Genomic DNA, 51,349 nt, shown 5'->3' on the forward strand with positions numbered 1-51,349 from the left:
CTCGGCTATGGCGGGCGAGCAGGTCATCCCGCGGCCGCCGGGTCCGGTCACCAGCCAGACGCCGTCGGCCACCTGCTGGCGGTGGACGACGCGGGTGGTGTCGGTGCACTGCGCGTACACGCCGGCCCAGCGGTGCCTGATCTTCGGCAGCGGGCGGCCCAGGAAGGACTCGACGACCCCGGTGAGGTGCTCGTACGGGTCTTCGAGGGTGTCGAACGCGAAGGGGTGCTCGTACTCGTGGGTGTCGCCGATCGTCAGCCCGCCGTCCCGGCGCTGGACCATCAGCAGCTGCATCTTGTGCGCGGCGGCGACCGGCGCCTGCGCCTGCTCCGCGTCGAGCGCGTCGAGGGCGTCGCTCTTGTAGGCCGGGTAGTAGCGGAAGCTGTCGGCGTCCGCGACGGAGGTGGTGAGCGCCTCGCCGAGCGGGGCGGTCTGCATCATCTGGAGCCGGACGCGGCGCACGGGCAGGTCGGGGACCAGTTCCCGGACCAGTCCGGACAGCCAGGCGCCGGTGGCCAGGACGACGGCGTCGCCGCGGTGGACGTCGCCGTGGTCGTCGCGGACGGCGCCGGCGGCGACGACCTCGCGCACCTCCCGTCCCGGCAGGAAGGTGTACCGGCCGCTCGCCCGGAGGGCCTCGCGCAGGTGGAGCTGGGCGGTGCGCGGTTCGACGGCCGCGTCCCGCTCGCACCACAGGGCGGCCTCGAAGGATCCGCGCAGGGCCGGGTTGATCTTCCGCGCCTGCTCGGCGGTGACGAGTTCGTACCCCCGGGCGGCGGCGTCGGGGCGGGCGGCGGCCGCCTCGGCGACCGCGTGTTCGCGGGCGTTGCGGACGGGGGTGAGGGAGCCGATCGCGCGGAAGCCCAGGCCGGGCACCTCCGCGCCGATCCGCTCCCAGAGCTCGCGGGCCCGCAGGGCGGTCTCCAGTTCCTCTCCCCCGGCGCGTCCGCTGACCCAGATCTGGCCGAAATTACGCAGTGACGCGCCGCGCGCCTCCGCCTCCCGTTCGATCTGGACGACCTCGTGGCCGCGTTCGACTGCTTGCCAGGCGTGCATGGTGCCGACCACGCCGCCTCCTACGACTATGACTCTCACGCGCTCCACGGTGGTCGCGGCCCGTGGACCGGGGGGATTCCGGCGGCAACGGGACGGTGAACAACCCTCGACGCTTGGACTAGACCCGTTACCTTCTCGTGACCCGCATCGGCCCTCCATACGTCCCTTTCCGGCGCCTTGGCGGTGATCCGCTCGGGCTAGCCGGGCCGCAGACGGGTCGTGAAGCTGAACCGGTCGCCACGGTAGAGCGAACGCACCCGCTCCAGGGGACGGCCGTCCTGGTCCCGCGAGAAACGGTGGATGAGCAGCATGGGCAGGGCCGGCGGGGTGCCGATCAGCAGGGCCTCGCGGGGGGTCGCCAGGACGGTCTCCAGCTTCTCGTCGGCGTCCCCGAAGGAGATCCCGAGCCGGTCGAGGAGGTACCCGTAGAAGGAGGAGTCCGGCGGGAAGTCGCTGCCGAGGCGGGGCGCCCGCGCCACCCGGATGTACGTGCTCTCCAGGCCCACCCGCTCGTCGTCGGCGAGCAGGACGCGCTCCAGGTGCCAGACGGGCTCGCCGGGCTCGGCTCCGATGCCGGGGGCGAGCTCGGGCGGGCAGGGGAACTGCTCCAGCCCGATGAGGTTGCGGCCGGGCCGGCGGCCCTGGCGGCGTACGCCCTCGGTGTAGCTCGCGAGCGACAGCGGCTGTTCGAGCTTCGGACCGGCGACGACGGTACCGCGGCCGGAGCGGCGCAGCCGGCCCTCCAGCAGCAGCTCGCGCAGCGCCTGCCGCACGGTCTCGCGCGACACCTCGTACCGCTCGGCGAGATCCCGCTCGGTGGGCAGCAGGCCGCCCTCGCCGAGGTCGTCGAGAAGATCCGCGATCAGGGCCTTGACGGCGTAGTACTTCGGGATGCGGCCGTGCTCCGGGATGCCGGAGCGCACGGGCGAGCCGGGGCGGTGCGGCAGGTTCTGTTCTTCCACCCTGGGACTGTACGCGGACCGGGTGTACGGAGATCAGCGCGCCGGAGTACCGGGGGTGCGCGGGGCGCCGGCGGATCCGCGGGTCCCCGAAGCGGCCTGCGTACCGGAGGTGCGCAGTTGGCGGGACGCCAGCAGGAGCCCGGCGCCGGAGGCCACCGCGACGGCCGCGCCGGCGCCGAACGCCCAGTCGCGGGGGCCGGTGTGGGCGAGGGACCCGGCCGCACCCGTGTCAGCCTCCTCCGGGCCCTCTACCGAGAAGCGGTAGGCACCGGCCTCGCCGACCCAGTCGCCGTCGTCCCCCTTGCGCTGGACGAGTGCGGCATCGGCGACGACCTCCCCGGCGGGGGTGCCGGGGGCGAACGCCAGGCGGACCTTGACGGTCAGGGACCCGCCGGCCCGGACGGCGAAGCCCGCGAAGGCCTCGCCCCCGTCGAAGACGGCGATGATCTCGTCCCGGTCGCTCCGCTCCAGGGTGACGGGGAGCGTCCCGCCGGGGGCCTCGAACTCCATCCGGAAGTGGTCGGGGAGCAGCGCCCGGGCCTTGTCCGTGAACACCACGACGGGGTGGATGGCGGTGCACTCGGAGTTCGTCGTGTTCGTGAGGTCCAGGTACCAGGTCTGCGGCCCGCCGCCGGTCCGGTACACCGCCGGTCCGCCGCGGATCCGCGCGCCGATGGGAAAGGCGTTGCTCTTCCCGTCGCCGCAGGTGGCCTCGATCCGGGACGGCAGCGCAGGGGCGGGCCGGGCGCCGCCGCCGTTGCCGACGTCCGCGGCGGCCTGCGGCACGCAGACGGAGAGGGCGGTGGCGGCCAGGACGGCGGAGTGGGCAAGGGCTTTGCGCAGTCGCATGGAAGACCTTCGCTTCGCTGCTCGCCGGACGGGACGGGGAAGGGGACGGATGGCACGGGGACGAACGGGACGGGCCTGCGCGGGCCCGGGTGATTCCGGTTGATGATCGAACGAGACGACAATCACCCCGGCCTGCCCGCACCCTCCCACGCCTCCGGCACCCCCTCCGGCCGCCACGCCTGCCGACGCACCGCATACGCCTGATCGGCCCCACGGCGCGGGGTTCAGCCGAGGAAGAGCGGCAGCCGCGTCGCCCGCGGGCCGAGTTCGGCCAGCTCGGAGGCGGTCGGCGCCCGACGTCCGGTGCCGACCAGCAGTGCGTCCCGGTCGGTGAACGAGGAGGGGAAGGCGGCGCCGGCGATCTCCTCCAGCAGTGCACGGGACCGGGCCAGGCCCTTCGGGGGTGGGGGTGCGGCATGCGGGAGGTGTGCGGTCAGGTCGAGGTGGTGGAGCGTCCATTCCAGGACGTACGCCGTGAGGTAGTCGGCCACGGTGAGCGCCTTGTCCTGCGTGCGCACCCGCAGGCCCGGGTCGGCGAGTTCCGCGGCGCGGGCGGCGGCGGAGCCGAGGTCGTCGAGGTGGAACGTGAGCAGGTGGGGTTCCCCGTACGCGGCGGCGAGCCGGACGATCAGCGCGTCCAGCGGGTCCTCGCCGGTCGGCGGGTGGTCGAGGACGGTCCAGTAACGCGCGGCGTCGGCGGTCGGTTCGGTCCCGGCGGGGGTGACGAGGGTGATGAGGACGTCCTGGGCGTCGATGACGAGGTGACACACGAGGTCGCGCACCAGCCAGCCGGCGCACCCGGACGGCCGCTCGAAGTCCCGCTCCGCGAGCCCCCTGACAACCGCCCGCAAGGCCCCCCATGACTCCAGGAATTCCTCCACGGGCCCAACCTATTACCCCCGCCCGCCCGTCCGCCCGGATCCGGCTCCCACCCGGCCGTGTTCCGGCCCCACCGCCCGGATCCGGCTCCCACCCGCCCGTTGTCCGGGTCACCCGCCCGTTGTCCGGGTCACCCGCCCGGGTCGGCCCCCACCCGCCCGGGTCCGGTCCCCACCTGCCCGGGTCCGGCCCCGCGAGGTGCCGTGGCGGGGGCCGCGAGGTGCCGTGGGGGGGGCCGCGCCGACCGTTCAGCCCACGCGTCCGAAGAGCGGGGCCAGGGCCAGTTCCGCCGCGCCCTCCGCGACGCCGTCCTCGGACGCCGCGACGTCCGGAACCGGGCCGCCCAGCGTGCGGGCCTCCAGGACCCGGCGGACGCCCGTCGTGAAGACGTCCGGGGCGGAGTCCACCACCCGGCCCCCCAGCCACACCCGGTCCACGTCCAGGAGCGCGACGACGTTCGCGGCGCCTTCACCCAGGATCCGCGCCGCGTCCGGGAGGTCCCCGCGGGCCACCGCGTCGAGGCACAGCACCTCCGCGCACCCGCGGCCTCCGCACCGGCAGGCCGGGCCGTCCAGCATCAGGACCTGGTGCCCGAACTCGCCCGCCGCGGACCGTTCCCCGCGGAAGACCTCGCCGCGCAGCCGGAGTCCTGCTCCCAGGCCCGTGCTCAGGTGGAGGTACAGGGAGGTCCCGGTGGACCGGCGGCCGGGGACCGCGGCCCCCGCATTGGTGTCCTTGTCCAGCACCACCGGCGGGGCGTCGGGCCCGAGCCGGCCTGCCACCGCCTGCCGCAGCGGGAACCCCTCCCACTCGGGGTATCCCGTCACCCGGCCCAGCACTCCGGCCCGCCAGTCGAGCGGTCCCGGCGTGGCGATGCCCACGCCCAGCAGGGATCCCGCGCCCGCCTCCCCGCAGAGCCGGTCCACGGCCCGCACGATCTCGTCCGCGACGGCGTCCGGGCCCGCCGCGAAGTCCAGAGGGCCGCGGAACCGCTCGACGACGGTGCCCAGCATGTCCACCCGTACCGCCCGCATCTCGTCGCGGTCGGCGTGCACCCCGACGGCGTGCCGGGCGCCGGCGGCCAGCTGGAGCAACGTCCGCGGCTTGCCCCCGGTGGACGCGCCGCGCCCCGCTTCCGAGACGAGTCCCTCCGCACGCAGCCGAGCCGTGATCTTGCTGACGGCCTGCGGGGTGAGGCGCGTGAGGGCGGCCAGATCCGTCCGGCCGAGGCCCTCGATGCCCGCCTCGCGCAGCAGGGCGAGGACGAGCGCGTCGTTGTGCCCGCGCACCGCCGGCAGGTTCGCGCCGCTTCCGTTGCTCCTGCTTCCCCAGTCCACCTCTCCATTGTCCACCTTCCTTGCACTTAAGCAACAGTGTTGTCAAAGTGGGTCCATGAACGCCTCCACCTCCACCTCCGCCTCCGCCTCTACGTCCACCTCCCCCACGCGCTCCCACGGCCCCTTCCGTGTCGGCCTCATCGGCTACGGACTCGCCGGCTCCGTCTTCCACGCGCCGCTCGTCTCGGCCACCGACGGCCTCGTCCTCGACACGGTCGTCACCTCCGACCCGAGCCGGCAGGCCCAGGCGCGCGAGGCGTACCCGGACGCCCGGATCGTGAGCACCGCGGAGGAACTCTGGGACCTCGCTCCCGCCCTCGACCTCGTCGTCATCGCCTCCCCCAACAAGACCCACGTCCCCCTCGCCACGGCCGCACTGAACGCCGGCATCCCGGTCGTCGTCGACAAGCCGCTCGCCGCCACCGCCGCCGAGGCCCGCGAACTCGCCGCGCTCGCCGACAGGACCGGCACGTTCCTGTCCGTGTTCCAGAACCGCCGCTGGGACAACGACTTCCTCACCCTGCGCCGCCTCATCGCGGACGGCGAACTCGGCGAGATCCAGCGCTTCGAGTCCCGGTTCGAGCGGTGGCGTCCGCAGCTCAAGGGCGGCTGGCGCGAGTCCGGGGCCCCGGAGGAGATCGGCGGCCTGCTGTACGACCTCGGCAGCCATGTCGTCGACCAGGCGCTGGTGCTGTTCGGCCCGGCCGTGCGCGTGTACGCGGAGACCGACGTACGGCGCCCCGGCGCCGAGGCGGACGACGACACCTTCATCGCCGTCACGCACGCGAACGGCGTCCGCTCCCACTTCTACGTCAGCGCGACCACCGCGCAGCTGGGTCCGCGTTTCCGGGTCCTGGGCTCCCGGGCGGGCTACGTGAAGTACGGGCTCGACCCACAGGAGGCCGCCCTGCGCGACGGGCAGCGGCCGGGCGGCGAGGGCCCGTGGGGCGAGGAGCCCGAGCACCTGTGGGGCCGGGTGGGTTCGGGCGAATCCCCGCTGACCGGCGGCGGGGCCCCGGTCCCGACCGTCCCGGGCGACTACCCCGCGTACTACGCGGCGGTGGCGGCGGCCCTGCGCGAGGGCGGCCCGGCGCCGGTCACCGCACACGAGGCGGCGCGGTGCCTGGAGGTACTGGAGGCGGCGCGGACGTCGTCCCGGGACGGGGTGACCGTGAAGCTGAGCCCCACCTTGTCCTGAATATGGACAGTTTGAGGTTCGCGGGCGATCTATCCTGCACAGGTTGTAGATCATCACGCGTGTGAAGAATGGAATTCGTCTGTGAAGCTGCCCCGGATCGCATCGGTCGTCGCCACCGCCGCGATAGCCCCGGCCGTCCTGCTCTCCTCGCCCGCCTTCGCCGCCGACGCCCCGTCGGGGGGCACGCCTGCCGGGCCGAGCGTGCCGGACCGGCCCACGGGCGGGGCTGGGGGCGGGCAGGCGGGTGAGCACGGCGGCGAACAGGCGAGTGAGCCGGCCGACGAGCAGGCGAGCGGGGCGAAGTCCGGAGCGGAGGACGGGGAGGGGCACAAGCCGGCCGCGAACCCCGCGAACCCCACGAACCCGCAGACGGAGGGCCTGCAGACGGAAAGCCCGCAGACGGAGAGCCCGCAGGCGGCGAAGGACCGGGCCGCCGTCGAGGCGATCCTGGCGGACCCGGCGAGCGGGCCGGGCGTACGCGAGGCGGCCGAGAAGGCGCTCAAGGGCTCGGCGGCGGACCTGCGGACGTTCCTCGAGGTGGAGTGGGCCCGGCAGCAGCTGGAGGACGACCGGGTGCGGGTCGCCCAGATGATCGAGGCGGGCGGCCGAGCCGTACGGCAGGCCGGCAAGGAGGCCCTGAGGGCGAACACCCGGGCCGCACTGACCGAGTTCCTCCAGCACGGGCAGCACAAGGCCCGCTTGGAGGACGACAGGGTCGAGATGCTGCGGATGCTCGACGGGGCGGGCCGGGGGATCACCGAGGCGGTCAACCGGCTGCTCGACAGCGGAACGCCCGAGGAGGTCCGCGCGTTCGTCGCGACCGGTCAGCACAAGATCCGGGCGGTGGACGACCGGGTGGCGCTGTTCGCGATGCTGAACGGCGCCGGCCCCGGCCTGAAGGAGGGCATCGTCAACCTGCTGAAGGGCACCCCGAGCCCTGCGGAGCTGCGCACGTTCATGACGACCACGCAGCACGAGCTGCGCGACGAGGACAACATGGTCCTGATCTGGGCCATGCTGAACGGCGCCGGCCCGGAGCTGAAGAAGGCCGCGATCCACGCGATCAACGGCACGCCCGCGGACCGTGCCGAGTTCCTGAAGACGGGGCAGAACACGGCCCGCGACAAGGACAAGGCCGCCACCGGACAGACCGGCACCGGCACCGGCACCGGCACGGGAACGGGAACCGGCACGTCGACGACCGGCATGACCACCACGGTCACGACCGCCACCGGAACGTCCGCCACCGGCAACACGCACGTGGGGGTGGCGGGTGGTTCGGGCGCGCTCGCGAGCACGGGCGCCGGGACCGCAACCGCCCTGATCGCGGGCGGCAGCGCCGCCGCGCTGGGCGCCGGCGCGGGTCTGGCCTACGCCGGCCGGCGCCGCCGCGCAGCCTCGCGGGGCTGAGCGACGGGCGCAGGGGGACGGGCGCAGGGTGACGGGGCGCAGGGTGACGGGCGCAGGGTGACGGGGCGGGCCGCGCTCGGCGGGCCGCCGCCGCCCCGTACCTGGTGGCCCTGCGCCGGGAACTACGCGCTCTTGAACTCCTGGCGCTGGCGGCCGAGGCCCTCGATCTCCAGCTCCACGACGTCACCGGCGCGCAGGTACGGCTTCGGCTCCGGCTGGCCCATGGCCACGCCGGCCGGGGTGCCGGTGACGATGACGTCGCCCGGGTACAGGGTCATGAACCGGCTCAGGTACCGGACGACCTCGCCGACCGGGAAGATCTGGTCCGCGGTGTTGCCGTCCTGCCTGAGCTCGCCGTTGACCCACAGCTTCACGTCCAGGGCCTGCGGGTCCGCGACCTCGTCGGCGGTGACCAGCCACGGGCCCAGCGGGGTGAACGTCTCGCAGTTCTTGCCCTTGTCCCAGGTGCCGCCGCGCTCGATCTGGAACTCGCGCTCCGATACGTCGTTGACGAGCGTGTACCCGCCCACGTGGGCCAGGCCCTCCGCGGCGGAGGACAGGTACCGGGCGGTGCTGCCGATCACGACGCCGAGCTCGGCCTCCCAGTCGGTCTTCACGCTGCCGCGCGGGATCAGCACGGTGTCGTCCGGGCCGACCACGGTGTCCGCGGCCTTGAGGAACAAGATGGGCTCGGCAGGCGGCTCCGCGCCGATCTCGGCCGCGTGCCCGAAGTAGTTCAGCCCGATGCCCACGATCTTGCCGATCCGGCCGATCGGCGACCCGATCCGCAGGCCCTCGCCGTCCAGGACCGGGAGCTCGCCGGAGGCCGCCGCGTCCCGCACCCGGGACAGCACGGAGTCGTCGGCGAGCAGGGCGCCGTCCACATCCGTGATCAGGCCGGACAGGTCGCGCAGGGTCCCGTCCTGGTCGAGCAGCGCGGGGCGCTCGGCCCCGACCGGTCCGACACGCAGCAGCTTCATGGGCATTCTCCCGTGGTCGTGGGTGGTCGGCCGGGGACGAGCCCGGGCCTGCCGATGGGTTGCGGCCATCGGAGAATTGGTTGATCCTCCAAGATGGCCACCCAATCCGCAAGACCCTGTTCACAGACTGGAACGCTCGCGCCCATCGCCCGCCCCTGCGGCCGCCCCTTCGCCCGTTCCTTCGCCCGCCCCTTCGACCGCCCCTGCGGCCGCCTCCTTGCGGTGCTGGAGCCAGGCCCGTTCCGCCACGGACCAGGCGGTGGTGGTCACCAGGTACAGCCCGGCGGCCAGCGGCACCACGGCCGCCGTGATCAGCGTCCCGAACGACAGCAGCGGCAGTACGCCGCCGATCTTGCGCGCGGCCTCCTGCTGCTCGGCGGTCAGTCCGGCGGGGGCCCCGCCGGGCCTGCCCTTGGCGCGGGGCGCGGGTACGGGAGCCGTGGCGGCGACGGCTGCCGCGGCGGCCGCGCGCCGCCCCCGTACGGCACTGCACGCGGCGACCGCGGCGACGGCCGCGAACAGCCCCAGGAAGACGAGCCCCTGCTGCCCGAGGAGGCCGCCCGCTCCGAGGGCGTCACTCCAGCGGGCCCCGAGCGGCGTGGTGAGCAGCCGGTGGTCCAGCAGCTCGCCGGACGAGGAGAAGGCCCGGTACATGAGGAAGAACACCGGCAGCTGGAGCAGCACGGGCAGGATGCCGGCCAGCGGGGTCGCACCGCGGAACGCGGCCCGATTCAGCGGATGCAGGGCGAGCCGTACGAGCACGGTGAACAGCACGATCGCGGCAGCGGTCGCGGACTCGGCCAGCACGGGCTCCAGGAGCCGGCTCAGCTCGGCAACAAGACGGGTGAAAACGGACACGGGGGCCCTCCGGGGGGACTCGTCGAACGTCGAAAGAACTGCATTTCGGCGCGACGACCCACGAGGGGCGCAGCAACTCGCGACAAGAGCTCGCGGCGGCGAGCTCGCGACAACAGAAGGAAGGGGCGCCCCTACGCGGCCGTCGGTACGAGACGACCGGGCGCCCTGGGCCGCGACCGGCCCGAGGCATCGGGATCACGCTGCGGCAGGAACGCCGTGCGCTGCTCGCGATCACGGATCGCGGTGCGTATGCGGTGCGGCGGCACGGGCCGTACGAGCCGGGCGGCCAGGACGGCGGCGCCCACGGCGACGGTGGCGGCCAGGACGACCACGACGGCACCCAGCCCGCTCCCCGGCTCCCCGGAGGACATCCCGAGGAAGGTGAGGAGCCCGAGGATCCCGGCGAACAGCAGCAGGGGCATCAGCAGCCGCCCACGATCGTGCCGAGTCATGCGACGCCCCTCCTTCCCGAGATCGATTGCCTGCCGAAGACAAGAACGCAGGTTAGCGCTTGAGGGTTCCCCAGACCACGAGCCGATATCTGGAGGTGTACTCGGGCGTGCAGGTGGTGAGCGTGATGTACGCGCCGGGCTCGCCGTACCCGTACTCGGGCCGGACCGTGCTGCGCGGCACGGGCGCGATCACGCCGGTGTCCCGCTCGCTGGTCTCCGCCAGTACCTTCCCCACCTCGTACGTGTAGCGCTGCCCCCGTACCTCGACGGTCAGCTCGTCCCCGGCCCGCAGCCGGTTGATGTACCGGAACGGCTCGCCGTGGGTGTTGCGGTGCCCGGCGAGCGCGAAGTTCCCCTCCGCCCCGGGCTGCGCGGTCCCGGGGTAGTGCCCGACGTACCCCCTGTCGAGCACGGCCCGCTTGTCGACGCCCTGCGCGATGGGCACGACGACCCCGATCCGGGGGATCCGCAACACGCCGTACGCCGACCCCTGCGCCGGGGGCGTGGAGCGCTCGGCCGAGGAGGAGGGAGAAGCGGACGAGGAGGAGGAAACCGATCGCGAGGAGGAAGGAGAGGACGAGGGAGGGGAAGAGGAAGAAGGGATGAGGAGGTCAGGGGCGGGGGAGGACCCGGCCGACCCGGCCCAGTCCCTCTCCAGCTCGCGGACCTGCTCGTGCGCGGCGGCCAGGGCCTGCCGGTTGGTCCACCACACCTGGTGCACCACCAGCAGCAACACCACCACACCGACCGTGACGGTCAGCTCGGCGGCGCCCCACAGCACCCCGGCGAGACCGGGCCGGCGCCGCCGCCGGCCACCCCCCTGCACCACCACACGCATGTGATCCCGCACGGGCCGCACCTTAAGACCTCCCCCGTCAACAGACCAGCCGCAGTACGGTGTGAACCATGCGCCCTGACACGCCTGCCGAGCACATCGCCGAAGCCGAGCGCCTCATCCGCACGGCGACCCGTTACCCCGAGGACCAGGAGCCCTTGCTCCTCCAGGCCGCGGCCCACCTCGAACTGGGCGACGCCCGGGAACGCGCCAGCGCGCTGTACGACCAACTGCTCGCGGCCTCGCCCGCCGATCCGCACCTGATCAAGGCGCTCCAGGCGGCGAACCTGTGGGAGTACGGCCACGAGCCCGAGGCCCGCGCCCTCATCCAGGGCATCCGCGCGGCGGCGCCGGCGGACCCGGCACCCTGGGAGGTCATCGCGGAAGCCCTCGAAACGCACGACGAGTTGACCGCGTCGGAGGAGTGCTTCACCCAGGCGGCCACGCTCCTGATCACGGAGGACACCCCCCTCACCCCGGCCACCACGGCCCTGCTCACCGGCCGCCACCGGGTCCGCCGCCTCCTCGGACTCCCGCACGACGACTGGGACATGGTCGCCGACACCCGCCACATCGGCCCGATCCCGCTGGACGAGCTCCACGACCCCAAGCGCATCTGGGCCCTCGGCTCCGACGACCCGGCCGAGTTGCGCGCCGAGATCGCCCGCCTGCGCGCGGAGCTGGGCGACCGCCGCGCCGCCCTGTCCCGCCCGTTCCCGGTGGCCATCCTCCACTGGCCCGCCCGCGAACTGGCCGAACTCCTCACGTCGTACCCCACCCTGGCGGCGGAATACCCCACGCACGAGGCGCACCTCACGCACATCGAGGCGTCCCTGCGCGCCCTGGCGGCGTCGGGCACGACGAACCTCGGCATCGTGACGGCGAGCGTCCCGTCGTACGAGGCCTTCGCGGCGTCCGAGAAGACCTCCCCGGCCTCCCCGTCCCTCCTGCCGGAATACGCCACGACCCTGGCCGCCCGCGGCAAGGCCACCCCCTGGCCCCCCGCCCCCAACTCCCCCTGCTGGTGCACATCGGAAAAACCGTACGCGGAGTGCCACGGGGCCGAGACTTACGGCCGATGAGCAGAGGGCGACTGGTTCTGCAGGCGCCAGGCGAGGTCTGCGTCAATACCCTTGCCGGGCCGCACGTCCTGCTGAGCCCGGAGCAGGACACTGAAATGCTGGCCGTGCGGGACTGGCTACGCCCCCTTGACGTGGCCGGGCTCTATACGGGCGCTATAGCCAACGCGATCGACTACGTGCTCGACGGCCCGCGGACAGGCAGATACGACCTCATGGGCCCAGATGTCCACCCAGGCGAGAAAGCCTCGGTCGGAGCCAAACTGGAATACGAAGTATTGCGGTCCTTCGGCCTGCCGAAACAGCCGCCGCTCGACACCTTGATCGCCGGAGTGCCGGTCGACATCAAAGCAACCGTGGGATCGAACTGGTCGATCCCGGCCGAGGCCCACTGCCGGATCTGCGTCTGCACGCAGATACAGCTGGGAAAGAGCAGGCACCGCTCCTGGCTGGTTCGGGCGCACCGTTCCTGGCTATACCGGGGAGCCGGCAACCGCGACGGCAAGCGTGGCCTGGCTGTGCACGCCCGCGATCACTGGAGTGTCCCGCTCTACGACTGGACTCCCCTGCCGGTGAATCCCCTGACTCTCCTCACGCCGGAACAGGCCGGACAGGTTCTGGCCGGGCAACCGGGGCAGGAGCGGCGGTTCACGATGATGTTCCAGTTCCTGGCGGGGCACGTCATCCCACGCAGCGTGATCTCAACGGTGGGAGCCGGAAAACACGACCCCCTGAGGCGTGCCAGGAACATACGCGCCAGCCTGCAAAGTGGCGGTCTTACCCTGCTGTGTGGCAAGTTCCCTCAGCAGCGGGACCTGGCGGCGGCTCACAAGATCACGCTGGGGCCGGAGGACTGGATCGCCTTGCGGATGGACGGAGAACACAGCGGTGCCGGATGAGATGGACTGGCAGCCGCCCGAAGGATCCTGGGCATCCTCGGCAGCCCGTCGGCGCAACATGCAGGCCATCCGCAGTCGCGACACGAAGCCCGAGAAGGTGATCCGTCGGCTCGTCCATGCGAAGGGGCTGCGCTATCGGGTCGCCGCCCGCCCGCTCCCTGATCTCCGCCGTACGGCGGACCTGGTCTTCCGGCCGACTAAGGTAGCTGTCTTTATCGACGGCTGCTACTGGCATGGCTGCCCTGAGCACTACGTGTCGCCGCGGACCAACCCCGGCTATTGGTCGGAGAAGGTCGCCCGGAACATCGCCCGTGACCGCGATACGGACCAGAAGCTGACGGAGGCCGGCTGGCTCGTGCTCCGTTTCTGGGAACACGAAGAGTCGGGCCACTGCGCGGCGGAGATTACCGAAGCGGTCCGGGAGCGCCAGAGCCGCTCCCGGACCGTGGACGGCTAGGCGTCGGCCTGGCCGGAAAGGTGGGCGGAACGAAGGACCCGGGCGATGCTTTCGCCTACCGCGCGGGCCACCGGAGGGGGAAATGCGTTGCCGACCTGGCGGTACTGCGCTGTCTTGCCCGGCAGCGGCTTCTCCGTCTTCTCGTCTCCGGCAAAGTCCCACTCCTCGGGGAACCCCTGGATGATCGCAGCTTGTGTGACGGTAAGCATCGGGCCCTCCTCACGGAGGAGGTCCCGGTCCCAGCTCTTCTTGTCCTCGACCTCATCAGGCGAGTTGGCGACTCCCAGGGCATTGACTCCGAGCAGCTTCCACGCGGCCTTCGCCCGGCTCGGACCGAGGTCAGCACCGCCGTGCTTCTTGGATCCGCCGACGAGCGTCGGGGCGATCCCGTCTCGCTTTCCCTCCCAGCGCTCCAGGGCTTTCTCTGCCTGAGCTCCCAGCACCCCGCCCTTCTCCACGAAGGGCTTGAACCGCGCTCTCATCGACTCGCCCAGAGCAGCCTTTACCGTGACCGCCCCCGGCCTCGCCTCGGGCCACTCGAAATCTGTGTCCCCCAGCACGTCGGTCCGGATGGCTACGAGGATGGCCCGCGGGCGCAGCTGCGGCACTCCGAAGTCGCTGGCTTCAAGGACCTCCCAGCCACAGACCCGGTAGTCGCCCTTGTACTCGACTTTCTCACCAGTCTGCGGGTCCTTGGCCACGCCGCCTTCCAGCCGCGCCATCACCCAGTCGCGGTAGTCCTGGAACTTGTCGTCCTTAATTCCCCGGACGTTCTCGATCATGACTGCCTTGGGCTTGAGCTCGTCCACCAGCGCAAGCATGCGAGGGAACAGGTCGCGCTCATCGTCCTTGCCCAGCTGCTTCCCCGCATGCGAGAAAGGAGGGCACGGAACTCCCCCTGCGAGCAGGTCAAGATCGCGCGCCTTGAGTGAGCCGCCGAGGTACCCGACCGGCTTTTCCAGCTCACTGAGCGGCTTAAAGTCATTGACATCCTTGTGAATGATGTCGCAGTATTCGCGCTCGAATTCCCAGCCGTCTCGATGGGCGATGTTGCGCCGCAGTGTCGCCGCGGCGTACTGGTCGATCTCGACGAGCGCTAGGTGGCTGAAGCCAGCCTGGTGGAGGCCGATGGCCTGTCCCCCGGCTCCGGCGCAAATCTCAATCGAGGTCAGCGTGCGATCGCTGGCACCCATCGAGTCCTCCTGGTGTGGCAGATGCAGACAGGCAAGTGTCGCATCTGCCACTGACAGAGCGCCCCCTCATGCACCAGGAGACGCGACACCCGCCGCCCGCCACATGCAGCCCCCGCTGATCTCACCTGAACGACGCTGCCCCCATGTGCTCCAACAGCGCGCGCACATCGGCTTCGTCCATCCCGACAGTCACCGGGCCTTCCTCCTGGAGATCGCCCAGCTGCCGGACTGATGGATCATCGAGGATCGCACCCATGAACTCGAGCTTCTCCGCAAGCCTGAGCGCAACCACTTCGTCGATCGTGCCGGAGGAGGCGAGCACGGTCACCCGTGTCTGCGTATCCGGAGCCAGTCCCAGGCGGTGGATGCGGTCCAGGCTCTGGAGGAACCGGCCCGCCATGAAATCCCGGTCGATGTAGACCGCGTCATGGCACTCACGGTGAAGGCTGATCCCTTCGCCCAGGGTGGCCGGGTTGGAGATGAGAACGAAGCAGTCCGGATCTTCGCGGAACCTGCGGATCTCCTCAGCCCTGTCCGCCGTACCTCCGTGGACCACGGCGGGCCGGAAGTCCCCGAGAACCCGCTCCAGGCTGGTGATATTGCGAACAAAAGTCGACCACACCAGTGTCTTCCGCCCGGCGTCCGCATTTTTCGACACGATGTCGCGTACTTCGAGGTATTTCGGCGGCACCTCATGCTGGTGCAGGTTCTGGAGCAGCTTGAAGAGGGACTCTCCCTCAGGAATCTCCAGGGGCGGCACCTGGAAATTGAGGGGTTCATACTTGCTGGTCCCCTCGACCAGCAGGGCGGGACTCGTGGCAGCCATGAGCAGCCTGAGCATCGCCTTCCCCAGGCCGTCGAAATCCTCGCGGGACAGTTCTGCCCGGGCAGTGAAGCGCCCCACGAGGGCGTCGTAGATCTCTCTGTGCAGACCGTCCAAGGGCACGGAACGGATGACCGGCTGGAAGGGCGGCAGCCCCAGTTCCTTCTTCGTGGTCCGCGTGAAGAGGGGCCGCAGCACGGAGCTGGCATGCGCCAGGTCCCCGCCCGCGACAGCCTGGGTCACCACCCGGCGGCCGTGGCCGGGCCAGACGAACGACAACAAGTTCTCCAGGTCCCGCGCGCCGTTCGGGGCCGGCGTGCCCGTGAGGATGAGACGCCGACGGCTCAGGGGGCCCAGAGCCATACACGCACTTCCGTAAGTGCCGTCCGCTCCGAGCTTCATCCGGTGCGCTTCGTCCAGGATCACCATGGAGGGCGCTGCCCGCAGCCAGCCTGCCAGCCCGGTGAGGGAGCGATCGAGCCGCTCGTAATTGACCACCATGATCTCAGCGTGCGGATCAGGGACCTTTCCCATCACCTTCGTCACCGGTGCCTCGTCGAAGCATTCGCCGCTTTCGGTGATCCACGACTCGTAGGCGGACTTCGGACTGACGACCAGCAGTCTCCGGGCGTCGCCCTTCTCTCTGGCCGCCGCATACACGGCGAGTCCGACCCGGGTCTTACCCGCCCCCGGGACACTGAAGTTTGCCCCATGGCGCATGGAGAGCAGCCGGGCGATGTCCCGGCGCTGGAAGCTGGTCAGATCCGCCCGCCATCCAGCACCGAGACGGCCGGGGAGAGAGCCGGCCTCCACCCCGTCGACGGGCTGGGGGCTATGGTCCAGGCAGTCGGCTGCCTGATCCGCGTCGTCGAGCACATCGTTGACGAGGGTGAGGAGTTCTTCCTCCCACTCCACCGATTCAGGGTGCGGCCAGTCCGACAGCACGTGGAGGCCTGAAAGGAAGTCGTCGAGGGGCACTTCCATCGTCAGAGGACCGCGCTGACCCCCTGCTGGGAACCCCGCGGCCAGATGCGTCAGATCAGCGCCGAACGGCTCGCCGGCGCGGAGGACCGCCCTGGTCCGCGTGACGTCAAACCCGATCCTCAGAGACGGGTCATTCAGATCCCTCTTCTCGGTCACTCCTGCTCCTGCCGCACCGCGGCGAGCAGCCACGCGACACCCTCGCCGTGTTCCTCGATCCGCGCGGCCTCACGGGCAAGCTTGAGCAGACTGCCCTTGAGGGAGAGGAGGGCTTCATCCAGCGTCTCCTCGTCCAGGTTGCGGGATGCACGGGCGAGCGTCATGTCCGTCACGCACTGATCGATGCTCTGAACGGCGTCGTGGAGCCGGTCGGGAGCAGCCTGCTTCCGCTTCCGGACCCTGGCGTCCTTGCCCGCCGGCACCAGCGCCTCCTCTACGGCTTCGCGCGCCTGCTTCCACAAAGCGGCAGCCTGGTCGGACGTCTCCTGAGTCACCGCCTCCGGCGCACGTTCGACCGCCTTGGCTCGCAGCAGCAGGTTCGTGAACTCCTTGGCCTCTGCCACCTGGGGGCTGTCGCCCCGCACAGCACGGTTCAGCCCCGGGATAACCCGGGCCTCCTGTGTCTGGGCAGGAACCTTCTGGAGGTCATCGGAAAGGTGGCGCTGGAGATACCGGGACCTGAAGTCGATGTCCGCAAGACGGACATCCGTCTTGGAGAAATCGAGCACGATCAGAGCCAGCTTGTTTTCCTTCAGCAGGTCAGCCTGCGCCGGGTTCTGCCGCGAGGCCTTGGCGAAGGCGCGGTGGAGCTCTCTCAGCTTTTCCTGCTGGTCCTCGAAATCCATCAGCTTGAGCTCGGCCGGACCGTTCTTGGAACGGTTCACGAGGTCCTTGAGCGTGGCCAGAACCCACCGGTCCTGCTCCGCTGTCTCCGTCCGGATCCGGAACTCCTTAGCGATCTCCGCAATCGGCCGGCCCGCGGTGACTTGCTCCTCGATAGTGAGCAGCCGGTTGATGTACGAGTACGGCCGGCGCGTGTCATGACGGAGCTGAAGAGACAACTCAACTGCGTTGATATCGGCCCAAGTGCAGGATTCCGGGAGGACCCCGACCCGAACGCTCGATACGCCAAGCTCGCGCAGCGCCGCCACACGAGTATTGCCGTTGACAAGAATGCCGTCGCGTGTGATGAGCCCAGGCTCGTTCTGGCGGTACTCCTTGAGGCTGCTCATGAGCTCGTCGAAGTCGACATCACGCTTGGCGGGGTTCGACGGGAGGGCCTTGAGCAGGTAGTCCAGGTAATCCTGGCCTGCAGCGCCCCAGGGGTTGGCAGTCAGCAGCCGGTCGCGGTCGGGATCGAACGTGCGCTGTGCCCGGATCCGGTGTGTGGAAGGATTGAAGTAGACCTGGTCGATGGGCATATCAATGACCTGCACCACCAGGGGCTTCGTCCGCCACTCGACGGTCAGCGTCTCCTGCAGCCTGCCCTCGGCGCTGACTTCCTTGAGCCGCTTCTCCACCAGTTCCTGGTTCTCTGCGGCTCGGGGCGGCCGGCCAAAGTCCATGCTCACGGGGTGTTCTCCTTCTGACTGCAGGTCCATGGGATGGGTGGGACGAAAGCGGGGGCCGGGTCCAGACCCGGCCCCAGTGTCGTTCGTATGGTCAGACTGCCGGCAGCAGGAGGGCCTCACGCACCGCATTCCGGGCATCGGCCGGCAGCGTCCGGATCTCCGCCCACAGCCGCTCCACCTCGGCGAACTCCCGGGCGTCTGCCAGCATCCAGTCCGCCAGAGTCTTGCGGTCCATGCCGCCGAGCCGGCCCAGGCGGGCCAGAACGTCGGGAAGGTCAGCCGTCAGGCCCCTGCCGCCGACACGGCAACGGTTACATTCAGCCACGTGCTCCACGACGGTAGTTCCGTCCGGCTGGAGCACGGGGCGCCGTGCGATGTCGAGCTGGGCCGACACGTATGTACCGGGGAACGTCTCTCCCGACGTGATGCCGCACGAGCGGCAGTGGTGCCCGTCACGCGCCAGAACCTCACGGCGCTGGGTGTCCGTGATAGATGAGGCCGGCCGCGTCCCCTTCCCGGGTTCCCAGACCGGCTCACCCTGCGCGACGAAGCGCTGCTCATGCTGCCCGAGCGTCAGGTCTTCGCGGTTGGTGTCGATCCGCCACCCGAAGTCCCGCAGATCGCGCACCCTGCGGTCCGCCTGACTCACCCCGGGGAAAGCCTTCTTCACGTCTTCCTTCGTGAAGACATTCCCTTCCCCCACCACAGCGACGAGCCACAGCCCGGCACGCTTCATGGTGCCAAGCTTCTGGTCAGTCCAAGACGGAAGTCCCATTGACTCTCTCCTTGCTCCGGTCAGTCGCGAAGTGCCCACTGAGCGCCCGAGGATCCCCCCCCTGGCACTCTCGGCGGGCTCCGCAACTCTTACGCAGCAGACGACACCAAAGCCACCCCTCAGCCGGTTTCGAGGTCAGATGAAAACATCGGGCTGTTCACCTGACGGCCTTTTACGGCAAGACTTCGCAGAACCAGTGATGAGCGGGAGATGGGAGCTGTGGTGCCACGGAAGACAAGGAATTGGAAACCACTGCCCTCGCAGCTATCGGAAGAGCACCGCGCGTTCGTGATCATGCTGCGCAGGGTCCGTGACTGCAGCGCGCGGACGCAGGCCAGCATCGCCAAGGATGGACACATCGTGGCAACGACCCTCTCCAACCACCTCAACGGAGGCCGAATCCCGGAAGAGCCGCAGATCAGGGCCTTCTTTGGAACGGTCCAGCAGGAGGTGGCACTGGTGGGCAACGAAGCCGTGAAGCTGCCTTGTTCGCTCGATGAACTGCTGGATCTGCGGCGGCTAGCCCGCAAGCAGCACTGCGACTGCGTCCCGCACACAGGCGGCGACAAGCCCGCACCCCCCGACGTGGCTGACGAGTCGCCGGCTTTGCCTGTTCCAAGTCCCGGATCCGAAGAGGACCACCTTTTACCTGCCGCTGGTCGACGCCGGGCTGGTCCGCGGCCTCTTCCCCCTTCTTCACCATCACGACGCCTGCACCCCCGCTCCAGAGCTCTCTCGCGCGCCTCCGTGTTGGCGGCGTTGGCACGGAGGAAGGTGCCGGTCCCCCCCGAGGAGGGGGACCGGCAGCACAGGGACTTGCCTCCAGCCCAGTGGAGCGAGCTGGAGACCCTGACCGGATTCATCTTGAGCGGCAGAAAACGAGATGCCGGTCTGCTCTTGTGGCGTGCCGGGATGACGCTTTCGGCGCCCGAACTCATCGGCGCCGTCAGCTCCTGCCGGAGCGCGGGGCTGCACGAGGCCGCGGAATCCGTGCTCTCCGGTGTCACCGAACGCACGGACCGGCAGGCCGTACTGAATATCACCGCCGCGTTCCTGCATGCCGGCAGGCTCGAGGATGCCGGCTTCCTGCTGGCAGCCGCCGCCCACTAGGCGAACGGCAGCGGAAGGGACAGCTGTTGGTGGCCGCGGGCGCGGGCTGTGGGTGGGGTGGGGCGGGTTGTCGTGAGGGTGAGGAGGGTGCGCAGGGCCGCGATGACCTCCGTGGGGGTGTCGCGGATCATCGACGGGGTCGCGCTGACCACCAGGATCCCGTGGGACTCCAGGCGCAGGCGGCGCCGGAGGGTGGCGTGCCAGGCGTCGCGGGTGTAGTGGTACTCCGCCGAGTCGATCTCCAGGGCCACGCCCTCGTCCGGCCAGTACGCGTCCGGGCTGGCCAGGAAGGTGCCGTCCGCAGTGTGCAGGCGGGCGTTCCACAGCGGGGTCGGCAGGTCCGTCGCCGTGAGGGTGTCCCGGGCCAGGGCCTCGGCGATCGAGCGGACCCCGGCAATGAGCTCCGACGCGGCGGCGCGGACCTCCGGGCGGGTGAGGAGGCGGGCCGTCCGGAGCTCGGCGTGCAGGTCCTGCGGGTGGCACCAGCCCGCTTGGACCACGTGCGCCAGCGTCGAGCGGATCCGTACCGGATCTGCGGCCCGGGAGGCGAAGTCGGCCGCCGCGCGCACCGGGCGGGTGCTCGGGATCCCGGAGACCGTGATGGTGCGCGGCCAGCGGGCCGTGGCCAGCGGGCGGACCTCCGGGGTGCCGGTCAGCCGGCGCGGGGCGCGGACCAGGACGTCGGCCGGGGTGTGCGGGACGTCGCGGATGCCGAGGAGGGCCAAGGCGGCGCCGCCGGTGAGGACGGCGGTTTCGCCGGACAGTGGGTCCGCTGCGGGCTCGGCGGCGTACAGGACGGCGGCGAGGGCGCGTTGACGGTGGTCGGGGGGTCCGGTCTGCAGGAGGTAGACCCGGGGCAGTAACCGCTGCCAGGGCCCGCCCGGGCGGGTGCGGGAGGTGATGGTGCCGTCCGGGATGCCGGACGCGGTGAGCTGGTGGCGGGTGGCCAGGTTGAGTTGCCTGCGCAGCAGCGGCTTCGGTGTGATCATGCCGCGGGTATGCCCGGCAGGATCGGCGGGGACTCCTCAGGGTCGTCCCGTGATCCCCGGTGATCAGCGCGCGGCGTCGGATGCGGGGCACCGCACGGCGGAGGGGCGTCCGCGTCCTGGGCGTTTCCGGGCGTAGCCGCACGCATCCGGGCGTTCCGGCAACGCGGCGAGGTGCCGTAGCCGGTGTCGCGCGCCCGCCGGGTTTACGGGACGGCCCTCAGCGGCCGGGGTGGTCCGGGGACAGGAAGACGATCACCCCCGTCTGCGTGCCCGGCAGGGCGGCGACCTCGTGCCAGCCCAGACGCCGGTACGTGGCCACGGTGTCGGTGGCCAGCCGGGAGGTCAGCAGCCAGGCCCGCCGGTCCGGGGCGTCGGCGGTGATCTCGGTGAGCAGGGCCCGGCCGGTGCCGTGGCCGCGCGCGTAGGGGCGCACGGCGAGTTCGTCTATCTCCAGCGCGCCCGCGAGGAGTTCCCGCACCCGCTCCGGACCGAGCTGCGCCGCGACCTGGGCGTATCCGCGGCGCGTGGGGAACGCCGCCGGGGTGATCCAGCCGGTGGCGAAGCCGTCGACACCGGCCGCGGACTGGGCGAGAGCCGTACGGAAGCCTTGGCGTCGGCTGTCGGCCTGGAGGCGGACCGCGAATTGGCGAATGGTTTCTTCGTCCTCGTTCCACGGTGGCGCGGAGAAGACGTCGGCGTAGGCGTCGACCAGTTCGTCCGCGAGGTCGAGGACGGCCCGTCCGTAGCAGATCACGATGTCCGAGCTCCTCTTTTTCCCGTTTGGGCTGGGAGAGTCAATTTATGCCCGTCCGGTTGCCTGGGCACGTATCGCACGGATCCGGCGAGTGTGCGACAAATCCCCTCCGGCCTTCCGTGTCGGGCGACGGCGGAGCGCGTTGAGCAGCGCGTGGACAGACTGCTTCGAGCGGCCGGCCGGTGCGTGCTCGCCTTCCTCTTGGTCCTGGGCGTGGTGGCGCTGCTGCCGCGGGCCGTGCAGGACGCCGTGCCGGACGGTGTCATCGGTGGGGCGGTGCTCGTCCTGGGGGCGCTGGGTGCACGCCGGGTGGTCAAGGGCCCGCGTTAGCCTCGTGGTGACACACGGGAGGCCGATCAGTCGGGTCACTCCGACCGGTCCGATCGGTCCGATCAGTCCGATCAGTCCGATCAGATGACTTGAGGGCGCCCTCGGGCGAGTTGAGGAGATGGGCAGCATGGTGCGCGTACCGAGTTCCGCAGTGGCGGCCGCCGGACTGGTCGGCGGTTACGCCGTCGCCCGGTGGACGAAGAAGCGCCCGCTGGGCGGTGTCGTGCTCGGCGCCGCGGGGCTGGCCGCCGGGCGGGAGTGGCACCGCAGCGGCGGCGCCCCCGCCGCGGCCGGGCTCGGCGCGCTATACCTCGCAGGCTTCGCGGGCGCGCACCCGCTGGCCAAGAAGGTCGGAGCGTGGCCGGCCGTCCTCGGTGCCGCCACGGTGGTCGCGGCCGCCTCCTGGGCCGTCGCGGACCGCGGCTAGGCCGCTGCCAGACCGTCTCCCTCTGCCTCTGCCCGGTCCGTGAGCCGGGCGGCCCTCGCCGGATCGGCCGGGGGCGGCGGCCCGGGACGGGGCGGCCGCCCGGGCGGGGACGGCCGCGCTCGCCGAGGCGCCCGCGGTCCGGGCGGGCGGGCCGGCGGGCCGGACTTCCGGCCGGGGCGGGATCATCACCGTCGAGGCCGACCGGCCGCGCCGCATCCCCGAGGTCGTGGCCCTCGCCTACGGGCTCCGCAAAGCCTCCGCGGCCGGGGCCGTGCTCCGACCGGGGCGGGATCCTGCCGAGCCCGGTCCGCGGGACGGGCCAGGCCCCGTGTTCCGGATCGGGCCGGGCCAGCCCGCGGCGTCCGGTGCGGTGCGTCGCAAGGCCGAGGAGGGAGCCACTGCGGCGGGGGCACCTCCCGGCGGTAGCCAGGGGGAGCGCCGCGGGCCCGGCTGAGCGGGGGCACCTCCCGGCGGTAGCCAAGGGGAGCGCCGCGGCCGGGGCTGAGCGGGAAGACGGGCGCTAGGGAGTGTCGTCAAAGTAGCGTCGGCCGCCCGAAGGGCGGGGCCGGCGGGGCCTGGTGCGTGCGATCGCAAGGCGGAGGAGGGAATCGACGCGGTGGGGGCACCTCCCAGCGGTAGCTGGGGGACGTCGGTGACCGACGACAACGCGGCGAGCGTGCGTACCAGGCCCCGCCGGCCAGACGGGACTTTGACGACACGACCTAGGCGCCGAAGGCCTGGGACACGGTGTAGATCAGCAGGCCCGCCAACGCGCCGACCACCGTGCCGTTGATGCGGATGAACTGGAGGTCCCGGCCGATGTGGGCCTCGACCTTCCGCGACGTGTGCTCGGCGTCCCACCCCGCCACCGTGTCCGTGATCAGCGAGGTGATCTCCGCCCGGTAGGTGGTCACCACGTACACCACCGCGCCCTCGATCCAGCCCTCCACCTTGTCCTGGAGCCGCCCGTCCGTCGCCAGCCGCGCCCCGAGCGACAGCAGCGACGACCGGACCCGCAGCCGCAGCTCGCTCTGCTCGTCCTCCGCCGCCGAGATGATCATCGACCGGATCGCGGTCCAGGCGGAGGTGATCGCCTCCTGCACCTCCCCGCGCTGGAGTATCTCGGACTTCAGCCGCTCCACCCGGGCCCGGGTGTCCGTGTCCGACTGCAGGTCGGCCGCGAAGTCCGTCAGGAACCGGTCCACCGCCCCGCGCGCCGGATGCTCCGGCATGTCCCGCATCTCCGTCAGGAAGCGGAGCAGTTCCTTGTACACGCGCTCGCCGACCTTGCGGTCCACGAACCGCGGGGTCCAGCCCGGGGCGCCGCCCTGGACCGCGCCCATCACCGAGTCCGCGTGCAGCACCAGCCAGTCGTGGGCCTTGAGGCAGACGAGGTCGACGACGCGGCGGTGCCCGCCGTCCGCGACGACCCGTTCCAGGGTCTTGCCGATCCCGGGCGCGATCTCGGCGGTCTCGGCCCGCCGGGTGATGGCCTCCCCCACGACGGCCTGCACATCGGAATCGCGCAGTACGGTCAGCGCTCCGCGCAGCGCCGTCGCCAGCTCGGCGGTGACCCGGTCGGCGTGTGCGGGCTCGGCCAGCCAGGCGCCGAGGCGGGCGCCGATGCCGAGGGCGTGGAGGCGGGTGCGGACCACGTCCGGGGAGAGGAAGTTCTCCCCGACGAACTCCCCGAGGGAGACGCCGAGCTGGTCCTTCTTGTTCGGGATGATCGCGGTGTGCGGGATGGGCAGGCCGAGGGGGTGCCGGAACAGTGCGGTGACGGCGAACCAGTCGGCGAGCGCACCGACCATGCCGGCCTCGGCGGCGGCCCGGACGTAGCCGGCCCAGGCGCCGGCCCCGGTGTGCTCGGCCCAGGTGGTCAGTACGTAGACCAGTGCGACCAGGACCAGCAAACCGGTGGCGGTGGTCTTCATGCGGCGGACGCCGCGACGGCGCTCCTCGTCGGCCTCGCTGAACACGAAGCCGCCAGGGCCGGCCCTGCCGGCCCCCGTGATGCGGTTGTCCACGTGCTCCTCCCTTCCCCGGGCGCCTGTTTTGTCTGCATAGCATCCGACTCCCCGGAGCGCCGAGGAGTTCCCGGCGCGCCGATTATCCGTACGGGCACACGTGGCGGCCCGCGCGCCGGCGGGCCGCCACGCCACCGGCCTGACGGCCCGCTCGGCCCGCACGGCCGCCCGCGGGCCCACCCGGACGCAGCCAGGTCAGTCCCCCTGGCTGACGCCCGGGCCCGGCAGCAAGGGGCACGGCTCCCCACTGCCCGGGGGCCACGGCTCGGCCCCCGCCGGGGGCACGGCTCCCCACCGCCCCCGGCCAGGGCTCAGCCCCGCCAGGGGTACGGCTCCGGCCCGCCCGGCGGCGTGGCTCCGGGCTGCGTCGGGGGGCGGGCGCGGGGGAGCCGCTGCCTACAGCTCCTTGCGGAGGTTGGCGCGGGAGCCCTTGAGGGGTTTCGGGGATTTGGGGGGCTTGGGGGGTTTCACCTTGACCTCCACGCCGCCCCAGAAGGCCAGGCCCGTCACGACCACCCTCGGGGCGCCCGGGTCGGCCGGGCCCGGGGTGTCGCGCTGGTCGAAGGCGCCCATGAAGCCGAAGCCCCGGACGTCGACCTCCACGCCCGGCGGGACGGTGATCTCGATGCCGCCCATGATCGCGACGCAGTTGATGACCACCTCCCGCTCAGCGAAGTTCGCCTCGCGCAGGTCCAGCTCGCCGCTGCCCCAGAACGCCACCGCGTCCAGGCGGGCGGGCACCGTCCAGTTGCCCTTGCGCTGGAACGTGGACATCACCGCCACCGCCGCCGAACCGGCCGCCTGCACCCCGGAGCCGCCGATCCGCGACGGCCACGAACCGTCCGCCGGCGCCGGGGCGGCCGCCGCGACGGGCATCGGCGCCCCGCCGGGCGCCGGCAGGTCCCGGGTCAGTGGCTCCAGCTCCGCGTACGTCTTGGACGTGTACGCGACCTCCAGCCGCTCCTCGAACTCGTCCATGTCGATCCGGCCCTCGGCGACGGCGTCCCGCAGACGCTCCACCACCCGTTCGCGGTCGGCGTCCGACGCCCTCAGCTCCGGCAACGGCTTCTCCGGCCGCTCGTCAGTCATGAGAAGCAGCCTATGCAGCCACGCAAGGGAGTTGTATGGCCCGACCCCTGCCCGAACCCCGGCCCCACCCCTGATTTATCCCTGGCCCGGGCCTCGGCCCGAGCCCCGACCGCGTGCCCCACCCCCGACCCCGAGCCCCGACCCGAGCCCTGACCATCCAGACCCCCACCCCGGACCCCGACCCTGACCCTCACCCCACCCCGGACCCCGCCCCACCGGTCGCCCCCGGTCGCCCCCCCCCGGTCGCCCCCCGGTCGCCCTCGCACGCCCCCTCAGTCCCGCCCCGCGTACATCCTCGCGATCACGTCCTCGATGTCCGGCTCCCGCACCGAGAGGTCCAGGAGCGGGTACCGCGCCGCCACCTCCGCCACCAGGGGCGCCGCCGAGGTTCCCGCCGGGAAGGCGAGCCACTGGCGCGGGCCGTCCACCTTCACCACCCGCGCCCCGGGCACGCTGATCTCCGGAAGCTCCCGTTCCAGGTCCACCACCAGCGTCCGCTCGCTCTTCCCCATCGAGTGCAGGCCGGCCAGCGCCCCGTCGTACACCAGCCGTCCGTGGTCGATCACCATCACCCGCTCGCACAACTGCTCGATGTCCTGGAGGTCGTGGGTGGTCAGGAGCACCGTCGTGCCGAGTTCCTCGTTCAACTGCCGCAGGAACCCCCGTACCTTCGCCTTGCTCACCAGATCGAGCCCGATCGTCGGCTCGTCCAGGTACAGCACGTCCGGATCGTGCAGCAGCGCCGCCGCGATGTCCCCGCGCATCCGCTGGCCCAGCGACAGCTGCCGTACCGGCACGTCCAGCAGCTCGGCCAGGTCCAGGCGGTCCACGCAGCGCTCCAGGTTCTCCTTGAACCTGGCCTCCGGGATCCGGTACATCCGCCGCATCAGCCCGTACGAGTCCTTCAGCGGCAGGTCCCACCACAGCGTGGTCCGCTGCCCGAACACCACCCCGATCCGGTGCGCGAGCCGCATCCGCTCCTTCGCCGGATCGATGCCCGCGACCTGCAGCCGGCCGCCGCTGGGGGTGAGGATGCCGGTCAGCATCTTGATGGTGGTCGACTTCCCGGCGCCGTTGGGCCCGATGTAGCCGACCACCTCCCCCCGCGCCACCTCGAAACTGATCCCGTCCACGGCCCTGACCTGCCGTTTCTCCCGGCGCATCAGGCCGACCCGGCGCCGTACGCCGAAGACCTTCTCGACTCCGTCCACCTCGATCAGCACGTCGTTGCCCGCCACCGCTCAGCTCAGCTCCCTGTACTCCGGTACGAACGAAGACCCGCGCGCCACGCCAGTGACGCGGGTACGAACACCACCACCGCCACCAGCGGGCTCAGGAACGCCACCCACTCCGGCAGCCCCAGCGGATACGGCCGCCCCAGCAGGTACAGGGCCGGCAGCCAGTTCACGAAGGCCAGCGGAACGACGAACGTGACCCCGCGCAGCAGGTCCGCCGCGAACACCGTCGGCGGGTACTGGAGCATCGTGTTCCCGCCGTACGTGAACGAGTTCTGCACCTCCGCCGCATCCCCTGCGACGAACTGGAACGCCGCGCCGGCCACCATCACCGCCCCGAAGATCGCCGCCCCGGCCACGATCATCACGGGCACCAGCAGCACCTTCCCGGCCGTCCAGTCCACGTCCAGCGCCGCGAGCGACCACACCAGTACCGCCAGACCCTGCCCGGTCCGCCCCACCCGGCGCAGTGCGAAGCGGTCCGCGGCGACCTGTGCGAGCACGGGGACCGGGCGCACCAGCATGGTGTCCAGCGATCCGTCGCGGATGCGGACGCCGACCCGGTGCGTATTGCCGAGGACCAGGTCGGCGATCCCCAGGGAGACCGAGGAGGACCCGTACAGCAGGGCGATCTCGGGCAGCGTGAAGCCGCCCAGCGCGTCCACGTGCGAGAACATGATCCAAATCGCGACGAAGTCGAGGAGCTGGATCGCCGCGTTCCCGAAGGCGGACAGGAAGAACGACGTCCGGTACGCCATCGTCGACCGGACCCACATCGCGACGATCAGGCCGTAGCCGCGCAGCCCTTCCACCATACGACTGCGCTTCGGCACGTCGAGCGGGGCATCGAGCGGGGCATCGAGCGGGGCGAGCGGCAGACGACCCCCGCGCCCGGTCGTCGCCGCCTCCGGCACCACCTCGGCCGCATCAGCCACCTTGGACCACCACCTTCCGCGTGGCAGCCGACTGCAACAGCCGCCCCGTGCCCATCAGTACGAGCACCCACACCGCCTGGAAGCCCAGCGCACCCACCGCGGTCCCGGCACCGGCGTGTTCGCCCATCAGCACGTCCAGCGGCACCTGGACCATCGCCGACCACGGCAGCAGACGGACGAACTCCCCGAAACCGCCCGGGAACACCGTCAGCGGCAGCAGCATCCCGGAGAAGAAGATCGTGACCACGGTGGCCATCAGGTTGATGCCCGTCCCGTCCATCAGCCAGAACGCGGCCAGCCCCAGCAGGTACCGCACCGCGAAGCTGACGAGCAGCCCGAGGGTCACCGACACCAGGAACAGCAGCCAGCGCAGCGCGTCGGCGGGCAGCGCCAGTTGGAACGCCAGCGCCCCCGCCAGCAGCGGCACCACTCCGCGCCCGAGCAGCTGGAAGCCCGCCCTCCCCAGATCGGCCGCGAGCCACCACAGCTGGAGGTCCGCCGGCCGGTACAGGTCGACGGCGATGTCACCGGTGCGAATGCGCTCCTGCATCTCCTCCTGGAAGCCGCCGCCGATCAGCGCGCCCGCGGCGAGCAGCGACTGGCTCACCCAGACGAAGGTCAGGGCCTGCGCCTGGTCGTAGCCGCCCAGTCCGGGCCGCTCGTCCCACAACGCGACGTACGTGTAGGCGAGGATGAAGCCGAAGACGGTGTTGGTGAACACCCCTGCCGCCGTCGCCGTCCCGTAGGTGGCGTAGCGCCGGAACCCGCCGGCCGCGACGGCCGGATAGAGCCACGCTCTGCGAGCCGTTCCCTGGCGCACCGTATCCCTCCGTTTTCCCGGTCGTTCCTACGTCGGCCAAAGCGCGCGAGCTTAGTGCGGAGGGGCGATCCACGCGACCGATTTACGCCCGTCCGACGCGGAATGAGCGGCCATCGGGTAGACAGCATGAGGTACAGACGTGGATATTTCGTACGGCGTCGAGGAGTTCTGGCGATGAGCGACCAGTCACCACCACCGGGCTGGAACCCTCGCGACCCGGACACTCCCGAAGGGCCCCGCGGGCAGCCGCAGCCGCAGTCCCCGGCGGCGTCCCCGGGCCGGAGCCAGGGCCGGAACCAGGGCCCCAAGAGCGACCGGCAGGCCCGCAGGGACGCCAAGAGGGCCGAACGGAAACGGAAGCGGACCGGCTGGCGCCGTCTGATCCCGACCTGGCGGATGGCCCTCGGCGCCGTGCTGCTGCTCGCCCTGCTGGTCGTCGGCGGCCTCGTCGCCGGCTACCTGCTGGTCCACATCCCGCCCGCCAACGCCGCCGCGACCGCGCAGTCCAACCTCTACCTCTACGCCGACGGCTCCCAGCTCGCCCGCGACGGCGAGGTCAACCGCGTCAACGTCCCGCTCTCGCAGATCCCCCGCACGGTGCAGGAGGCCGTACTGGCCGCCGAGGACCGGGACTTCTACTCCGAACGGGCGGTCGACCCCAAGGCGATGCTCCGCGCCGCCTGGAACACGGCGACGGGCAAGGGCACCCAGTCCGGCTCGACCATCACCCAGCAGTACGTGAAGAACTACTACCTCGGCCAGGAACAGACGATCAAACGGAAGATCAAGGAGTTCTTCATCGCGATCAAGCTCGGTCGCGAGAAGTCGAAGGACTACATCCTGGAGGGCTACCTCAACACCAGCTACTTCGGGCGCAATGCGTACGGCATCCAGGCCGCCGCCCAGGCCTACTACGGCAAGGACGTCGGCAAACTCACCACCGCGGAGGGCGCGTACCTCGCCACCCTGCTCAACTCCCCCAGCGCCTTCGACGTCGTGTCCCACCCGCAGAGCCGTGAACGCGCACTCGCCCGCTGGAACTACGTCCTCGACGGCATGGTCAAGAAGCAGTGGCTGCCCGCCGCCGAGCGGAGCGCCACCCGCTTCCCCGAACCCGGCAAGGTCCGCCCGGCCGCCGGACTCTCCGGCCAGCGCGGCTATCTCGTCGAGGCCGTCAAGGACTACATCGTCGACCACAAGATCCTCGACGAGAAGACGCTCGCCGAGGGCGGCTACCGCATCACCACCACCATCGACAAGCGCAGACAGAACGCCTTCGTCGACGCCGTCGACGAGAAGATGGCCGACGACCTCGACCCGCAGGCGCGCAAGGCCGACCGCGTCGTGCGGGCCGGCGGGGTCTCCATCGACCCGGCCACCGGCAAGGTCGTCGCCCTGTACGGGGGCGTCGACTACACCAAGCAGTACGTCAACAACGCGACCCGGCACGACTACCAGGTCGCCTCCACCTTCAAGCCGTTCGTGTTCGCCTCCGCCGTCGAGAACGACTCCCGCACCCAGGACGGCCGCCGCATCACCCCCAACACCGTCTACAACGGCGACAACCGGCGGCCCGTCGTCGGCGGCCGGATCCGCTTCGCCCCCGAGAACGAGGGCCAGGTGTCGTACGGCCCGATCACCGTCAACACCGCCACCGACCTCTCCGTCAACGCCGTCTACGCCCAGATGGCCGTGGACGTGGGCACCAGCAAGGTCAAGGAAACCGCCATCGCGCTGGGCATCCCCGAGAACACCCCGAACTTCCTGCCCGTCCCGGCCATCGCGCTCGGCACGCTCCAGGCCAGCGTCCTGGACATGACCCAGGCCTACGCGACCCTCGCCGACCACGGCCGCTACACCCCGTACACCTTCATCGAGAAGATCACCAAGGGCAGCGACAGCGTCCCGCTGCCCGACCGCACCCCGAAGCAGGCCATCAGCCGCGAGGCCGCCGACACCACCACGTCCATGCTGGTCAGCGTCGTCGACAACGGCACCGGTACGGCCGCCCTCGCCGCCGGGCACCCCGCCGCCGGCAAGACCGGCACCGGAGAACTGGACCGCTCCGCCTGGTTCGCGGCGTACACCCCGGACCTGGTCACGGTCGTCTCGATGATGGGCCAGGACCCGGACACGGGCACACTGGAATCCCTGTACGGGGCGCTCGGCGAGGCCCGCATCGGGGGCGGCGGCTACCCGGCCCGGATCTGGGCGCAGTACACGAAGACGGCCCTGGAGGGCGGCGACCCCCTGGACTTCGACCTCGAACTCGAACCGGGCGCGGCCCCGTCGCCCCCGCCGGCCGTCCCCAGCAGCCCGGAGCCCACTCCGGACGAGGAGAGCACGCCGCAGTCCCCGGCCCCGCCGAGCCGCCCGAACCGCCCGAGCCGCCCGACGCCGCCCACCGGCGGCCGGAACGAGGGTCAGGACCAGGGCCAGGACCAAGGACAGGACCAGGGACAGGACACCGGCGGCCAGAGCACGGAGGGCGACACCACGGGGGGCCGGTCCGACGCGGGCACCTCCACCGGGACCGGCACGGGAACGACGTCGGGCACCACGACGGGCGCCACGGCCGGGGCACTGGGCGGCGTCACCGGCGGCCTGCGCGGCCGCCCGCCCTCGGAGTACCTGGAATAGGCGCCCGGCTCAGTGACCGGAGGTCGCCTTCAGCCCCACCACGGCCACCAGCAGCAGGCAGATGAAGAAGATCCGGGCGGCGGTGACGGGCTCACCCAGCACCGCCATGCCGAGCACGGCCGCCCCGGCCGCACCGATGCCCACCCATACGCCGTACGCGGTACCGATGGGCAGCGTCTTCGCCGCATACGAGAGCAGCACCATGCTGGCGACGATCCCCGCGCCGGTGAACACGCTCGGCCACAACCGGGTGAAGCCCTCCGTGAACTTCATACCGATCGACCAGCCGACCTCGAGCAGACCTGCGACGAGAAGCAGAACCCAGGCCATGACAGACACCTCCGGGACGAGAGCGAACGGGGTGCGTCGTCTTGTCCTGCGGCCCAGGCCACCCGGTACGGCGCGTCTCGTCGGGGTTCCCCCACCGTAGCAAAAGCCATACAAAAGGGCCGGTGACACCGGTCACCGGCCCTAACCGCACGGGAAACGATCCAGAACTGATCCAAAAGTGATCTAGAGGTACAGCCCGGTGGAGTCCTTGGACCCCTCCAGCCGCTCCGCGGCCACGGCGTGCAGGTCCCGCTCGCGCATCAGCACGTACGTCGCACCCCGCACCTCGACCTCGGCCCGGTCCTCGGGGTCGTACAGCACCCGGTCGCCCGGCTCCACGCTGCGCACGTTCTGCCCGACCGCGACCACCTCGGCCCAGGCCAGCCGCTTGCCCACGGCAGCGGTCGCCGGAATCAGGATGCCGCCGCCCGAGCGCCGCTCGCCCTCGGGCGAATCGGACTTCACGAGCACACGGTCGTGCAGCATGCGGATCGGCAGCTTGTCGTGGCTGGTGGTGTTGGTGTCGTCGCTCACGCCACGAACCTACCCGTCCGTGGCCCGCCCGTACGCCGCAGGGTCATCAGCGCCTGCGCCGAGCCGAGGTCACGAGCACGCCGACCACACCCACCGCGAGCAGCGCGACGGGCACGATCCGCTCGAAGCGCGGGGTGCCGTCCTCGTGCCGCATGCTGTCGCGCACGTCCGTCAGGAGACGGTTCACGGCGACGACGGCGCGCCCGGCGGTGTGGTCGACCGTCGAGGCGACCCTGGCCTTCGCGTCCCCGATGATCGTCTGCGGGTGCATGCGCACTCCGATCTCGTCGAGCGTCTCGGCGAGCTGTTCGCGGCGGCGGACGATGTCCGCCTCGATCTGTGCGGGGGTCCTGGCTTCCGGCACCGCGCTGCCTCCGTCGTCGTCGGGTCGAGTAGGGGGCGTAGCCCACCATGAACAGTCTGTCAGCTTAGTCTCGGACCCGTACCGATCCCCTCCCGAGGAGACTGTTGACATGAGCGAGCGACTCCAGCCGGGCGACACCGCCCCCGCCTTCACCCTGCCCGACGCGGACGGCAACGAGGTCTCGCTCGCCGACCACAAGGGCCGCAAGGTGATCGTGTACTTCTACCCCGCGGCACTGACGCCCGGCTGCACGAAGCAGGCCTGCGACTTCACGGACAACCTGGCGGTACTGGCGCAGGCCGGCTACGACGTCATCGGCGTGTCCCCGGACAAGCCGGAGAAGCTGGCGAAGTTCCGCGAGCAGGAGCACCTGAAGGTCACGCTGGTGGGCGACCCGGAGAAGCAGGTCCTGGAGGCCTACGGGGCGTTCGGGGAGAAGAAGCTGTACGGCAAGACGGTGACCGGGGTCATCCGGTCGACGGTGATCGTGGACGAGGAGGGCAAGGTCGAACGCGCCCTGTACAACGTCAAGGCGACGGGCCACGTAGCCAAGATCATCAAGGACCTCGGCATCTGACCGATTCCCACCGGGATCCCGCCCCGTTTCTCCGTCCCGCCGCCGTAGACTGACCGCAGCCACTCCGGGCCGATGTCCATTTCGACCCGATTCGTGGGCGGTTGTGGTGGAATTGGCAGTCACGCTGGGTTTAGGTCCCAGTGGGTTAACACCCGTGGGGGTTCGAGTCCCCCCAACCGCATTCAGCGAAAGGCCCCGTACGTGAGCAGCACGTATGGGGCCTTCCGTGTTGCGGGCGGAGGCGGTCAGGCCACCAGGGCGCGGATGAAGGGGACCAGGGCGCGGAAGGCCTGGCCCCGGTGGGAGATGGCGTTCTTTTCCGCGGGGGTGAGTTCCGCACAGGTGCGGGTGTCGCCGTTCGGCTGGAGGATCGGGTCGTAGCCGAAGCCGCCCGTGCCCGCCGGGGTGTGGCGGAGGGTGCCGAGGAGGCGGCCCTCCACGACGCGCTCGGTGCCGTCCGGGAGGGCCAGGGCGGCCGCGCACGCGAAGTGGGCCCCGCGGTGTTCGTCGCCGATGTCCCCGAGCTGGGCCAGCAGCAGGTCCAGGTTGGCCTTGTCGTCGCCGTGCCGGCCCGCCCACCGTGCCGAGAAGATGCCGGGGGCGCCGTTCAGGACGTCCACGCAGAGGCCGGAGTCGTCGGCGATGGCCGGCAGGCCCGTGGCCCGGGCCAGGGCGTGGGCCTTGAGGAGGGCGTTCTCGGCGAAGCTGACGCCGGTCTCCTTGACGTCCGGGATCTCGGGGTACGCGTCCGCGCCGACCAGCTCGTACGGCAGGCCGGCGTCGGACAGGATGGCGTGGAGCTCGGCGACTTTGCCCGCGTTGCGGGTGGCGAGGATCAGGCGGCTGGTCATGGCGGCCATTATTCCGGCCGGCTCCTCGCGGAAGCGGGCGCGGGCCCCGGTCAGCCCGGCGTGCAGACCTTCGACAGTTCCTTCGCCGCGTCGGCGACCGGCTGGATGTCCGGGTTGGGGTTGCCGTTCTCGATGGCGGTGCGGACGTTCTTGACCGCGGTGGTCATGGAGGAGACGGCCTTGCTCAGGTCGGCGTTGTCCGTCTGGTCGCCGACCTTCTTGAGGCTGGTCTCGATCTGGTTCAGCGCGTTCTGGGCGTCCTGCGGGCTGTTGCCGGCCTGGGAGACCGCCTGCTGGAGGTCGTTGGCCCCGTCGGTGATGGCCACGGCCGTGTTCGCACAGTCCATCGCGGTCGAGATCGCGTCGCAGGACGTCAGCGCCGGGACGGCCAGGGCCGCGGCCAGGACGACCGCCGCTATGCGGTGCTTCGGGTTCATGTTCGGGTCTCCCAGGGTGCCGAGAAGGACATGGACGTGGATACGGGGACGGGCGCACGGCTTTGACACCGTGCGCCCGTGTACAGGGAGACGCGCGAGCGCCCTCTGCGGTTCTGGCGGCCGCCGTGGGGGCGGGGGCCGGTCAGAGCTGCAGGGCGCCCAGCTGGATGGCTTCGAGGTCGGCGCAGCCGCCGGCGGCCAGGTCCAGGAGCGCGTTGAGCTCCTTGCGGTCGAAGGGCTCGCCCTCGGCGGTGCCCTGGACCTCGACGAAGCGGCCGTCGCCGGTGCAGACCACGTTCATGTCGGTCTCGGCCCGCACGTCCTCCTCGTAGCAGAGGTCGAGCAGCGGGACGCCGTCGACGATGCCGACGCTGACGGCGGCGACGGTGCCGGTGAGCGGCTTGCGTCCGGCCTTGATCAGCTTCTTCTGCTGGCCCCAGGCGACGGCGTCGGCGAGGGCGACGTAGGCGCCGGTGATGGCGGCGGTGCGGGTGCCGCCGTCGGCCTGGAGGACGTCGCAGTCCAGGACGATGGTGTTCTCGCCGAGCGCCTTGTAGTCGATGACGGCGCGCAGGGAGCGGCCGATGAGGCGGGAGATCTCGTGGGTGCGGCCGCCGATCTTGCCGCGTACGGATTCGCGGTCGCCGCGGGTGTTGGTGGAGCGGGGCAGCATCGAGTACTCGGAGGTGACCCAGCCTTCGCCGCTGCCCTTGCGCCAGCGCGGGACGCCTTCGGTGAAGGAGGCGGTGCAGAAGACCTTGGTGTCGCCGAAGGAGATGAGGACGGAGCCCTCGGCGTGCTTGCTCCATCCCCGTTCGATGGTGACCGGGCGGAGCTGTTCGGGCGTGCGGCCGTCGATGCGAGACATGGGTCCGAGCCTAGTCGGTGCCGGGCCGGGCCCATGTCCGTGTGCGGGGGCCCGGCCGCGGGCGTACGAAGACCCCGTCCGGACAGGTGCGGGACGGGGTCTCGTGGGGTGTGCGAGCGGGTGGTCAGCTCACATCATGTCTTCGATGTCGGCGGCGATCGGGTCGGCGTCCGTGCCGATGACGACCTGGATCGCGGTGCCCATCTTGACGACGCCGTGGGCGCCCGCGGCCTTCAGGGCGGCTTCGTCGACGAGGCTGGGGTCGGCGACCTCGGTGCGCAGGCGGGTGATGCAGCCTTCGACCTCTTCGATGTTGTCGATGCCGCCGAGCCCGGCGACGATCTTCTCAGCCTTGGTGGCCATGTTTTCTCCCTGAGTTCTACGAAGAACGAGTCTCGGCGGTCCAGGTCCAGCCAGCGGGGCCCGCTTTGTCACGGTAGCCCACTGTTGGCCCAGCTACGCGAGCGCGGGTCCAGCTTCTGCCGAATGATGACGATCAGCAGCGACCTGCCCTCCGGGCGGGTGAGTGCGACCTCATCACAAGTGGTCTACACCAGTGTGCCGCACGGGGCGCACCTGCCCAAACGGGCTCGCCAGGGAGGACGCCGATGAGCGCGAGCAGCACCACAGCAGCACCGGAGCCGAAGTGGTGGAGCGGCTTGTACCCGGCGCTGCAGAAGATGGGGCGGAGTCTGCAGCTGCCGATCGCGGTCCTGCCCGCGGCGGGCCTGCTCAACGGGCTCGGGCAGCCGGGCGTGTTCGGCGAGGACGGCCTGAACTGGACGATCGTGGCCAAGGTGATGGTGGCCGCGGGTGGCGCCCTGCTGAACGCGGACCTCGGGCTGCCGCTGCTCTTCTGCATCGGCGTGGCGATCGGCATGGCGAAGAAGGCGGACGGTTCGACGGCGCTCGCGGCGGTCGCGGGCTTCTTGGTGTACCGGGGGGTGCTGCACGCGTTCCCCAACACCTGTCCGGCCGGTACGCGCGACATCGGGGGCGGCTGCCTGGGGCCGAACAACACGTTCGTGGAGTTCACGTACCAGAACCCGGGGGTGTTCGGCGGCATCATCATGGGCCTGCTGGCCGCCTGGTTCTGGCAGCGCTTCCACCGTGTGAAGCTGGTCGACTGGCTGGGCTTCTTCAACGGCCGCCGTCTGGTCCCGATCATCATGTCGTTCGTCGCGATCGGGTTCGCCGCGCTCTGCCTGTGGGTCTGGCCGCCGGTCGGCAGTGCGCTGGAGTCCTTCTCGGACTGGCTGGTGGGGCTGGGCTCCTGGGGCGCCGGCATCTTCGGCGTCGCCAACCGTGCGCTGCTGGTGATCGGCCTGCACCAGTTCCTGAACGTGCCGGTGTGGTTCCAGTTCGGCAGTTACACCAAGCCGGACGGGACGACGGTGCACGGCGACATCAACATGTTCCTGGCGGGCGACCCGGACGCGGGGCAGTTCCTGAGCGGCTTCTTCCCGATCATGATGTTCGCCCTGCCGGCGGCGGCGCTGGCGATCACGCACTGCGCGAAGCCGCAGCGGCGCAAGGAGGTCGGCGGCCTGATGCTGTCGGTGGCGCTGACCTCGTTCGTCACGGGCATCACCGAGCCGCTGGAGTACTCGTTCCTCTTCGTCGCGCCGGTGCTGTACGCGATCCACGCACTGCTGACGGGTGCGTCGATGGCCGTGACGTGGGGGCTGGGGGTGCACGACGGGTTCAGCTTCTCGGCGGGGCTGATCGACTACCTCATCAACTTCAGCCTGGCGACGAAGCCGTTGCTGATCATTCCGATCGGTCTGGGGTTCGCCGTCGTCTATTACGTCGTGTTCCGCTTCGCGATCACGAAGTTCGACATCCCGACGCCGGGGCGGGAGTCGGACGAGGAGATCGCGGCGATGGAGGCGGAGAACACCAAGGCGTAGAGCACGAAGACATCACGGCACCGCGTCGCGTGAGGCCCTCGGATCCATGGATCCGGGGGCCTTCCGCTTGCCCCGGGCCGCAGGTCACCCCCGCGGGCGGAGTGTGGCGTAGACCACAGGAAATCGAAGGTTCCTTATCTATCCCCGACCATGCTACAACTGGTCTACACCACCCATTGGTGTAGACCACGCAAGCCCGGGTCCGGAGCTCGCGTACCCCCATTTTGAGACGCCGCCGGCCCCCGTTCGTCCCCCGGGCGGCGCCTTGCCTTCTGGAGGAACCTCATGTCCACAGCCACCGCTGCGGAAAAGAAGAAGGGCGCGGGCGTGATGGCCGTCATGCAGCGCATCGGCCGGAGCCTCATGCTCCCCGTTGCGGTGCTGCCGGCGGCCGCGCTGCTCGTCCGTCTCGGCGACAAGGACATGCTCGGCGACCCCTCGCTGCCGACGTTCCTGACCAAGATAGCCGGATACATGTCCGCCGGCGGCGGCGCGATCCTCGCCAACATGGCGCTGCTGTTCGCCGTCGGCATCGCGATCGGCTTCGCCAAGAAGTCCGACGGTTCGACCGCGCTCGCGGCCGTGACCGGCTACCTGGTCTTCTCGAAGGTCCTCGCGACCTTCACGGACCCGAGCCTGCCGCAGGTCGAGGCGGTCGTCGACCACAAGGTCGCGCTCGTGGACGCCCCCGTCGACGCCAAGGTGCTCGGCGGTGTCGTCATGGGCATCGTGGTCGCCCTGATCTACCAGAAGTTCTACCGGACCAAGCTCCCCGAGTGGGCGGGCTTCTTCGGCGGCCGCCGTCTGGTCCCGATCCTCTCGGCCTTCGCCGGCCTCGTCATCGGCATCGTCTTCGGCCTGATCTGGCCGGTCCTCGGTACGGGTCTGCACAGCTTCGGTGAGTGGCTGGTCGGCTCCGGCGCCGTCGGCGCGGGCATCTTCGGTATCGCCAACCGCGCGCTGATCCCGGTCGGCATGCACCACCTGCTGAACTCCTTCCCGTGGTTCCAGGCGGGCGAGTACCAAGGCAAGAGCGGCGACATCTCCCGCTTCCTCGCCGGTGACCCGAGCGCCGGACAGTTCATGACCGGCTTCTTCCCGATCATGATGTTCGCCCTCCCGGCGGCCTGCCTCGCGATCGTCCACTGCGCCCGCCCCGAGCGCCGCAAGGTCGTCGGCGGCATGATGTTCTCCCTCGCGCTGACCTCCTTCGTCACCGGTGTGACCGAGCCGATCGAGTTCACGTTCATGTTCATCGCCCCGGTCCTGTACGCGATCCACGCGGTGCTGACCGGTGTCTCGATGGCCCTGACGTGGGGGCTCGGCATGAAGGACGGCTTCGGCTTCTCCGCCGGCGCCATCGACTACCTGCTGAACCTGGGCAAGGCCACCAACCCGCTGGGCCTGGCGGTCGTGGGCCTGTGCTTCGCAGTGGTCTACTACGTGGTCTTCCGCTTCGCCATCACGAAGTTCAACCTCCCGACGCCGGGCCGCGAGTCCGACGAGGAGCTCGCCGAGCTGCTCAAGGCCGAGGCCAAGTAACCACGGCGCCGCGCACCGCGAAGCCCCCGCCCTCCTTCCGGAGGGCGGGGGCTTCGGCGTACGGGCGACGGTGCGTCAGACCTCGTAGACGGCGCCCGCGTACGCCAGGTCGACCGGGCCGTCGTAGACCTCGCGGGCGTCGGCGATGTTCCGGCGGGCGTCGGTCCACGGCGGGATGTGCGTCAGGACGAGCCGGCCGACCCGGCCGCCGCGGGCGAACTCCCCGGCCTCGCGCCCGTTGAGGTGGAGGCCCGGGACGTCCTCCTTGCCGTGCGTGAAGGACGCCTCGCACAGGAACAGGTCGGTGCCCTCGGCGAGCACCCCCAGCTCGGGGCAGACGCCCGTGTCACCGGAGTACGTGAGGGAGCGGCCGCCGTGCTCGACGCGGATGCCGTAGGCCTCCACGGGGTGGCTGACCCGCTCGGTGCGGACCGTGAACGGACCGATCTCGAAGCTGCCGGACTTCAGGGTCCGGAAGTCGAAGACCTCGCTCATCGAGCGCTCGTCGGGGACGTCCTCGTACGCCGTCGTCAGACGCTTCTCGGTGCCTTCGGGACCGTAGACGGGGATGCTGCCGCAGCGGCCGCCCTCGTGGCGGTAGAAGCGGGCCACGAAGTAGGCGCACATGTCGATGCAGTGGTCGGCGTGCAGGTGGCTCAGGAAGATTGCGTCGAGGTCGTAGAGACCGATGTGGCGCTGCAGCTCGCCGAGGGCGCCGTTGCCCATGTCGAGGAGCAGCCGGAAGCCGTCGGCCTCGACGAGGTAGCTCGAACAGGCCGATTCCGCGGACGGGAACGACCCCGAGCAGCCGACGACGGTGAGCTTCATGGAGCGTAAACCTCCGGGGACGGTCCGTGGACGGAATGCGGGCCGTGCGTGGGTCGAGCGTAAGGCGCGAAACGTCAGGTCGCTCCTCCGCGGCAGGCCGTTGTGGGGGGAATCACCTGTGCTGTCACCCGGGGGAGCGACGCTGGGCACGGGCGTGCCGGTGTACTGCCGTGCCGGGGGGTGCGGGCGCGGCTACCTTCGGAATATGGACACGTCCTGGTGGCCGGCGGCAGCTGCGGTGGTGGCCGTGGTGCTGGTGGTGCTGGTCGCGGGGCGTCGGCCGGCGGCCGCCCGGCGGGCCGCGCCGCAGCACGGGCCGGGTGCGGCGCCGCAGCCGCAGGCCGGTGAGCTGTGGTCCCTCGCCGACGGGCGGCTGTGCCTGGTGCTGGCGGTGGCCTCCGTACGGACCCACCGGGCGCGGGTCGCGTGGATCACCGGGAAGTACGACGACCGGCGGGCCGGGGTGATCCCGCTGCCGCCGGGGACGGTCGGGGCGCAGGGGGGGCGGGTGAGCTACCTGGAGGCGGACCGGCCGGCCGAGGTGTCGGTGTGGGAGTTGGGGAGGCGGCTGGGCGTGCTGGATCCGGCGGTGTGGGACGAGGTCAGGGGACTCGGAGGCGGCGGCTGATGGGGGTGCGGGTGCGACGGGTCTACGACCCCCCGGAGCCGGGGGCGGACGGCGTACGGGTCCTCGTGGACCGGCTGTGGCCGCGGGGCCTGGCGAAGGCGGTGGCGGCGGTCGACGAATGGCCGAAGGCGGTGACCCCGTCGGGGGAGCTGCGGAAGTGGTTCCACGGCGGCGGGGGCCCGGCGCAGGAGTTCCGGGCGCGGTACGAGGCGGAGCTGGCGGAGCCGGAGGCGGCGGCGGAGCTGGAGCGGCTGCGCGCGCTGGCCGAGGCGGGTCCGGTGACCCTCCTGACTGCGGTCAGGGACCCGGCCTCCAGCCACGCGGCCGTCCTGGCGGACCTGCTGTCCGGCTGACCGGCCGGCGTCCGAGCGCCCGGGCCCGGGGGCGATCCGGGCCGGCCGGTCCGGCTGTGCGCCGTGCGGCGCCCGGCCTCCGGCCACGCGGCCGTCCTGGCGGAGCTGCTGTCGGCCGGCGGGTCGGCGGGCCCCGGATCGGCTGGTCCGGCTGTGCGCCGTGCGGCCAGGACCGTACTCGGGCGGGGTGTCTGCCGCCGGCGGCGTCCCGCCCGTGGGGCAGTCTCCCCGCCCCGCCCCCACCGTTCCCCGGGGCAGGCCCCGGACCCCCGGCTTCGGCGCCGAAGGGCTGGACGAACCCGGTCGGCGCCGGCGCGGGCGGGGCCGGATCAGCCCCGCGGCCGGGCCGGGGCCGGGGCGGTGTCCCGGCGGGTCAGGCCCAGAGCTGGCCCTGCAGGGTTTCGATCGCCGCTTCCGTCGTCGCGGCCGTGTACACGCCCGTCGACAGGTACTTCCAGCCTCCGTCGGCCACCACGAACACGATGTCCGCCGCTTCGCCCGCGGCCACCGCCTTGCGGCCCACGCCGATCGCCGCGTGCAGGGCGGCGCCCGTGGAGACGCCCGCGAAGATGCCCTCCTGCTGGAGGAGTTCACGGGTGCGGGTCACCGCGTCGGCCGAGCCCACGGAGAAGCGGGTCGTCAGGACCGAGGCGTCGTACAGCTCCGGGACGAAGCCCTCGTCCAGGTTGCGCAGCCCGTAGACCAGGTCGTCGTACCGCGGCTCCGCCGCGACGATCTTGACGCCGTCGACGTGCTCGCGCAGGTAGCGGCCGACGCCCATCAGGGTGCCCGTCGTGCCCAGCCCCGCCACGAAGTGGGTGATCGACGGGAGGTCCCGCAGGATCTCGGGGCCCGTCGTCGCGTAGTGGGCGCCCGCGTTGTCCGGGTTGCCGTACTGGTAGAGCATCACCCAGTCGGGGTGTTCCGCCGCCAGTTCCTTCGCCACCCGGACCGCGGTGTTCGACCCGCCCGCCGCCGGCGACGAGATGATCTCGGCTCCCCACATGGCCAGCAGGTCACGCCGCTCCTGGCTCGTGTTCTCCGGCATGACGCACACGATCCGGTAGCCCTTGAGCTTGGCCGCCATCGCGAGCGAGATCCCGGTGTTTCCCGAGGTGGGCTCCAGGATCGTGCAGCCGGGGTACAGCCTGCCGTCCTTCTCGGCCTGCTCGACCATGTGGAGCGCGGGCCGGTCCTTGATGGACCCGGTCGGGTTCCGGTCCTCCAGCTTGGCCCAGATCCGGACGTCGTCCGAGGGCGACAGCCGGGGCAGCCGGACGAGCGGCGTGTTGCCGACCGCGGCCAGCGGGGAGTCGTAGCGCATCAGACGGAGCCGCCGGCGACCGCCGGGAGGATGGTGACGCTGTCGCCGTCCTTGAGGGCGGTGGAGATGCCGTCGAGGAAGCGGACGTCCTCGTCGTTGAGGTAGACGTTCACGAAGCGGCGCAGCTTGCCGCCGTCAGCGCCCTCGACGATTCGCTCTCGAATGCCCTTGTGGCGCGTCTCCAGGTCCGCGAACAGCTCGGACAGCGTGGCGCCCTCACCGCTGACGGCCTTCTCGCCGTCGGTGTAGGTGCGGAGGATGGTGGGGATGCGGACCTCGATGGCCATGGCTGGCTCCAGTGGTGAAGTAAGGCGGGAGGGGCGTAAGGGCGCGCGGCGCGATGGCCCCCGCGCGAGGGGCTGTGGTGCTCAGGCGGCAGGACAGATGCTGCTGGCGAGGCGGCACAGGTCGACGTGCAGCCGCGCCACGAGCAGCAGCCTGCCGGGCGTCTCGATGCTCACGTCGTGGGGAACCATGCGGTCATGTTAACGATTCCCGGTCCCCCGTTTGGAGTGTGATCCCGAATCGTGGACGCAAACCGACCACATCGTGGTCAGTAGGCCTCTACGACCTGCACTTCCTCCTCGGTGATGACGCCTTCGACGATCCGGTACGAGCGGAACTGGAACTCTCCGAGGCCGTCGGTGTCCGCCGTGGAGACCAGGACGTAGTGCGCGGCGGGCTCGTTGGCGTACGTGACGTCCGTACGGGAGGGGTAGGCCTCGGTCGCGGTGTGCGAGTGGTAGACGATCACGGGTTCCTCGTCCCGGTCGTCGAGCTCGCGGTACAGCTTGAGCAGATCCTTCGAGTCGAACTCGTAGAACGTGGGCGAGCGGGCCGCGTTGAGCATCGGGATGAACCGCTCGGGGCGGTCGGTGCCGGCCGGTCCGGCCACGACGCCGCAGGCCTCGTCGGGGTGGTCCTTGCGGGCGTGCTCCACGATCCGGTCGTACAGCGCCTGGGTGAGGGTCAGCATGGTCGACAGGATAAGCAGACGGGCCCTCCCGTACCGAGGTGTGGTACGGGAGGGCCCGGATGCTGGACACGAGGCCCGTCGGGGCCCGGTGGGAGGAGCGGTCAGGCGACCGGCTCGGAGGCCCGCTCGGAGGCCTTGTTGAAGGCGGCTCCGCCCGGGTTGCGCTTCTTGAGCACCAGGTACGAGACGCCCAGGATCAGGCCCCACAGCGGGGCGCAGTACAGCGAGACGCGGGAGTCCTTGTCGACGCCCATCATCACGATGACCATGCCGATGAAGGCCAGGGAGAACCAGCTCGTGTACGGGGCGCCGGGAGTGCGGAAAGTGGACTGGGGCAGCTCGCCGCGGTCGGCCTTGGCGCGGTAGCGGATCTGGCAGACCAGGATGACGATCCAGGCCCACATGCCGGAGATGGTGGCGAAGGAGACGACGTAGTCGAAGGCCTTGCCGGGGGCCACGTAGTTGATCCAGACACCGACGAGCATCAGCGCGGCGGAGAAGGTGGTGCCCACGAGCGGGGTGCCGGTCCTGGTGAGCTTGGTGAAGAACTTCGGGCCCTGGCCGTTGAGCGCGAGGTCGCGCAGCATGCGGCCGGTGGAGTACATGCCCGAGTTGCAGGAGGACAGGGCGGCGGTCAGCACGACGAAGTTGACGATCGCGGCGCCGATGCCCAGGCCCATCTTCTCGAAGGCGAGGACGAAGGGGCTCTCGCCGGCCTTGAAGTTGGACCACGGGATGACCGACATGATCATGATGAGTGCGCCGACGTAGAAGACGGCGATGCGCCACGGCACGGTGTTGATGGCCTTGGGCAGGGTCTTCGCCGGGTCCTTGGACTCGCCCGCGGTGACGCCGACCAGCTCGACGGCGAGGAAGGCGAACACGACGATCTGCAGGGTCATCAGCGTCTCGCCGATGCCGTTGGGGAAGAAGCCGCGGTCGTTCCACAGGTTGGACACCGAGGCGCCGGCGGCGGCGTCGGAGAAGCCGACGGTGAGGATGCCGGCGCAGATCAGGATCATGCCGACGATGGCGGTGACCTTGACCATGGAGAACCAGAACTCCAGCTCGCCGAAGAGCTTCACGGAGATCAGGTTGGCGGCGTAGAGGATGACCGTGAAGATCAGCGCGTAGGCCCACTGCGGGAAGCTGTCGTGCGTCCAGTACGACATGTACTTCGCGGCGGCGGTGACCTCGGTGATGCCGGTGACCACCCAGAAGAGCCAGTACGTCCAGCCCGTCGCGTATCCCCAGAACGGGCCGAGGAACTCACGGGCGTAGTCCGAGAAGGAGCCCGAGACCGGGCGGTACATCAGCAGCTCGCCCAGGGCGCGCATGATGAAGAAGATGACCAGGCCGACGATGGCGTAGGCCAGGATCAGGCTCGGGCCGGCCTTCGAGATCGCCTTGCCGGCGCCCAGGAAGAGGCCGGTGCCGATGGCGCCGCCGATCGCGATCATCTGGATCTGGCGGGCTCCGAGTGCGCGGTGGTAACCCTCGCCGTCCTCGGCCGCGGCGCCCTCGCCGGGCGTCCTGTCGTGCTGCTCGACCTGCACAGAGGTCATGTCTTGGTGCGCCTTTCTCCACGCCGACCCGCGCCTCGAAGGCAGCGGATCGGGTCCTCGATCCCCCCGGATACGGATGGAGTTGCACCCGGCGGTCAGCCGGTTCGAACGGGCCGGGGGACATGGGTGGCGCCCCGTCGGCGGTCGTGAAGATTTATCACGGGCTTATGGGTGACCGCGGCGTGGAAATGTGACGCATAGCACATGGAATTCGGGACAGAGGTCCTGAAACGCATCAGATCACCGCATCGCGGTGATCTGATCGTTATCCGGATTTGAGCGTCCGCTGAGCGAACAATCGTGAACAATCGGCGAACGGCGTTCGCGTCAGAGGGTCTCGATGAGCGTTTCCTGGAGGCCGCCGAGCCACAGGTAGGCCATCACCATCGGCTTGCGCGGATCGTCGTCGGGCAGCCGGAAGAGCATCGCGCTCTCCTCGTCCTCGGTGATGTCCAGGCGGGCCGCGATCGTCAGGCGCAGGTCGTTGAGCGCGCCCAGCCAGCGCAGCGGGAGTTCCCCGGTGAGCTCCAGCACCGCCGCCCCGTCACCGCCGGGCGTGAGCCCGTCCAGGCTGCGCACGACGCAGAGGGCGTCCTCCCGCTTGCGGGTGCGCAGGTCGTTCTCGGTGAACCGGCGGAACTCCGCCGACCGGGCGGCGAGCTCGGCGGGGTCCACACCCTGGTCCTCGGGGCCGGGACCGCCGTAGGCGTCGGGGAAGAGCCGGATCAGCGCGGGGTCGGAGGGCCGCTCGGTGGGCCCCTCGCTGCCCTCGGCGAACAGCACGGCCAGCGGGTCGGCGTCCTCGTCCGGTTCGGGCGCGCCCGGGCCGATGAGCTCCAGCAGCTGGACGGCCAGCGAGCGCAGGATGGAGATCTCGATCTCGTCGAGCGCGATGGCGGCGCCGCCGCCCTTCAGGGCTTCGAACATTCCGGCGGAGCGCCCCATCAGATGCGGTCCTGGGAGAGGGTCGCCCACAGGCCGTAGCCGTGCATGGCCTGCACGTCGCGCTCCATTTCCTCGCGGGTGCCGCTGGACACGACCGCCCGCCCCTTGTGGTGGACGTCGAGCATCAGCTTGTGCGCCTTGTCCTTCGAATAGCCGAAGTACGCCTGGAACACGTACGTCACGTAGCTCATGAGGTTGACCGGGTCGTTGTGCACCAGGGTCACCCAGGGAACGTCGGGTTCGGGGACCGCGAAGGTCTCTTCGGCCGACTCGGTGCGTTCGATCTCAATGGGAGCAACACTCACTTGTCCCATGCTGCCACTGCGACCGGCCGGTCGCACAAACGGGTCCCGAGATCTCGTCAGTTTGACGAAATGTGCGCTAGCATCCGTGACATGAACCCTGCGGACCTGGGCCTGCCGGTGGACGTGCCGTCGACAGCGCTCTTCACGGATCATTACGAGCTCACGATGCTGCAGGCCGCCCTGGCGAACGGCACCGCCGACCGCCGCTCGGTCTTCGAGGTCTTCACCCGGCGGCTGCCCGAGGGACGCCGCTACGGGGTGCTGGCGGGCACCGGCCGCGTCCTGGACGCGGTGGAGAACTTCCGCTTCGACAGTGCGGTGCTGGAGTTCCTGCGCGAGCGGGCCGTCGTCGACATGCGGACGCTGGACTGGCTGTCCTCGTACCGCTTCTCGGGCGACATCTGGGGCTACCCGGAGGGCGAGGTCTACTTCCCCGGCTCCCCGGTCCTGCGCGTCGAGGGCAGCTTCGCCGAGTGCGTGCTGCTCGAGACGGTGATCCTCTCGATCCTCAACCACGACTCCGCGATCGCGGCCGCCGCCTCCCGGATGGCCTCGGCCGCCGGCGAGCGGCCGCTGATCGAGATGGGCGCCCGGCGCACCCACGAACTGGCGGCGGTGGCGGCCTCGCGGGCCGCGTACGTCGGAGGCTTCGCCTCCACCTCGGACCTGGCGGCCGGCTTCCGGTACGGGATCCCCACCGTCGGGACCTCGGCGCACGCCTTCACGCTGGTGCACGACACCGAGCGGGACGCGTTCCAGGCCCAGGTGGCCTCCCTGGGCGGCGGGACGACCCTGCTCGTGGACACGTACGACGTCGCCGAGGCCGTACGGACGGCCGTCGAGGTCGCCGGGACGGGGCTGGGCGCGGTGCGGATCGACTCCGGCGACCTGCTGCTCGTCGCGCACCGGGTGCGCCAGCAGCTGGACGAGCTCGGGGCCACCGGGACGAAGATCGTGGTCACCTCCGACCTCGACGAGTACGCGATCGCCTCGCTGGCGGCCGCCCCGGTGGACGCGTACGGCGTCGGCACGCAGCTGGTGACGGGCAGCGGGCACCCGACGTGCTCGATGGTCTACAAGCTGGTGGCGCGGGCGGCGTCGGCGGACCCGAAGGCCCCGCTGGTGCCGGTGGCGAAGAAGTCCTCCGGCGGCAAGACCTCGATCGGCGGCCGCAAGTGGGCGGCGCGGCGGGTGGACACGGAGGGCGTGGCCGAGGCCGAAGTGGTCGGGACCGGGCCGGTGCCCTCGGCCCTTGCGGACCGGCAGCTGCTGGTCCAGCTGGTCAAGGCGGGCGAGGTGGTGGCCCGCGAACCGCTGGAGACGGTCCGCGACCGCCACCGCGAGGCCCGAGCCGGACTCCCGCTCTCCGCGACGCAGCTGTCCCGCGGCGAGCCGGTGATCCCGACCGAGTACGCCTGACCCCGCGGGCCTGCCGCCGGCGCCGGGGTGCTGCGCCGGGGCCCCGCCCGGGCCCCCGCGGCGCCGTGCCGGGTCCGGCACGGGGTCGTACCGGGCCCGGTACGGACCGGCACGGCGTCCGTGCTGGGTCCGGTACGGGGCGGCCGTTTCGGGAAGGGGCGGGGTGGGGGAAGAGCCCCCCGCAGGGCCCGCCGCAGCACACCATCAAGCCGAAGGGCACGCGAAATGCACCGCGCACTGATCGTCGTCGACGTACAGAACGACTTCTGCGAAGGCGGCAGCCTCGCGGTCTCCGGCGGGGCCGACGTCGCCGCCGCGATCACCGAGCTCATCGGGCAGGCGACGGCCGGCTACCGGCACGTCGTCGCGACCCGCGACCACCACGTCGACCCCGGGTCGCACTTCGCGCACGCACCGGCCGAGCCGGATTACGAGAACTCCTGGCCGGTCCACTGCGTCGCCGGCACCGAGGGCGTCGGGTTCCACCCGAACTTCGCGCCCGCGGTCGCCTCGGGCGCCGTCGCCGCCGTCTTCGACAAGGGCGCGTACGAGGCCGCGTACAGCGGGTTCGAGGGCGCCGACGAGAACGGCACCCCGCTCGCACAGTGGCTGCGCGACCGGCAGGTCACCGAGGTCGACGTCGTCGGGATCGCCACCGACCACTGCGTGCGGGCCACGGCCCTCGACGCGGCCCGCGCCGGGTTCACCACGCGCGTGCTGCTGGACCTGACGGCCGCCGTGGCCCCCCACACCGCCGCACGGGCGGTGGACGAGCTCCGCTCGGCCGGGGTCGGGCTCGTCGGCGAGGGCCCCCGCCAGGGCCCGTGACGGACCCGCCCGGGCGGCGGCCCGGGCCCGGATCCGCCCGGGCGACGTGCCCGGCCCGGGCGACGGATCCGCCCGGGCGGCGGACCCGTCCGCAAGGCGGGCCTCAGTGACCCAGCAGGGTCCGGATCGGGTGCCAGAGCTCCTGGGCCCGGTCCGGGGCGCCGCGCCACAGCAGACCGTCCGGATGGTGCAGGACGGCCGTGACCTCGTCCGGGGTCGGCGGCTGGGCGTTGCCGCGCAGGTACACGGCCCGCATCCCGAGGTTCCGCAGCCTGGTCAGGGCGCGGGCCCGGTTCGCGGCGTGGACCAGCACGCGGACGTTTCCGCCCTCGCCGCAGGGCCTCGGCAGCGTGAGCGCGACCACCACGCTGCCGCCCGGCAATCTGACGAAACCTCCACCTGGCATGATCTTCAGCTCCCCCGTCAATAAGAAAACTCGCACCCGCATCTAAACGCGATCGGCCGCCGCCCGCTAGGGGGCGACGGCCGATCATGCTTTGACCTGCGATTTTGCCGAATTACTTGGCGGCGGGACCGACCTCGACCGTCATCTGGAGACCGTCGTAGGTCTCCTTCGCGATCTTGATCTTGGTGTTGGTGTCAGCGACCTTCACCGAACCGGTCGGGTTCTCGTCGTAGTAGTACTTGCCCTTGTGGTCGTCGAAGACCAGGTTCGCGGGCTTCGGCTTCAGGAACAGCGACTCACCGTTCTTGTGCAGGGTGAACGCGTCCGTCGAGTACGCGCTGAACGGCGCGTCGTACGGCTGGATCTTGTTGCGCAGCAGGGTGCCGTCCGACCACTTCATCGGCTTGGCGTTGGCGTCGATCGGCAGGATCAGACCCGAGCCGGGGTGCACGCTCGTGTTGTTGTCCTTCTGGGACTTGTCCCAGAGCCAGATCAGCAGGCCGTCCTGGTACGGGTAGTGCTCGACCCAGCCCGGCTTGGAGTTGGCCCAGCCGAAGTTGTACGGGCCCACCTTGAGGGTGGAGTCGTACGAGACGTAGCGGCGGTTCTCCGCGATGTAGTACTGCGGGTACTCCTTGGTGAACCCGGCACCGACGCGGGAGAAGCCCTTGCCGGTCCAGCCGTTGTCGCCGTTCTCGGCGCCGTCGGTGAACAGGGTCTGGCCGTCCGCGGTGATCGCGAGGGCGTCGGCGGTGAAGCCCTTGCCGCCCGCGCCGCCGTCCGTCTGGTAGCGGAAGCGGAGGTCGATCTTCTTGCCGGCGTAGGCGTCGAGCGGGAACTTCAGGTCCTGCCAGCCGCCGGAGACATCGGTGAGACCGGCGTTGCCCGCGGCGTCGGCCGGGATGGCCTTGCCGTTGGCGGTGCCGTTCAGGACGGTCCAGGTGGCGCCGCCGTCGGTGGACACCTCGGTGTAGAGGTAGTCGTAGTCCTTCTCGATGTCCCACCAGCCCTTGAGGCCCAGTGCGGCGGAGGACTTGCCGGTCAGGTCGACCGTGCGGGTGAGGGTGTTCTTGAGGTCGTCACCCATGTTGCTCCACCACTGCGAGGAGCCCTCGGCGGGAGCGACGATGTCGGTCTTGACCTGCTTCTTCGGCAGCTCGACGACCAGCGCCTGCTTGTCCTTGGTGTTGTACTCCGACACGCCCAGCTTGTGGGTGGACTTCGTCGCGGCCTTGGCCGTGTCGTAGTTCAGCCAGCCCAGCTGGAGCTTGTCCCAGGCGGTCATGTCGCCCGGCTTGTCACCTATGGAGTCCTTGCCCTCGCCGAGCCAGGAGCCGGCGGACATCAGGGACCAGAAACCGACCGAGTTCTCGCCGCCACCGGTGGTGTCGTAGAGGTCCGGCAGACCGAGGTCGTGGCCGTACTCGTGCGCGAAGACGCCGAGGCCGCCGTTCTCCGGCTGCATCGTGTAGTCGCCGACCCAGATGCCGGTGTCGCCGATCTGCGTGCCGCCGGCCTTGTTGTTCGCCGGGCCGGTCTTGCCCGCGTCGGTGCCGTAGGCGTACCAGCGGTGCGCCCACAGGGCGTTGGTGCCCTGGACGCCGCCACCGGCCGACTCGTCCTCGCCCGCGTGGACGATCTGGAAGTGGTCGATGTAGCCGTCGGGCTCGTTGAAGTTGCCGTCGCCGTCGTAGTCGTTGCGGTCCCACTGGTCGTACTGGGCCAGCGTGGCCTTGATCTCGGCGTCGGACTTGCCGGCCTTCTTCTGGGCGTCGACCCAGGCGTTGACACCGTCGCGGACGGTGTCCCACACGTTGGCGCAGTTGGTCTGGCCGCAGTAGTTGGAGCCGTAACGGGCCTCGTTGTTCGGGATCTTGACCCAGTCGGCGACCTGGCCGTCGACCGAGTAACGGCCCGAGGAGGTCTTCTCGTAGTAGGTCTTCAGCGAGTCCTTGCCCTGGCCCGTACCGAAGTACAGGTCCTGGAAGTAGTCGCGGCTGAAGTCCTTGCGCCAGGCCGTGCTGTTGTTCTGCGCACGGTCGGGCTGGGCGATCGTGTTGTGCAGCGGACCGGGGGTGCCGCCGTACTTCGGGACCGCCGGCTTGGGGCCGTCGGGGCCGTCCGGGTCGAACATGGTCGTGTTGTCGACCTGGTCGCCGAACTCGACGAGGATCGTGAAGATCTTGTCGGTCTTCTCGCGGCCGAGCTCGACGTACTTCTTGTCGTCGAGCTTGACGACCTTGGAGGCGCCGCGCTGCTCGACGGCCTTCTTGCCGCTCAGCACCTGGTCGATGGCTGCTTCGCGGGCCTGGGCCTGCTGGTCGCTGAACGGGCCCTTCAGGTTGTGCTGGACCTGCTCCTTGGCGGGAGCGGTCGGGTCCTGGCGCTCCACGGGGGCCGCGGTCGACGGCGCCGCAGAGGCCTGGGCAGTGACGAGGAAGGCGCCGGAAACCGCGGTTGCGGCCAGGGTCACGCCGACGGCTGCGGTACGCAGCGCTCGTCGACGACTGGAATTGCTGGTCACTTGATGTCGTTCCCCTCCCGCGGCCGCGACACAGGTCGGAACGTCTCCATAGGAGCGGGGGGTTCCGCGCGGCGCGCGTCTCAAGTGACGACATTTGACCGGAGAGTCTAAAGAAAAGACAGACCTTGACTTCTTCCTTACAACTGCACTATGCGGTCAGGGAGTTCCGCTATCCGGACGTTCCTCTGCCATACGGGACGAAGGGCGCGTCCTGGCCACATGGTGGGACGGGGGAATGAACCCGTGCGCCCCCCGTGCTCCGGGCACCGTGGGTTAGGTCACGCTTACTGGCGGTTCCGCGCGGGAATCCCCCGACGTAGAGTCTCTTGCCGCGCGACCTCGTTGACGACCCAGTTGAGCAGACTCCCCTCCCCGCCTTGAGGATGGAAATCGCCATGCCGCGTCCGACTGCCGCCCAGTTGTTCTACGGGTCCGCCACCGTAGTCGTGTCGACGATCGCCATGCTGCTGCTCTCGCAGACGAGCACGGGGCGCGGGATCGCCGTCATCGCCACCGCCGCCCTGGCCCTCGGACTGCTCGTCGCGCTCACCGCGGCGAACTCCCGCCGCCGCGGGCGCCACGCGGCGCCCGCCGGGGCCCCCGCGTCCACCGCGCACACCCCCGCCGTTTCCGCCGGTGTTGCCGAAATCACTCCCGGAACCGCTCCCGGAACCGTGTCCGGAGCCGAGACCGCGGCCCCGTCCGGGCCGGTTCCCGCGGACGCGCCGGCGGCCGCCCGGGTGCCGGAACCCCGGGCGGCCGCCTCCGAACAGCCGGTGCTGCCCCTTCGCTAGTAGTGCTTGGTCAGGTTGGTGTTGTTGGTGCGTGTCCTGTGGGTGCGGTGTGTCGTTGAAGAGGTGTGACGCCGGAGGAAATGGCATGTGT

Annotated in this window: 54 protein-coding genes, 1 tRNA gene and 1 pseudogene (1 of these 56 only partly in view); 19 read left to right on the forward strand and 37 right to left on the reverse strand. The window is 70.9% G+C overall.

Going from position 1 to position 51,349, the window contains the following annotated elements; genetic code table 11:
• From ACIPK4_RS03440 to ACIPK4_RS03460, 5 genes are all read right to left on the reverse strand, one after another.
• Positions 1–1,095, reverse strand: the 5' portion of a protein-coding gene (locus tag ACIPK4_RS03440) for a TIGR03364 family FAD-dependent oxidoreductase (protein ID WP_402308982.1). Its footprint begins 27 nt before the window's first position; 1,095 of the gene's 1,122 nt are visible here — the first part of the coding sequence; its start codon is at positions 1,093–1,095; its stop codon lies beyond the left edge, outside the window.
• 158 nt (positions 1,096–1,253) lie between these two features.
• Positions 1,254–2,018: a GntR family transcriptional regulator gene (locus tag ACIPK4_RS03445; protein ID WP_402308984.1), complete on the reverse strand. Its 765-nt coding sequence runs from the start codon at positions 2,016–2,018 to the stop codon at positions 1,254–1,256.
• 33 nt (positions 2,019–2,051) lie between these two features.
• On the reverse strand, positions 2,052–2,867 hold the full coding sequence (locus tag ACIPK4_RS03450; protein ID WP_402308986.1) for a hypothetical protein: 816 nt from the start codon (positions 2,865–2,867) through the stop codon (positions 2,052–2,054).
• Positions 2,868–3,091: 224 nt separating this feature from the next.
• Entirely contained in the window at positions 3,092–3,748 is a 657-nt protein-coding gene (locus tag ACIPK4_RS03455) for a maleylpyruvate isomerase N-terminal domain-containing protein (protein WP_402308987.1), read from the reverse strand.
• A gap of 246 nt (positions 3,749–3,994) precedes the next feature.
• A complete protein-coding gene (locus ACIPK4_RS03460; protein ID WP_402308988.1) occupies positions 3,995–5,083 on the reverse strand; it encodes an ROK family protein in 1,089 nt (362 codons plus the stop codon).
• Positions 5,084–5,138: 55 nt separating this feature from the next.
• Here ACIPK4_RS03460 and ACIPK4_RS03465 point away from each other — a divergent pair, with 55 nt between their 5' ends.
• Both ACIPK4_RS03465 and ACIPK4_RS03470 read left to right on the forward strand, forming a co-directional pair.
• Positions 5,139–6,281, forward strand: a complete 1,143-nt coding sequence (locus ACIPK4_RS03465) for a Gfo/Idh/MocA family oxidoreductase (protein WP_402308990.1) — start codon at positions 5,139–5,141, stop codon at positions 6,279–6,281.
• A gap of 81 nt (positions 6,282–6,362) precedes the next feature.
• On the forward strand, positions 6,363–7,691 hold the full coding sequence (locus ACIPK4_RS03470) for a hypothetical protein (protein WP_402308991.1): 1,329 nt from the start codon (positions 6,363–6,365) through the stop codon (positions 7,689–7,691).
• Between the two features lie 122 nt (positions 7,692–7,813).
• On the opposite strand, the gene ACIPK4_RS03475 is transcribed toward ACIPK4_RS03470, so the two are convergent.
• From ACIPK4_RS03475 to ACIPK4_RS03490, 4 genes are all read right to left on the reverse strand, one after another.
• Positions 7,814–8,671: a fumarylacetoacetate hydrolase family protein gene (locus tag ACIPK4_RS03475; RefSeq protein ID WP_054227690.1), complete on the reverse strand. Its 858-nt coding sequence runs from the start codon at positions 8,669–8,671 to the stop codon at positions 7,814–7,816.
• Positions 8,672–8,791: 120 nt separating this feature from the next.
• Positions 8,792–9,529, reverse strand: a complete 738-nt coding sequence (locus ACIPK4_RS03480; RefSeq protein WP_402308993.1) for a YidC/Oxa1 family membrane protein insertase — start codon at positions 9,527–9,529, stop codon at positions 8,792–8,794.
• Positions 9,530–9,660: 131 nt separating this feature from the next.
• On the reverse strand, positions 9,661–9,981 hold the full coding sequence (locus tag ACIPK4_RS03485) for a DUF6412 domain-containing protein (RefSeq protein WP_402308995.1): 321 nt from the start codon (positions 9,979–9,981) through the stop codon (positions 9,661–9,663).
• Positions 9,982–10,033: 52 nt separating this feature from the next.
• Entirely contained in the window at positions 10,034–10,819 is a 786-nt protein-coding gene (locus ACIPK4_RS03490; protein ID WP_402309078.1) for a class E sortase, read from the reverse strand.
• A 68-nt stretch (positions 10,820–10,887) separates the two neighbouring features.
• Between ACIPK4_RS03490 and ACIPK4_RS03495 the strand changes: the two genes are divergently transcribed.
• Genes ACIPK4_RS03495 through ACIPK4_RS03505 form a run of 3 tightly spaced genes read left to right on the forward strand, consistent with a single transcriptional unit; the run spans position 10,888 to position 13,251 of the window.
• Positions 10,888–11,898, forward strand: a complete 1,011-nt coding sequence (locus ACIPK4_RS03495) for an SEC-C domain-containing protein (RefSeq protein WP_402308997.1) — start codon at positions 10,888–10,890, stop codon at positions 11,896–11,898.
• A complete protein-coding gene (locus ACIPK4_RS03500) occupies positions 11,895–12,794 on the forward strand; it encodes a NaeI family type II restriction endonuclease (RefSeq protein ID WP_402308998.1) in 900 nt (299 codons plus the stop codon). The genes ACIPK4_RS03495 and ACIPK4_RS03500 overlap by 4 nt, the downstream gene beginning before the upstream one ends.
• Position 12,795: 1 nt before the next feature.
• Positions 12,796–13,251, forward strand: coding sequence for a very short patch repair endonuclease (locus ACIPK4_RS03505; protein ID WP_402309079.1), 456 nt, complete (start codon positions 12,796–12,798; stop codon positions 13,249–13,251).
• Here the strand turns inward: ACIPK4_RS03505 and ACIPK4_RS03510 are convergent.
• The 4 genes from ACIPK4_RS03510 to ACIPK4_RS03525 form a co-directional block, all read right to left on the reverse strand.
• Entirely contained in the window at positions 13,248–14,444 is a 1,197-nt protein-coding gene (locus tag ACIPK4_RS03510) for a DNA cytosine methyltransferase (RefSeq protein WP_402309000.1), read from the reverse strand. The two genes, ACIPK4_RS03505 and ACIPK4_RS03510, sit on opposite strands and share 4 nt — an antisense overlap.
• 121 nt (positions 14,445–14,565) lie before the next feature.
• Positions 14,566–16,407, reverse strand: a complete 1,842-nt coding sequence (locus tag ACIPK4_RS03515; RefSeq protein WP_402309001.1) for a DEAD/DEAH box helicase — start codon at positions 16,405–16,407, stop codon at positions 14,566–14,568.
• Positions 16,404–17,813: a transcriptional regulator gene (locus tag ACIPK4_RS03520; RefSeq protein ID WP_402309081.1), complete on the reverse strand. Its 1,410-nt coding sequence runs from the start codon at positions 17,811–17,813 to the stop codon at positions 16,404–16,406. Before ACIPK4_RS03520 ends, ACIPK4_RS03515 begins: the two co-directional genes overlap by 4 nt.
• 97 nt (positions 17,814–17,910) lie before the next feature.
• Entirely contained in the window at positions 17,911–18,594 is a 684-nt protein-coding gene (locus ACIPK4_RS03525) for a hypothetical protein (RefSeq protein WP_402309003.1), read from the reverse strand.
• A gap of 288 nt (positions 18,595–18,882) precedes the next feature.
• Between ACIPK4_RS03525 and ACIPK4_RS03530 the strand changes: the two genes are divergently transcribed.
• Positions 18,883–19,704 carry a hypothetical protein gene (locus tag ACIPK4_RS03530; RefSeq protein ID WP_402309005.1) on the forward strand — a complete coding sequence of 274 codons (822 nt, stop codon included), beginning with the start codon at positions 18,883–18,885 and terminating at the stop codon, positions 19,702–19,704.
• On the opposite strand, the gene ACIPK4_RS03535 is transcribed toward ACIPK4_RS03530, so the two are convergent.
• Together ACIPK4_RS03535 and ACIPK4_RS03540 are read right to left on the reverse strand one after the other, a co-directional pair.
• Positions 19,701–20,693, reverse strand: a complete 993-nt coding sequence (locus tag ACIPK4_RS03535) for a hypothetical protein (protein ID WP_402309007.1) — start codon at positions 20,691–20,693, stop codon at positions 19,701–19,703. The two genes, ACIPK4_RS03530 and ACIPK4_RS03535, sit on opposite strands and share 4 nt — an antisense overlap.
• A 217-nt stretch (positions 20,694–20,910) precedes the next feature.
• The gene (locus ACIPK4_RS03540) at positions 20,911–21,447 is read right to left on the reverse strand and encodes a GNAT family N-acetyltransferase (protein ID WP_402309008.1); all 537 of its coding nucleotides are present in this window, start codon (positions 21,445–21,447) and stop codon (positions 20,911–20,913) included.
• A gap of 153 nt (positions 21,448–21,600) precedes the next feature.
• On the opposite strand from ACIPK4_RS03540, the gene ACIPK4_RS03545 reads away from it, so the two are divergent.
• The 3 genes and pseudogenes from ACIPK4_RS03545 to ACIPK4_RS03555 all read left to right on the forward strand — a co-directional run.
• The gene (locus tag ACIPK4_RS03545; RefSeq protein ID WP_159044621.1) at positions 21,601–21,777 is read left to right on the forward strand and encodes a hypothetical protein; all 177 of its coding nucleotides are present in this window, start codon (positions 21,601–21,603) and stop codon (positions 21,775–21,777) included.
• Between the two features lie 127 nt (positions 21,778–21,904).
• A complete protein-coding gene (locus ACIPK4_RS03550) occupies positions 21,905–22,204 on the forward strand; it encodes a hypothetical protein (protein WP_376199012.1) in 300 nt (99 codons plus the stop codon).
• 97 nt (positions 22,205–22,301) lie between these two features.
• Positions 22,302–22,490 (forward strand): annotated as a pseudogene (locus ACIPK4_RS03555) (transcriptional regulator); the annotation flags it as partial.
• Positions 22,491–22,926: 436 nt separating this feature from the next.
• Here the strand turns inward: ACIPK4_RS03555 and ACIPK4_RS03560 are convergent.
• The 5 genes from ACIPK4_RS03560 to ACIPK4_RS03580 all read right to left on the reverse strand — a co-directional run bounded on the left by ACIPK4_RS03560 (position 22,927) and on the right by ACIPK4_RS03580 (position 28,310).
• Complete coding sequence (locus ACIPK4_RS03560; RefSeq protein ID WP_402309011.1) at positions 22,927–24,231, reverse strand: DUF445 domain-containing protein; 1,305 nt, start codon at positions 24,229–24,231, stop codon at positions 22,927–22,929.
• A 396-nt stretch (positions 24,232–24,627) separates the two neighbouring features.
• Complete coding sequence (locus ACIPK4_RS03565; RefSeq protein WP_402309012.1) at positions 24,628–25,320, reverse strand: DUF1707 domain-containing protein; 693 nt, start codon at positions 25,318–25,320, stop codon at positions 24,628–24,630.
• A 272-nt stretch (positions 25,321–25,592) separates the two neighbouring features.
• Positions 25,593–26,558 (reverse strand): ATP-binding cassette domain-containing protein, encoded by a 966-nt coding sequence (locus tag ACIPK4_RS03570; RefSeq protein ID WP_402309014.1) that lies wholly within the window; start codon positions 26,556–26,558, stop codon positions 25,593–25,595.
• An 8-nt stretch (positions 26,559–26,566) separates the two neighbouring features.
• Positions 26,567–27,370, reverse strand: coding sequence for an ABC transporter permease (locus ACIPK4_RS03575; RefSeq protein ID WP_402309083.1), 804 nt, complete (start codon positions 27,368–27,370; stop codon positions 26,567–26,569).
• Between the two features lie 112 nt (positions 27,371–27,482).
• Entirely contained in the window at positions 27,483–28,310 is an 828-nt protein-coding gene (locus tag ACIPK4_RS03580; protein WP_402309015.1) for an ABC transporter permease, read from the reverse strand.
• Between the two features lie 174 nt (positions 28,311–28,484).
• Here ACIPK4_RS03580 and ACIPK4_RS03585 point away from each other — a divergent pair, with 174 nt between their 5' ends.
• Positions 28,485–30,950 carry a transglycosylase domain-containing protein gene (locus ACIPK4_RS03585; protein ID WP_402309016.1) on the forward strand — a complete coding sequence of 822 codons (2,466 nt, stop codon included), beginning with the start codon at positions 28,485–28,487 and terminating at the stop codon, positions 30,948–30,950.
• A gap of 9 nt (positions 30,951–30,959) precedes the next feature.
• Here the strand turns inward: ACIPK4_RS03585 and ACIPK4_RS03590 are convergent, their stop codons facing one another.
• The 3 genes from ACIPK4_RS03590 to ACIPK4_RS03600 all read right to left on the reverse strand — a co-directional run bounded on the left by ACIPK4_RS03590 (position 30,960) and on the right by ACIPK4_RS03600 (position 32,178).
• Complete coding sequence (locus ACIPK4_RS03590; protein WP_030158619.1) at positions 30,960–31,280, reverse strand: multidrug efflux SMR transporter; 321 nt, start codon at positions 31,278–31,280, stop codon at positions 30,960–30,962.
• Positions 31,281–31,463: 183 nt separating this feature from the next.
• Positions 31,464–31,766 carry a co-chaperone GroES gene (locus ACIPK4_RS03595; protein ID WP_048475576.1) on the reverse strand — a complete coding sequence of 101 codons (303 nt, stop codon included), beginning with the start codon at positions 31,764–31,766 and terminating at the stop codon, positions 31,464–31,466.
• A gap of 94 nt (positions 31,767–31,860) precedes the next feature.
• On the reverse strand, positions 31,861–32,178 hold the full coding sequence (locus tag ACIPK4_RS03600) for a DUF3618 domain-containing protein (protein ID WP_402309017.1): 318 nt from the start codon (positions 32,176–32,178) through the stop codon (positions 31,861–31,863).
• A gap of 109 nt (positions 32,179–32,287) precedes the next feature.
• Between ACIPK4_RS03600 and bcp the strand changes: the two genes are divergently transcribed.
• Complete coding sequence (gene bcp / locus ACIPK4_RS03605) at positions 32,288–32,755, forward strand: thioredoxin-dependent thiol peroxidase (protein WP_402309019.1); 468 nt, start codon at positions 32,288–32,290, stop codon at positions 32,753–32,755.
• 97 nt (positions 32,756–32,852) lie between these two features.
• A tRNA-Leu gene (locus tag ACIPK4_RS03610) sits at positions 32,853–32,936 on the forward strand.
• Positions 32,937–33,000: 64 nt separating this feature from the next.
• On the opposite strand, the gene rdgB is transcribed toward ACIPK4_RS03610, so the two are convergent.
• From rdgB to ACIPK4_RS03630, 4 genes are all read right to left on the reverse strand, one after another.
• Positions 33,001–33,606: an RdgB/HAM1 family non-canonical purine NTP pyrophosphatase gene (rdgB, locus tag ACIPK4_RS03615; protein WP_402309020.1), complete on the reverse strand. Its 606-nt coding sequence runs from the start codon at positions 33,604–33,606 to the stop codon at positions 33,001–33,003.
• A 50-nt stretch (positions 33,607–33,656) separates the two neighbouring features.
• A complete protein-coding gene (locus ACIPK4_RS03620; RefSeq protein ID WP_054220945.1) occupies positions 33,657–34,043 on the reverse strand; it encodes a hypothetical protein in 387 nt (128 codons plus the stop codon).
• A 142-nt stretch (positions 34,044–34,185) separates the two neighbouring features.
• Complete coding sequence (gene rph, locus ACIPK4_RS03625; RefSeq protein ID WP_030299875.1) at positions 34,186–34,911, reverse strand: ribonuclease PH; 726 nt, start codon at positions 34,909–34,911, stop codon at positions 34,186–34,188.
• A 129-nt stretch (positions 34,912–35,040) separates the two neighbouring features.
• Entirely contained in the window at positions 35,041–35,328 is a 288-nt protein-coding gene (locus ACIPK4_RS03630; RefSeq protein ID WP_376199056.1) for a glucose PTS transporter subunit EIIB, read from the reverse strand.
• A 191-nt stretch (positions 35,329–35,519) separates the two neighbouring features.
• On the opposite strand from ACIPK4_RS03630, the gene ACIPK4_RS03635 reads away from it, so the two are divergent.
• Both ACIPK4_RS03635 and ACIPK4_RS03640 read left to right on the forward strand, forming a co-directional pair.
• Positions 35,520–36,821, forward strand: a complete 1,302-nt coding sequence (locus ACIPK4_RS03635; RefSeq protein ID WP_402309022.1) for a PTS transporter subunit EIIC — start codon at positions 35,520–35,522, stop codon at positions 36,819–36,821.
• Between the two features lie 285 nt (positions 36,822–37,106).
• Positions 37,107–38,363: a PTS transporter subunit EIIC gene (locus tag ACIPK4_RS03640; protein ID WP_402309024.1), complete on the forward strand. Its 1,257-nt coding sequence runs from the start codon at positions 37,107–37,109 to the stop codon at positions 38,361–38,363.
• A gap of 75 nt (positions 38,364–38,438) precedes the next feature.
• Here ACIPK4_RS03640 and ACIPK4_RS03645 read toward each other — a convergent pair whose 3' ends face one another.
• Positions 38,439–39,191, reverse strand: coding sequence for an MBL fold metallo-hydrolase (locus ACIPK4_RS03645; protein WP_402309025.1), 753 nt, complete (start codon positions 39,189–39,191; stop codon positions 38,439–38,441).
• Between the two features lie 205 nt (positions 39,192–39,396).
• Here ACIPK4_RS03645 and ACIPK4_RS03650 point away from each other — a divergent pair, with 205 nt between their 5' ends.
• Together ACIPK4_RS03650 and ACIPK4_RS03655 are read left to right on the forward strand one after the other, a co-directional pair.
• On the forward strand, positions 39,397–39,819 hold the full coding sequence (locus ACIPK4_RS03650; protein WP_402309027.1) for a hypothetical protein: 423 nt from the start codon (positions 39,397–39,399) through the stop codon (positions 39,817–39,819).
• Positions 39,819–40,172 carry a DUF488 domain-containing protein gene (locus ACIPK4_RS03655; RefSeq protein WP_402309028.1) on the forward strand — a complete coding sequence of 118 codons (354 nt, stop codon included), beginning with the start codon at positions 39,819–39,821 and terminating at the stop codon, positions 40,170–40,172. The genes ACIPK4_RS03650 and ACIPK4_RS03655 overlap by 1 nt, the downstream gene beginning before the upstream one ends.
• Positions 40,173–40,545: 373 nt before the next feature.
• On the opposite strand, the gene ACIPK4_RS03660 is transcribed toward ACIPK4_RS03655, so the two are convergent.
• The 7 genes from ACIPK4_RS03660 to clpS all read right to left on the reverse strand — a co-directional run bounded on the left by ACIPK4_RS03660 (position 40,546) and on the right by clpS (position 45,296).
• On the reverse strand, positions 40,546–41,496 hold the full coding sequence (locus ACIPK4_RS03660) for a PLP-dependent cysteine synthase family protein (RefSeq protein WP_402309030.1): 951 nt from the start codon (positions 41,494–41,496) through the stop codon (positions 40,546–40,548).
• Positions 41,496–41,783: a MoaD/ThiS family protein gene (locus tag ACIPK4_RS03665; protein WP_030158638.1), complete on the reverse strand. Its 288-nt coding sequence runs from the start codon at positions 41,781–41,783 to the stop codon at positions 41,496–41,498. The genes ACIPK4_RS03660 and ACIPK4_RS03665 overlap by 1 nt, the downstream gene beginning before the upstream one ends.
• An 81-nt stretch (positions 41,784–41,864) precedes the next feature.
• Positions 41,865–41,972 carry a putative leader peptide gene (locus ACIPK4_RS03670; RefSeq protein WP_324603773.1) on the reverse strand — a complete coding sequence of 36 codons (108 nt, stop codon included), beginning with the start codon at positions 41,970–41,972 and terminating at the stop codon, positions 41,865–41,867.
• Positions 41,973–42,049: 77 nt separating this feature from the next.
• Positions 42,050–42,472: a Mov34/MPN/PAD-1 family protein gene (locus tag ACIPK4_RS03675; protein WP_054220936.1), complete on the reverse strand. Its 423-nt coding sequence runs from the start codon at positions 42,470–42,472 to the stop codon at positions 42,050–42,052.
• A 101-nt stretch (positions 42,473–42,573) separates the two neighbouring features.
• Positions 42,574–44,037 (reverse strand): amino acid permease, encoded by a 1,464-nt coding sequence (locus tag ACIPK4_RS03680; RefSeq protein WP_402309031.1) that lies wholly within the window; start codon positions 44,035–44,037, stop codon positions 42,574–42,576.
• Positions 44,038–44,364: 327 nt separating this feature from the next.
• On the reverse strand, positions 44,365–44,982 hold the full coding sequence (locus tag ACIPK4_RS03685; protein ID WP_054220934.1) for a DUF2017 domain-containing protein: 618 nt from the start codon (positions 44,980–44,982) through the stop codon (positions 44,365–44,367).
• The gene (gene clpS, locus ACIPK4_RS03690; protein ID WP_053784844.1) at positions 44,982–45,296 is read right to left on the reverse strand and encodes an ATP-dependent Clp protease adapter ClpS; all 315 of its coding nucleotides are present in this window, start codon (positions 45,294–45,296) and stop codon (positions 44,982–44,984) included. The genes ACIPK4_RS03685 and clpS overlap by 1 nt, the downstream gene beginning before the upstream one ends.
• Positions 45,297–45,377: 81 nt before the next feature.
• On the opposite strand from clpS, the gene ACIPK4_RS03695 reads away from it, so the two are divergent.
• Both ACIPK4_RS03695 and ACIPK4_RS03700 read left to right on the forward strand, forming a co-directional pair.
• Complete coding sequence (locus ACIPK4_RS03695; protein ID WP_402309033.1) at positions 45,378–46,706, forward strand: nicotinate phosphoribosyltransferase; 1,329 nt, start codon at positions 45,378–45,380, stop codon at positions 46,704–46,706.
• 225 nt (positions 46,707–46,931) lie between these two features.
• Complete coding sequence (locus tag ACIPK4_RS03700; protein ID WP_376205296.1) at positions 46,932–47,534, forward strand: isochorismatase family protein; 603 nt, start codon at positions 46,932–46,934, stop codon at positions 47,532–47,534.
• A 103-nt stretch (positions 47,535–47,637) separates the two neighbouring features.
• Here ACIPK4_RS03700 and ACIPK4_RS03705 read toward each other — a convergent pair whose 3' ends face one another.
• On the reverse strand, positions 47,638–47,940 hold the full coding sequence (locus tag ACIPK4_RS03705; RefSeq protein WP_327283626.1) for a hypothetical protein: 303 nt from the start codon (positions 47,938–47,940) through the stop codon (positions 47,638–47,640).
• Between the two features lie 112 nt (positions 47,941–48,052).
• Positions 48,053–50,407: an immune inhibitor A domain-containing protein gene (locus ACIPK4_RS03710; protein WP_402309085.1), complete on the reverse strand. Its 2,355-nt coding sequence runs from the start codon at positions 50,405–50,407 to the stop codon at positions 48,053–48,055.
• A 452-nt stretch (positions 50,408–50,859) separates the two neighbouring features.
• Between ACIPK4_RS03710 and ACIPK4_RS03715 the strand changes: the two genes are divergently transcribed.
• Positions 50,860–51,258, forward strand: coding sequence for a hypothetical protein (locus ACIPK4_RS03715; RefSeq protein WP_402309035.1), 399 nt, complete (start codon positions 50,860–50,862; stop codon positions 51,256–51,258).
• Positions 51,259–51,349: the final 91 nt, after the last annotated feature.

Origin of the sequence: Streptomyces sp. NPDC086989 (assembly GCF_044745505.1) — a bacterium.
In the GTDB taxonomy this organism is placed as follows: Bacteria; Actinomycetota; Actinomycetes; order Streptomycetales; family Streptomycetaceae; genus Streptomyces.

What these genes read in the sequence shown, in the direction of transcription:
- ACIPK4_RS03450 (WP_402308986.1), bottom strand. Translation starts at nt 2,867, where the DNA reads ATGCGACTGCGCAAAGCCCTTGCCCACTCCGCCGTCCTGGCCGCCACC.
- ACIPK4_RS03465 (WP_402308990.1), top strand. Translation starts at nt 5,139, where the DNA reads ATGAACGCCTCCACCTCCACCTCCGCCTCCGCCTCTACGTCCACCTCC.
- ACIPK4_RS03475 (WP_054227690.1), bottom strand. Translation starts at nt 8,671, where the DNA reads ATGAAGCTGCTGCGTGTCGGACCGGTCGGGGCCGAGCGCCCCGCGCTG.
- ACIPK4_RS03485 (WP_402308995.1), bottom strand. Translation starts at nt 9,981, where the DNA reads ATGACTCGGCACGATCGTGGGCGGCTGCTGATGCCCCTGCTGCTGTTC.
- ACIPK4_RS03490 (WP_402309078.1), bottom strand. Translation starts at nt 10,819, where the DNA reads ATGCGTGTGGTGGTGCAGGGGGGTGGCCGGCGGCGGCGCCGGCCCGGT.
- ACIPK4_RS03495 (WP_402308997.1), top strand. Translation starts at nt 10,888, where the DNA reads ATGCGCCCTGACACGCCTGCCGAGCACATCGCCGAAGCCGAGCGCCTC.
- ACIPK4_RS03500 (WP_402308998.1), top strand. Translation starts at nt 11,895, where the DNA reads ATGAGCAGAGGGCGACTGGTTCTGCAGGCGCCAGGCGAGGTCTGCGTC.
- ACIPK4_RS03505 (WP_402309079.1), top strand. Translation starts at nt 12,796, where the DNA reads ATGGACTGGCAGCCGCCCGAAGGATCCTGGGCATCCTCGGCAGCCCGT.
- ACIPK4_RS03510 (WP_402309000.1), bottom strand. Translation starts at nt 14,444, where the DNA reads ATGGGTGCCAGCGATCGCACGCTGACCTCGATTGAGATTTGCGCCGGA.
- ACIPK4_RS03520 (WP_402309081.1), bottom strand. Translation starts at nt 17,813, where the DNA reads ATGGACTTTGGCCGGCCGCCCCGAGCCGCAGAGAACCAGGAACTGGTG.
- ACIPK4_RS03525 (WP_402309003.1), bottom strand. Translation starts at nt 18,594, where the DNA reads ATGGGACTTCCGTCTTGGACTGACCAGAAGCTTGGCACCATGAAGCGT.
- ACIPK4_RS03535 (WP_402309007.1), bottom strand. Translation starts at nt 20,693, where the DNA reads ATGATCACACCGAAGCCGCTGCTGCGCAGGCAACTCAACCTGGCCACC.
- ACIPK4_RS03550 (WP_376199012.1), top strand. Translation starts at nt 21,905, where the DNA reads ATGGTGCGCGTACCGAGTTCCGCAGTGGCGGCCGCCGGACTGGTCGGC.
- ACIPK4_RS03565 (WP_402309012.1), bottom strand. Translation starts at nt 25,320, where the DNA reads ATGACTGACGAGCGGCCGGAGAAGCCGTTGCCGGAGCTGAGGGCGTCG.
- ACIPK4_RS03575 (WP_402309083.1), bottom strand. Translation starts at nt 27,370, where the DNA reads ATGGTGGAAGGGCTGCGCGGCTACGGCCTGATCGTCGCGATGTGGGTC.
- ACIPK4_RS03585 (WP_402309016.1), top strand. Translation starts at nt 28,485, where the DNA reads ATGAGCGACCAGTCACCACCACCGGGCTGGAACCCTCGCGACCCGGAC.
- ACIPK4_RS03590 (WP_030158619.1), bottom strand. Translation starts at nt 31,280, where the DNA reads ATGGCCTGGGTTCTGCTTCTCGTCGCAGGTCTGCTCGAGGTCGGCTGG.
- ACIPK4_RS03595 (WP_048475576.1), bottom strand. Translation starts at nt 31,766, where the DNA reads ATGCTGCACGACCGTGTGCTCGTGAAGTCCGATTCGCCCGAGGGCGAG.
- bcp (WP_402309019.1), top strand. Translation starts at nt 32,288, where the DNA reads ATGAGCGAGCGACTCCAGCCGGGCGACACCGCCCCCGCCTTCACCCTG.
- rdgB (WP_402309020.1), bottom strand. Translation starts at nt 33,606, where the DNA reads ATGACCAGCCGCCTGATCCTCGCCACCCGCAACGCGGGCAAAGTCGCC.
- ACIPK4_RS03620 (WP_054220945.1), bottom strand. Translation starts at nt 34,043, where the DNA reads ATGAACCCGAAGCACCGCATAGCGGCGGTCGTCCTGGCCGCGGCCCTG.
- rph (WP_030299875.1), bottom strand. Translation starts at nt 34,911, where the DNA reads ATGTCTCGCATCGACGGCCGCACGCCCGAACAGCTCCGCCCGGTCACC.
- ACIPK4_RS03635 (WP_402309022.1), top strand. Translation starts at nt 35,520, where the DNA reads ATGAGCGCGAGCAGCACCACAGCAGCACCGGAGCCGAAGTGGTGGAGC.
- ACIPK4_RS03640 (WP_402309024.1), top strand. Translation starts at nt 37,107, where the DNA reads ATGTCCACAGCCACCGCTGCGGAAAAGAAGAAGGGCGCGGGCGTGATG.
- ACIPK4_RS03645 (WP_402309025.1), bottom strand. Translation starts at nt 39,191, where the DNA reads ATGAAGCTCACCGTCGTCGGCTGCTCGGGGTCGTTCCCGTCCGCGGAA.
- ACIPK4_RS03650 (WP_402309027.1), top strand. Translation starts at nt 39,397, where the DNA reads ATGGACACGTCCTGGTGGCCGGCGGCAGCTGCGGTGGTGGCCGTGGTG.
- ACIPK4_RS03655 (WP_402309028.1), top strand. Translation starts at nt 39,819, where the DNA reads ATGGGGGTGCGGGTGCGACGGGTCTACGACCCCCCGGAGCCGGGGGCG.
- ACIPK4_RS03660 (WP_402309030.1), bottom strand. Translation starts at nt 41,496, where the DNA reads ATGCGCTACGACTCCCCGCTGGCCGCGGTCGGCAACACGCCGCTCGTC.
- ACIPK4_RS03665 (WP_030158638.1), bottom strand. Translation starts at nt 41,783, where the DNA reads ATGGCCATCGAGGTCCGCATCCCCACCATCCTCCGCACCTACACCGAC.
- ACIPK4_RS03670 (WP_324603773.1), bottom strand. Translation starts at nt 41,972, where the DNA reads ATGGTTCCCCACGACGTGAGCATCGAGACGCCCGGCAGGCTGCTGCTC.
- ACIPK4_RS03675 (WP_054220936.1), bottom strand. Translation starts at nt 42,472, where the DNA reads ATGCTGACCCTCACCCAGGCGCTGTACGACCGGATCGTGGAGCACGCC.
- ACIPK4_RS03680 (WP_402309031.1), bottom strand. Translation starts at nt 44,037, where the DNA reads ATGACCTCTGTGCAGGTCGAGCAGCACGACAGGACGCCCGGCGAGGGC.
- ACIPK4_RS03685 (WP_054220934.1), bottom strand. Translation starts at nt 44,982, where the DNA reads ATGGGGCGCTCCGCCGGAATGTTCGAAGCCCTGAAGGGCGGCGGCGCC.
- clpS (WP_053784844.1), bottom strand. Translation starts at nt 45,296, where the DNA reads ATGGGACAAGTGAGTGTTGCTCCCATTGAGATCGAACGCACCGAGTCG.
- ACIPK4_RS03695 (WP_402309033.1), top strand. Translation starts at nt 45,378, where the DNA reads ATGAACCCTGCGGACCTGGGCCTGCCGGTGGACGTGCCGTCGACAGCG.
- ACIPK4_RS03700 (WP_376205296.1), top strand. Translation starts at nt 46,932, where the DNA reads ATGCACCGCGCACTGATCGTCGTCGACGTACAGAACGACTTCTGCGAA.
- ACIPK4_RS03705 (WP_327283626.1), bottom strand. Translation starts at nt 47,940, where the DNA reads ATGCCAGGTGGAGGTTTCGTCAGATTGCCGGGCGGCAGCGTGGTGGTC.
- ACIPK4_RS03715 (WP_402309035.1), top strand. Translation starts at nt 50,860, where the DNA reads ATGCCGCGTCCGACTGCCGCCCAGTTGTTCTACGGGTCCGCCACCGTA.